Origin of the sequence: Pseudomonas oryzihabitans, from assembly GCF_007665395.1 — a bacterium.
GTDB classification, from domain to species: Bacteria; Pseudomonadota; Gammaproteobacteria; order Pseudomonadales; family Pseudomonadaceae; genus Chryseomonas; species Chryseomonas psychrotolerans_C.
In genome coordinates this window covers 112071-168820 of record NZ_VDND01000013.1, presented here as the reverse complement: position 1 = coordinate 168820, position 56750 = coordinate 112071, and the positions used below count along the sequence as shown (strand labels likewise).

At 67.4% G+C, this 56750-nt stretch carries 48 protein-coding genes and 1 other RNA gene (2 of these 49 cut by a window edge); 24 read left to right on the top strand and 25 right to left on the bottom strand.

What is annotated here, in order from left to right; translation table 11 throughout:
• Positions 1-303, top strand: partial view of a methylated-DNA--[protein]-cysteine S-methyltransferase gene (locus FSV73_RS22275; RefSeq protein WP_145011612.1) — the 3' portion only. Its footprint begins 195 nt before the window's first position; the window shows 303 of its 498 coding nt (coding positions 196-498); its start codon lies off the left edge, out of view; it ends in the stop codon at positions 301-303.
• Between the two features lie 213 nt (positions 304-516).
• On the opposite strand, the gene tkt is transcribed toward FSV73_RS22275, so the two are convergent.
• The 5 genes from tkt to FSV73_RS22250 form a co-directional block, all read right to left on the bottom strand.
• Complete coding sequence (gene tkt / locus FSV73_RS22270; protein WP_145011610.1) at positions 517-2514, bottom strand: transketolase; 1998 nt, start codon at positions 2512-2514, stop codon at positions 517-519.
• Between the two features lie 83 nt (positions 2515-2597).
• Positions 2598-3197, bottom strand: coding sequence for a PqiC family protein (locus FSV73_RS22265; protein ID WP_145011607.1), 600 nt, complete (start codon positions 3195-3197; stop codon positions 2598-2600).
• Positions 3194-4840: an intermembrane transport protein PqiB gene (locus FSV73_RS22260; protein ID WP_145011604.1), complete on the bottom strand. Its 1647-nt coding sequence runs from the start codon at positions 4838-4840 to the stop codon at positions 3194-3196. The genes FSV73_RS22265 and FSV73_RS22260 overlap by 4 nt, the downstream gene beginning before the upstream one ends.
• On the bottom strand, positions 4824-5465 hold the full coding sequence (locus FSV73_RS22255; RefSeq protein ID WP_145011601.1) for a paraquat-inducible protein A: 642 nt from the start codon (positions 5463-5465) through the stop codon (positions 4824-4826). Before FSV73_RS22255 ends, FSV73_RS22260 begins: the two co-directional genes overlap by 17 nt.
• Positions 5462-6103 (bottom strand): paraquat-inducible protein A, encoded by a 642-nt coding sequence (locus tag FSV73_RS22250; RefSeq protein WP_145011599.1) that lies wholly within the window; start codon positions 6101-6103, stop codon positions 5462-5464. Before FSV73_RS22250 ends, FSV73_RS22255 begins: the two co-directional genes overlap by 4 nt.
• Positions 6104-6316: 213 nt before the next feature.
• On the opposite strand from FSV73_RS22250, the gene FSV73_RS22245 reads away from it, so the two are divergent.
• The 5 genes from FSV73_RS22245 to FSV73_RS22225 all read left to right on the top strand — a co-directional run bounded on the left by FSV73_RS22245 (position 6317) and on the right by FSV73_RS22225 (position 12936).
• Positions 6317-7315, top strand: a complete 999-nt coding sequence (locus FSV73_RS22245; RefSeq protein ID WP_145011596.1) for an ArsR/SmtB family transcription factor — start codon at positions 6317-6319, stop codon at positions 7313-7315.
• Between the two features lie 116 nt (positions 7316-7431).
• A complete protein-coding gene (gene metK / locus FSV73_RS22240; RefSeq protein ID WP_007161304.1) occupies positions 7432-8622 on the top strand; it encodes a methionine adenosyltransferase in 1191 nt (396 codons plus the stop codon).
• A gap of 170 nt (positions 8623-8792) precedes the next feature.
• A complete protein-coding gene (locus tag FSV73_RS22235) occupies positions 8793-9422 on the top strand; it encodes a phosphatase PAP2 family protein (protein WP_145011593.1) in 630 nt (209 codons plus the stop codon).
• Positions 9423-9575: 153 nt separating this feature from the next.
• Positions 9576-10625 (top strand): polyamine ABC transporter substrate-binding protein, encoded by a 1050-nt coding sequence (locus FSV73_RS22230; protein ID WP_145011590.1) that lies wholly within the window; start codon positions 9576-9578, stop codon positions 10623-10625.
• Complete coding sequence (locus FSV73_RS22225) at positions 10612-12936, top strand: putative bifunctional diguanylate cyclase/phosphodiesterase (RefSeq protein WP_145011587.1); 2325 nt, start codon at positions 10612-10614, stop codon at positions 12934-12936. Before FSV73_RS22230 ends, FSV73_RS22225 begins: the two co-directional genes overlap by 14 nt.
• Before the next feature lie 38 nt (positions 12937-12974).
• Here the strand turns inward: FSV73_RS22225 and FSV73_RS22220 are convergent, their stop codons facing one another.
• The 3 genes from FSV73_RS22220 to thiI all read right to left on the bottom strand — a co-directional run bounded on the left by FSV73_RS22220 (position 12975) and on the right by thiI (position 18841).
• The gene (locus tag FSV73_RS22220) at positions 12975-14912 is read right to left on the bottom strand and encodes an autotransporter domain-containing SGNH/GDSL hydrolase family protein (RefSeq protein WP_145011584.1); all 1938 of its coding nucleotides are present in this window, start codon (positions 14910-14912) and stop codon (positions 12975-12977) included.
• A gap of 499 nt (positions 14913-15411) precedes the next feature.
• Positions 15412-17229, bottom strand: coding sequence for a translational GTPase TypA (gene typA / locus FSV73_RS22215; protein ID WP_017639451.1), 1818 nt, complete (start codon positions 17227-17229; stop codon positions 15412-15414).
• Between the two features lie 157 nt (positions 17230-17386).
• Positions 17387-18841 (bottom strand): tRNA uracil 4-sulfurtransferase ThiI, encoded by a 1455-nt coding sequence (gene thiI / locus FSV73_RS22210; protein WP_145011582.1) that lies wholly within the window; start codon positions 18839-18841, stop codon positions 17387-17389.
• A gap of 385 nt (positions 18842-19226) precedes the next feature.
• Between thiI and glnA the strand changes: the two genes are divergently transcribed.
• From glnA to ntrC, 5 genes are all read left to right on the top strand, one after another.
• Complete coding sequence (gene glnA / locus FSV73_RS22205; protein ID WP_007161312.1) at positions 19227-20633, top strand: glutamate--ammonia ligase; 1407 nt, start codon at positions 19227-19229, stop codon at positions 20631-20633.
• A gap of 158 nt (positions 20634-20791) precedes the next feature.
• On the top strand, positions 20792-21310 hold the full coding sequence (locus tag FSV73_RS22200) for a DUF4124 domain-containing protein (RefSeq protein ID WP_145011578.1): 519 nt from the start codon (positions 20792-20794) through the stop codon (positions 21308-21310).
• Positions 21310-21945 (top strand): DUF4124 domain-containing protein, encoded by a 636-nt coding sequence (locus FSV73_RS22195; RefSeq protein ID WP_145011575.1) that lies wholly within the window; start codon positions 21310-21312, stop codon positions 21943-21945. The genes FSV73_RS22200 and FSV73_RS22195 overlap by 1 nt, the downstream gene beginning before the upstream one ends.
• 171 nt (positions 21946-22116) lie before the next feature.
• Complete coding sequence (gene glnL / locus FSV73_RS22190; RefSeq protein WP_145011572.1) at positions 22117-23181, top strand: nitrogen regulation protein NR(II); 1065 nt, start codon at positions 22117-22119, stop codon at positions 23179-23181.
• 12 nt (positions 23182-23193) lie between these two features.
• A complete protein-coding gene (gene ntrC / locus FSV73_RS22185) occupies positions 23194-24624 on the top strand; it encodes a nitrogen regulation protein NR(I) (protein ID WP_059230568.1) in 1431 nt (476 codons plus the stop codon).
• 1170 nt (positions 24625-25794) lie between these two features.
• On the opposite strand, the gene FSV73_RS22180 is transcribed toward ntrC, so the two are convergent.
• A complete protein-coding gene (locus FSV73_RS22180) occupies positions 25795-26352 on the bottom strand; it encodes a hypothetical protein (RefSeq protein ID WP_145011569.1) in 558 nt (185 codons plus the stop codon).
• A 72-nt stretch (positions 26353-26424) separates the two neighbouring features.
• Between FSV73_RS22180 and FSV73_RS22175 the strand changes: the two genes are divergently transcribed.
• Together FSV73_RS22175 and FSV73_RS22170 are read left to right on the top strand one after the other, a co-directional pair.
• The gene (locus FSV73_RS22175; RefSeq protein ID WP_058761468.1) at positions 26425-26892 is read left to right on the top strand and encodes a tRNA (cytidine(34)-2'-O)-methyltransferase; all 468 of its coding nucleotides are present in this window, start codon (positions 26425-26427) and stop codon (positions 26890-26892) included.
• Positions 26893-26977: 85 nt separating this feature from the next.
• On the top strand, positions 26978-29317 hold the full coding sequence (locus tag FSV73_RS22170; RefSeq protein WP_145011690.1) for an FdhF/YdeP family oxidoreductase: 2340 nt from the start codon (positions 26978-26980) through the stop codon (positions 29315-29317).
• Between the two features lie 221 nt (positions 29318-29538).
• Here the strand turns inward: FSV73_RS22170 and putA are convergent, their stop codons facing one another.
• From putA to FSV73_RS22155, 3 genes are all read right to left on the bottom strand, one after another.
• Complete coding sequence (gene putA, locus FSV73_RS22165) at positions 29539-33507, bottom strand: trifunctional transcriptional regulator/proline dehydrogenase/L-glutamate gamma-semialdehyde dehydrogenase (RefSeq protein WP_145011566.1); 3969 nt, start codon at positions 33505-33507, stop codon at positions 29539-29541.
• Positions 33508-33777: 270 nt separating this feature from the next.
• On the bottom strand, positions 33778-34767 hold the full coding sequence (locus FSV73_RS22160; RefSeq protein ID WP_145011563.1) for an LLM class oxidoreductase: 990 nt from the start codon (positions 34765-34767) through the stop codon (positions 33778-33780).
• A gap of 103 nt (positions 34768-34870) precedes the next feature.
• A complete protein-coding gene (locus tag FSV73_RS22155) occupies positions 34871-35449 on the bottom strand; it encodes a nucleotidyltransferase family protein (RefSeq protein WP_145011560.1) in 579 nt (192 codons plus the stop codon).
• Between the two features lie 259 nt (positions 35450-35708).
• Between FSV73_RS22155 and FSV73_RS22150 the strand changes: the two genes are divergently transcribed.
• Genes FSV73_RS22150 through FSV73_RS22140 form a run of 3 tightly spaced genes read left to right on the top strand, consistent with a single transcriptional unit; the run spans position 35709 to position 38916 of the window.
• On the top strand, positions 35709-37331 hold the full coding sequence (locus FSV73_RS22150; RefSeq protein ID WP_145011556.1) for a methyl-accepting chemotaxis protein: 1623 nt from the start codon (positions 35709-35711) through the stop codon (positions 37329-37331).
• Positions 37332-37381: 50 nt separating this feature from the next.
• Complete coding sequence (locus FSV73_RS22145) at positions 37382-38503, top strand: hypothetical protein (RefSeq protein ID WP_145011553.1); 1122 nt, start codon at positions 37382-37384, stop codon at positions 38501-38503.
• Positions 38504-38514: 11 nt separating this feature from the next.
• The gene (locus tag FSV73_RS22140) at positions 38515-38916 is read left to right on the top strand and encodes a phosphate ABC transporter substrate-binding protein (RefSeq protein ID WP_145011550.1); all 402 of its coding nucleotides are present in this window, start codon (positions 38515-38517) and stop codon (positions 38914-38916) included.
• A gap of 60 nt (positions 38917-38976) precedes the next feature.
• Here the strand turns inward: FSV73_RS22140 and FSV73_RS22135 are convergent, their stop codons facing one another.
• From FSV73_RS22135 to yrfG, 4 genes are all read right to left on the bottom strand, one after another.
• The gene (locus FSV73_RS22135) at positions 38977-41301 is read right to left on the bottom strand and encodes an FdhF/YdeP family oxidoreductase (RefSeq protein ID WP_145011546.1); all 2325 of its coding nucleotides are present in this window, start codon (positions 41299-41301) and stop codon (positions 38977-38979) included.
• Positions 41302-41317: 16 nt separating this feature from the next.
• A complete protein-coding gene (gene fdhD, locus FSV73_RS22130) occupies positions 41318-42133 on the bottom strand; it encodes a formate dehydrogenase accessory sulfurtransferase FdhD (RefSeq protein ID WP_058772265.1) in 816 nt (271 codons plus the stop codon).
• Between the two features lie 94 nt (positions 42134-42227).
• Positions 42228-43121 (bottom strand): LysR family transcriptional regulator, encoded by an 894-nt coding sequence (locus tag FSV73_RS22125; RefSeq protein WP_145011543.1) that lies wholly within the window; start codon positions 43119-43121, stop codon positions 42228-42230.
• A 69-nt stretch (positions 43122-43190) separates the two neighbouring features.
• On the bottom strand, positions 43191-43850 hold the full coding sequence (gene yrfG / locus FSV73_RS22120; RefSeq protein ID WP_145011540.1) for a GMP/IMP nucleotidase: 660 nt from the start codon (positions 43848-43850) through the stop codon (positions 43191-43193).
• A gap of 63 nt (positions 43851-43913) precedes the next feature.
• On the opposite strand from yrfG, the gene nudE reads away from it, so the two are divergent.
• Both nudE and cysQ read left to right on the top strand, forming a co-directional pair.
• Entirely contained in the window at positions 43914-44480 is a 567-nt protein-coding gene (gene nudE, locus FSV73_RS22115; protein WP_145011537.1) for an ADP compounds hydrolase NudE, read from the top strand.
• Positions 44477-45319 carry a 3'(2'),5'-bisphosphate nucleotidase CysQ gene (gene cysQ, locus FSV73_RS22110; protein WP_145011533.1) on the top strand — a complete coding sequence of 281 codons (843 nt, stop codon included), beginning with the start codon at positions 44477-44479 and terminating at the stop codon, positions 45317-45319. The genes nudE and cysQ overlap by 4 nt, the downstream gene beginning before the upstream one ends.
• A 10-nt stretch (positions 45320-45329) precedes the next feature.
• Here the strand turns inward: cysQ and FSV73_RS22105 are convergent, their stop codons facing one another.
• Genes FSV73_RS22105 through FSV73_RS22090 form a run of 4 tightly spaced genes read right to left on the bottom strand, consistent with a single transcriptional unit; the run spans position 45330 to position 49657 of the window.
• Positions 45330-46559, bottom strand: coding sequence for a 2-octaprenyl-3-methyl-6-methoxy-1,4-benzoquinol hydroxylase (locus FSV73_RS22105; RefSeq protein ID WP_145011529.1), 1230 nt, complete (start codon positions 46557-46559; stop codon positions 45330-45332).
• A gap of 19 nt (positions 46560-46578) precedes the next feature.
• Positions 46579-47760 (bottom strand): 2-octaprenyl-6-methoxyphenyl hydroxylase, encoded by a 1182-nt coding sequence (ubiH, locus tag FSV73_RS22100; RefSeq protein ID WP_145011526.1) that lies wholly within the window; start codon positions 47758-47760, stop codon positions 46579-46581.
• Positions 47747-49096, bottom strand: coding sequence for a Xaa-Pro aminopeptidase (pepP, locus tag FSV73_RS22095; protein WP_145011523.1), 1350 nt, complete (start codon positions 49094-49096; stop codon positions 47747-47749). Before pepP ends, ubiH begins: the two co-directional genes overlap by 14 nt.
• Before the next feature lie 6 nt (positions 49097-49102).
• Positions 49103-49657, bottom strand: coding sequence for a UPF0149 family protein (locus FSV73_RS22090; protein WP_145011520.1), 555 nt, complete (start codon positions 49655-49657; stop codon positions 49103-49105).
• Between the two features lie 98 nt (positions 49658-49755).
• Here FSV73_RS22090 and FSV73_RS22085 point away from each other — a divergent pair, with 98 nt between their 5' ends.
• From FSV73_RS22085 to FSV73_RS22070, 4 genes are all read left to right on the top strand, one after another.
• Complete coding sequence (locus FSV73_RS22085; protein WP_145011517.1) at positions 49756-49986, top strand: TIGR02449 family protein; 231 nt, start codon at positions 49756-49758, stop codon at positions 49984-49986.
• Positions 49983-50291, top strand: coding sequence for a cell division protein ZapA (locus tag FSV73_RS22080; RefSeq protein WP_145011514.1), 309 nt, complete (start codon positions 49983-49985; stop codon positions 50289-50291). Before FSV73_RS22085 ends, FSV73_RS22080 begins: the two co-directional genes overlap by 4 nt.
• 78 nt (positions 50292-50369) lie before the next feature.
• A non-coding RNA gene (gene ssrS, locus FSV73_RS22075) (6S RNA) lies at positions 50370-50547 on the top strand.
• 9 nt (positions 50548-50556) lie between these two features.
• Complete coding sequence (locus tag FSV73_RS22070) at positions 50557-51180, top strand: 5-formyltetrahydrofolate cyclo-ligase (protein WP_145011511.1); 624 nt, start codon at positions 50557-50559, stop codon at positions 51178-51180.
• On the opposite strand, the gene FSV73_RS25650 is transcribed toward FSV73_RS22070, so the two are convergent.
• Positions 51177-51326: a hypothetical protein gene (locus FSV73_RS25650; protein ID WP_186309313.1), complete on the bottom strand. Its 150-nt coding sequence runs from the start codon at positions 51324-51326 to the stop codon at positions 51177-51179. The two genes, FSV73_RS22070 and FSV73_RS25650, sit on opposite strands and share 4 nt — an antisense overlap.
• Positions 51327-51508: 182 nt before the next feature.
• On the opposite strand from FSV73_RS25650, the gene FSV73_RS22065 reads away from it, so the two are divergent.
• Positions 51509-51964, top strand: coding sequence for an EVE domain-containing protein (locus FSV73_RS22065; protein WP_145011508.1), 456 nt, complete (start codon positions 51509-51511; stop codon positions 51962-51964).
• A gap of 9 nt (positions 51965-51973) precedes the next feature.
• Here the strand turns inward: FSV73_RS22065 and FSV73_RS22060 are convergent, their stop codons facing one another.
• Together FSV73_RS22060 and FSV73_RS22055 are read right to left on the bottom strand one after the other, a co-directional pair.
• On the bottom strand, positions 51974-52390 hold the full coding sequence (locus FSV73_RS22060; RefSeq protein WP_145011505.1) for a flagellar basal body-associated protein FliL: 417 nt from the start codon (positions 52388-52390) through the stop codon (positions 51974-51976).
• A 44-nt stretch (positions 52391-52434) separates the two neighbouring features.
• Entirely contained in the window at positions 52435-53460 is a 1026-nt protein-coding gene (locus tag FSV73_RS22055; protein ID WP_145011502.1) for a DUF5924 family protein, read from the bottom strand.
• A 189-nt stretch (positions 53461-53649) separates the two neighbouring features.
• Here FSV73_RS22055 and glpT point away from each other — a divergent pair, with 189 nt between their 5' ends.
• A complete protein-coding gene (glpT, locus tag FSV73_RS22050) occupies positions 53650-54990 on the top strand; it encodes a glycerol-3-phosphate transporter (RefSeq protein ID WP_145011499.1) in 1341 nt (446 codons plus the stop codon).
• Between the two features lie 514 nt (positions 54991-55504).
• Here glpT and FSV73_RS22045 read toward each other — a convergent pair.
• Both FSV73_RS22045 and xylG read right to left on the bottom strand, forming a co-directional pair.
• The gene (locus tag FSV73_RS22045; RefSeq protein WP_145011496.1) at positions 55505-56641 is read right to left on the bottom strand and encodes a sugar ABC transporter permease; all 1137 of its coding nucleotides are present in this window, start codon (positions 56639-56641) and stop codon (positions 55505-55507) included.
• Positions 56641-56750 carry the final stretch of a D-xylose ABC transporter ATP-binding protein gene (gene xylG / locus FSV73_RS22040; RefSeq protein ID WP_145011493.1) on the bottom strand. It continues 1447 nt past the right edge of the window, so 110 of the gene's 1557 nt are visible here — the last part of the coding sequence; the start codon falls outside the window, past its right edge; the stop codon is at positions 56641-56643. The genes FSV73_RS22045 and xylG overlap by 1 nt, the downstream gene beginning before the upstream one ends.

The window sequence follows — 56750 nt, the reverse complement described above, 5'->3', positions numbered from 1 at the left end:
ACCTTCGAGCTGCCCCTGGCGCCGCGCGGCACCCCCTTCCAGGTGGACGTCTGGCAGGCCCTGGCGCGGATTCCCCATGGCCAGACCTGGAGCTACGGCCAGTTGGCCCGCCACCTCGGCCGCCCGCAGGCGATGCGGGCGGTGGGCGCCGCCAATGGCCGCAATCCGCTGCCCATCGTCCTACCCTGCCACCGGGTGATAGGCGCCTCCGGCGCCCTCACCGGTTTCGGTGGCGGCCTGCCGACCAAGCAGTTCCTGCTGGAGCTGGAAGGGGCGCTGCCACGCAGCGCGGCGTTGTTCTGAAGGGAGCCTGAGGCCGGTGCTGGCAGCCGGCCGTGCCATCGCAGCCCTGCCGGTGCGTCGTAGCGACCGCGCCTACGGGCAGCTGGGTATTCACAGGAGAAGCCGCATCGGCGGACCACCATGGCCGCGCGCGCCTCTCCTGGACGACAAAAACCATCCCCCACAAAGACCAACGCCACGCGAAGGCGTGGCGTTGGTCTATCAGGGTCGCGCTCAGTCTTCGAGCAGCTCGCCAGCCACCGCCAGGACGTTGTCCAGGGTGAAGCCGAAGTGCTCGAACAGCGCCGCCGCCGGAGCGGATTCGCCGTAGGTGTGCATGCCGACGATACGACCGTCGAGGCCGACGTACTTGTACCAGAAGTCGGCGATACCGGCCTCGATGGCGATGCGCGCGCCGACTTCCACCGGCAGCACCTGCTGGCGGTACTCGGGGCTCTGGCGGTCGAAGACGCTGGTGCTGGGCATGGAGACCACGCGCACGTTGCGCCCTTCGGCGGTCAGGCGCTCGTAGGCCTGCACCGCCAGACCGACTTCGGAGCCAGTGGCGATGAAGATCAGCTCGGGCTCGCCGACGCAGTCCTTGAGTACGTAGCCGCCCCGGGCGGCATTGCCCAGGGTGGCTTCGTCGCGCACGCTGTGGGCCAGGTTCTGGCGCGAGAAAATCAGCGCGCTGGGACCGTCGCGACGCTCCAGGGCCGCGGTCCAGGCGATGGCGGATTCCACCGCGTCGGCCGGCCGCCAGGTGTCCAGGTTGGGCGTGTAGCGCAGCGAGGCCAGTTGCTCCACCGGCTGGTGGGTCGGACCGTCTTCGCCGAGGCCGATGGAGTCGTGGGTGAAGACATAGAGCACCCGCTGCTTCATCAGGGCGGACATGCGCACGGCGTTGCGGGCGTATTCCATGAACATCAGGAAGGTGGCGCCGTAGGGCACCAGGCCGCCGTGCAGGGCGACGCCGTTCATGATGGCGCTCATGCCGAATTCACGCACGCCGTAGTGGACATAGTTGCCGCTGGCGTCTTCGGCGGTGACGCCCTTGGCGCCCTTCCAAAGCGTCAGGTTGGAACCGGCCAGGTCGGCGGAACCGCCGAGCAGCTCGGGCAGCAGCGGACCGAAGAACTGCAGGGCGTTCTGGCTGGCCTTGCGGCTGGCGATGGTCTCGCCCTTGGTGGCGACGTCCTGGATGAAGGCGGCGGCGCGCTCGGCGAAGTCGGCGGGCAGGTCACCGGCCATGCGCCGCTTGAACTCGGCGGCCAGCTCCGGGTGGGCAGCGGCGTAGGCGGCGAAGCGCTGGTTCCACTCGGCCTCGGCTGCGGCGCCGCGCTCCTTGGCGCTCCACTCGGCATAGATGTCGGCGGGAATCTCGAAGGGCGCGTGGGACCAGCCGAGCAGTTCGCGGGCGGCCTGGATCTCGTCGTTGCCCAGCGGCGCGCCGTGGCACTCTTCCTTGCCCTGCTTGTGCGGCGCACCGTAGCCGATCACCGTCTTGCAGCAGATCAGGGTGGGCTGGTCGCTCTTGCGCGCGGTGTCCAGGGCGGTCTTGATCTCGTCGGCGTCATGGCCGTCGACGTTGCGGATCACCTGCCAGCCGTAGCTCTCGAAGCGCTTGGGGGTGTCGTCGGTGAACCAGCCTTCGACCTCGCCATCGATGGAGATGCCGTTGTCGTCGTAGAAGGCGATCAGCTTGGACAGGCCCAGGGTGCCGGCCAGGGAGCAGACTTCATGGGAGACGCCTTCCATCATGCAACCATCGCCCAGGAAGGCGTAGGTGTGGTGGTCGACGACCTTATGGCCCTCGCGGTTGAACTGGGCGGCCATGACCTTTTCCGCCAAGGCGAAGCCCACGGCGTTGGCGATGCCCTGGCCCAGCGGCCCGGTGGTGGTCTCGATGCCCGGGGCATAGCCGTATTCCGGGTGGCCCGGGGTCTTGCTGTGCAACTGGCGGAAGTTCTTCAGGTCGTCGATGGACAGGTCGTAACCCGACAGGTGCAGCAGCGAATAGATGAGCATGGAGCCATGGCCGTTGGATAGCACGAAGCGGTCACGGTCGGCCCATTGGGGATTGCCAGGGTTGTGCTTGAGCTGATCGTGCCAGAGCACCTCGGCGATGTCGGCCATGCCCATGGGGGCACCGGGGTGGCCGCTGTTGGCTTTTTGCACGGCATCCATGCTGAGGGCGCGGATGGCGTTGGCTCGATCACGACGGCTGGGCATTGCGGTGTCTCCTGGCAGAGGCAGAGCGAAGGGGCCATCATTCTGGCCCAGCCAGGGCACTTCCAGCAATCGACGTTGTCAGCTCAGCCGGCCGGGCAGGCCGTCCCGGGGTCGGCCACGAAGGCCCGGGCGACCGGCGCGATACGCGTGGCCAACTGCGCCAGCGCCTGGCGATGGGCCGCGACGACCTCGGCATAGGCGGCGCCGGCCGGCTGCTGGATCCGGCTGCCACAGGTGAGCACCCGCTCGCCGCCGGGCTCGGCCAGGCGCAGCGTCCACAGCGCCTCCTGTTGCACCCCGCGCCCCGGCTGGGAGTCGAAGCGCTGCACATCCACCTTGATGCGCAGCACCGGGGCACCGCTGCCGCGCGGCGCATCGCCCAGGTCGAGGGTCCCCAGGTCCTGGGACAGGTCGGCGGACAGCGCACTGCGGATCTCGTCGGCCAGGGGGGCGATCCAGCGCTCGTTTTCCAGCAGGGCGATGGCGTCGCCCTGGCGGATCACCAGTTGCGGCTGGTCCGCCTGGGGCGGCACCGACACGCCCTGCAGGGCGAAGCGAAAGGGGGCGGCACGCCCGGCCGCGTCCGGGGCGGCGGCGCTGGTCAGGGTGTGGTAGTTGAGCGGCGCCTTCGAGGAACAGGCGGCCAACAGCAGAGGCAGGGCCAGGCAGGTCAGGCGCTTCATTGCAGTTTTCCTTTGGCGGGATCGCGGGAACCCGGCTCGAACTTGGGCGCGGGATCGGTCACCAGGCCGCGGATCAGGGATTCCGGATGGCGGCCGAGGTAGTCGCCGAAGACGCGCAGGGAGCGCGCCATGCGCTGCATTTCCTCGAGCGTCTGGCTCAGGTTCTGCTGCACCGGCGAGTCGGCGCCGAGGCTCTGGCTGGCGCTGCCGGTGAGCTGCTGCACGCCCATCAGGGTGGTGGTCAGCTGCGGCAGGACGCCGGCGTTGAGTTGCTTGAGGGTCCCGCTGAGCTGGGCCAGGCTGGTGTCAAGATTCTTGCCGATGGAGTCGAAGGGGATCTTGTCGATCTTGTTGACGATGCCGGCCATCTGCTCCTGCAGGCGGTCGAAGCTGCCGGTGACGGTGGGGATGACCAGCGGCTGCGCCTTGGGATTGAAGGCCACCTTGGGCGCATTGGGGATGAAGTCGATGGAGATGTAGAGCTGCCCGGTGAGCAGGTTGCCGGTGCGCGCCTGGGCGCGCAGGCCGCGCGCCACCCAGCCGGCGAACAGCTTGCCGTCGCGGTCCTCGGCTTCCAGGCGCTTGCCGACCTCGCCGAGGCGTTGCGGATAGATCACCGCACCGACGATCAGCGAGAAATCGTCCTGCTGGTGGTCGTAATCCGGCGTCAGGGAAACCACCCGACCGACATTCATACCGAGGAATTCCACCGGCGCGCCGGTGGCCAGGCCGCGCAGCGACTGCTGGAATCTCATGCGGATGTAGTGCGGCTCGCCGTCCGGCGGGGCCAGGGCGCTGGTCTGGTCATCGAACAGGGTGAAGTCCTGGTCTTCCTTGGCTTCCTGCGGATCCTTGGGCCATTCGGGGGTGACGAAGGCGATACCGCCCGCCACCACCGTGGCCAGCGACTGGGTATTGAGCTTGAGGCCGGAGGCGCTGAGCGAGACGTCGACCCCGCTGGCGTTCCAGAAGCGGCTGTTGGCGGTGACGAAGCGGTCATAGGGCGAGTCGATGAAGATCTGCGCACTGACGCCCTTGCCGTCCTGGTTGAGATGGAAGGACACCACCCGGCCGACCTGGATACGCCGGTAATAGACCGGCGAACCCACGTCCAGCGAGCCGATGTCGTCGGCGGTGACGATGAATCTCTTGCCGGAGGCGCCATGGATCAGCGCCGGAGGCTGCTCCAGGCCCCGGAAGTCACGCTGCGTCTCGGTGGAACTGCCGATGTCGGCACCGATGAAGGCACCCGAGACCAGGGTATCCACCCCGGAGACGCCGTTCACGCCAAAGCGCGGCCGTACCACCCAGAAGCGCGCGTCCTTGGTGGCGAAGCCCTCGGCGGACTTTTCCAGCTCGATGGTGGTGATCACCCGGTTGCGATCCGGGGCCAGCTGGATGTCGCTGACGGTGCCGATCACCACGTTCTTGTACTTCACCTGGGTCTTGCCGGCTTCCAGGCCCTCGGCGGTGAGGAAGGTCACGGTGATGCTCGGCCCGCGCGACGCCCAGCTGTGCACCACCATGGACAGCCCGATCAGGGCCGCCACGATGGGCACCAGCCAGATCAGCGATACGCTCCAGCGACTGCGGCGTACCTCGGGGGTAGGCGCCAGGGCGTCGGGTTCATGCCTGTCCGTCATCGTTCACCTCTGCATCCCAGATCAAGCGGGGATCGAAACTCATCGCGGCGAGCATCGTCAGCACCACCACGAAACCAAAGAACACGATACCCAGGCGCGGCGCTGCCGAACTCAGGGCACCGAAATGCACCAGCGCCGAGACCAGGGCCACCACGATGACGTCGAGCATCGACCAGTAGCCGATCAGCTCGACGAAGCGATAGAGCCGGGCGCGCTGGGCCATCGCCCAGTCGCTGTGTCTCTGGCAACTCACCAGCAGGGTGCCGAGCACCAGGAACTTGATGGAGGGCACCGCCACGCTGGCGATGAAGATGACCAGGGCGACGCCCCAGGAGCCGTTCTCCCAGAATTCGATCACCCCTTCGAGAATGGTGCTCTCCGTACCGCGGCCCAGGGTACCGGTGAACATCACCGGCAGGGTATTGGCCGGGATATAGAGGATCAGCGCGGCGAGCAGGTAGGCCCAGGTCTTGGCATAGACGTTCGGCTTGCGCCGGTGCAGCGCCGAGCCGCAGCGCGGGCAGCCGGCCTTGTGGCGGCGCGGCGCGCTGCAGACGTTGCCGCAGACGTGGCACAGGCAGAGGCCGAGCTCGGCGGCGCGCGGCGGCAGCTGGGGCGCGCTCACGACTCGCGCTCCCCGACGGCGTCCCACAGCGGGTGCAGGTCGCGCTTGGCGATGATCAGCAGCACCACCATCAACCCGATCATGCCGAACAGGCCCAGGCCCACCACCACGTGCAGCAGGCCGGCCAGCTTGATCACCGCCACCAGGGCGCCGAGCACGAAGACCTCGATCATGCTCCAGGGGCGCAGGTAGTGCAGGGTGACCATGGCCGTGGCGAAGCCCGGCGCGCGACGGCCGGCCTGGGCGAAGCCGAGCACCCAGAGCAGCAGCAGGATCTGCAGCAGCGGCACCACGAACAGGGTCATGGCCACCACCAGCGCCATGGGGCCGGCGAAGCCACGGCTCATGGCGACCACCGATTCCAGCAGCGTCGCCTCGCTGTGCAGGCCGCGGAAACTCAGTTGCAGGATGGGGCCGACGTTGGCGATGACGAACAGCACCGCCGCGGCGATGGCCAGCGCCAGCAGGCCCTGGATGTCCAGCCGACTGGCGCGGTAGAGCAAGGCGCCACAGCGCAGGCAATGCGCCCGCTCGCCCGCGGCGAGCGGCTCCAGGCGATGCACGGAATCGCAGTGCTCGCAGATCACCAGGCGCGTACCGGCGGCAGGCGCGGAAGGGGATGATGGCTGGACGGACATGGGGCTACTCGGGTGGCGCTCCTGAAGGGGCTGCACGTTGGACGCGCGCGTCTCGCGGTCGTTACCGCAGGCCCGCGACGACCGCAGGCCAAACGGCTCCGGCATCTTACCTTCCTCGACGAAGGTATGCGCGGGTCACGGCGCCGGACAAGTATCAAAACTTTTTGATGCTTTTCTTGCGAGGCCCGGGACGGGTCTCTAGACTAGCGCCCCATGAATCCGCTACGCGTGCCGGCGCTCGGCCAGGAACCAGGAGATACCCTCGCCGCCCTGTGCAAGGCCGGTGGCGATCCCCTGCGCCTGAACGTCCTGCGCGCCCTGCACAGCGCCTCCTTCGGCGTGCTGGAGCTGGCGCAGATCTTCGCCACCGGCCAGTCCGGCATCAGCCACCATCTCAAGGTGCTGGCCCAGGCCCAGCTGGTGGCCACCCGCCGCGAGGGCAACGCCATCTTCTATCGTCGCGCCCTGCCCCGTCCCGGCGGCCTGGGTGGCGCCCTGCACGCCGCCCTGCTCGAAGAGGTGGACGCCCTGGCCCTGCCCAGCGCGGTGCAGACGCGGATCGGCGAGGTGCATGCCCAGCGCGCGGCGGTGAGTCGCGACTTCTTCGCCCGGGTGGCGGAAAAATTCCAGGCCCAGCAGGACCTCATCGCCAGCCTGCCGCAGTACCGCGACGGCCTGCTCAGCCTGCTCGATGCGCTGGCCCTGGATCCCCGTGGCTGCGCCCTGGAAGTGGGCCCGGGCGACGGCGCCTTCCTGCCGGACCTGGCGCAGCGCTTCGCCCGGGTGGTGGCGGTGGACAACAGTCCGGCCATGCTCGAACTGGCGCGCCAGCGCTGCCAGCGCAACGGCCTCGTGCAGGTCGAACTGCAGCTGGCCGACGCCCTCGCCGAGCCGCTGCCGCAGGCCGATTGTGTAGTCCTCAACATGGTCCTGCACCATCTCGCCGCGCCGGCGGAGGCCTTGCAGCGCCTGGCGCTGCGCGTGGCCCCGGGCGGCAGCCTGGTGATCACCGACCTCTGCCCCCACGACCAGACCTGGGCACGGGCCGCCTGTGGCGATCTCTGGCTCGGCTTCGAGCAGGACGAACTGGCGCGCTGGGCCCAGGCCGCCGGCCTGCAGGCGGGCGAAAGCCTCTACCTCGGCCTGCGCAACGGCTTTCAGATCCAGGTGCGCCAGTTCGCGCGCCCGGCTCAGGGAAACACCCCGTCATGAGGCCGAGCGGCCAATGGCGGGCGGACCGGACGCTCAAGGGCGTCATGTCCTGCAAGGAAACTGCTGTCTCGACCGGCCTGCGGGCCCCTACCCCTTGGTAATTTAGGAACCATTCGATGAGCGAATATTCCCTGTTCACCTCCGAGTCCGTCTCCGAAGGCCACCCGGACAAGATCGCCGACCAGATCTCCGATGCCGTGCTCGACGCCATCATCACCCAGGACAAGCATGCCCGCGTGGCCTGCGAGACCCTGGTCAAGACCGGCGTGGCCATCGTCGCCGGCGAAGTCACCACCTCCGCCTGGGTCGACTTGGAGCAACTGGTGCGCGACGTCATCGTCGACATCGGCTACGACAGCTCGGACGTGGGTTTCGACGGCGCCACCTGCGGCATCGTCAACATCATCGGCAAGCAGTCGGTGGACATCGCCCAGGGCGTCGATCGCAGCAAGCCGGAAGACCAAGGCGCCGGTGACCAGGGCCTGATGTTCGGCTACGCCTGCAACGAGACCGACGTGCTGATGCCCGCGCCCATCACCTTCTCCCACCGCCTGGTGGAGCGTCAGGCCGAGGCGCGCAAGTCGGGCCTGCTGCCCTGGCTGCGCCCGGACGCCAAGTCCCAGGTGACCTGCCGCTACGACGGCGGCAAGGTGGTCGGCATCGACGCCATCGTGCTGTCCACCCAGCACAATCCCGAGGTCAAGTACGCCGACCTGCGCGAAGCCGTGATGGAGCTGATCGTCAAGCACGTCATCCCTGCCGAGCTGCTGCACAAGGACACCCAGTTCCACATCAACCCGACCGGCCAGTTCATCATCGGCGGCCCGGTGGGCGACTGCGGCCTGACCGGCCGCAAGATCATCGTCGACAGCTACGGCGGCATGGCCCGTCACGGCGGTGGCGCCTTCTCCGGCAAGGACCCGTCCAAGGTCGACCGCAGCGCCGCCTACGCCGGTCGCTACGTGGCCAAGAACATCGTCGCCGCCGGCCTGGCCGAGCGCTGCGAGATCCAGGTGTCCTACGCCATCGGCGTGGCCCAGCCCACCTCCATCTCGATCAATACCTTCGGCACCGCCAAGATCAGCGACGAGAAGATCGTGCAGCTGGTGCGCGAGCATTTCGACCTGCGCCCCTACGCCATCACCACCATGCTCGACCTGCTGCACCCGATGTACCGCGCCACCGCGGCCTACGGCCACTTCGGTCGCCATCCGCAGGAAATCACCGTGGGCGATGACACCTTCACCACCTTCACCTGGGAACGCACCGACCGCGCCGCCGCCCTGCGCGCCGCTGCCGGTCTGTAAGACGCCTCCCGGCAAACAGCCCCGCCACCTCCGGTGCCGGGGCTTTTTTCTGGGTCTGCAAGCGGGGTCCCAGCGCTTTCTTGCGCCAGTCCACAGGCTGGCACGGGCGATGCAACCTCTCGGCGTGCGGTGGTCAGAATGCCTCGTCTTCTCCAGGAGTGTGCTTATCCATGTGGCTGTTCATCACCAATTTCGGCGATTCCTCGGTGATGCTTCCCTGCGCCCTGCTCATCGCGCTCTGGCTGCTCGCCGGCCTGTCCGCGCGGGCCGCGCTGCTCTGGTTGCTGCTGTTTGGTGCGGCGAGTCTCCTCGTGGCCCTGTCCAAGGTCGCCTTCTTCGGCTGGGGCCTGGGCATTCCCCGGCTGGATTTCACCGGCTTCAGCGGCCATTCCATGCTGGTGGGCAGCGTGCTGCCGGTCCTCGGCTGGCTGCTGGCCGGCCGAGGACGGCCGTCGCTACGGCTGACCGCGGCGGCCATCGGCGCACTGTGCGCCCTGCTCATCGCCGTCTCGCGGGTGGTGCTGGGCTATCACTCGGTCTCGGAAGTGGTGACCGGCCTGCCCATCGGCTACGCCGCCAGCGGCAGCCTGCTCTGGCTGCTGCGGGGCCAGCAGGTGCTGCTCAAGCCACGCCAGGCCGCCCTGGGCGCGAGCCTGCTGCTGTTGCCGCTGCTGTTGCTGCATGGCACCAATGCGCCAACCCAACGGGTGCTGGAACGCCTGGCGGTGAAATTCGCCGACGAGCAGAATCCCTGGACCCGCGCCCACCAGCGCGCCGGGGTGGCGCCGCTGCAGAACTGAGGCGTGGCGCCCAGCGCAGGCGAGGGGCGCGGCGCTTGGCTGGCGAATCGTGGAAGGCCTCCTAAACTGGCAGAAGCCCTCGTGAGCCCAGGGTGAACGTCTGGCCTTCCAGCATTTCCTATTGAAGTCAGTCCTTGCCGCCGAGTCGTCCGCATGCGCTACTGCGTCTCCCTGTTCTGGTGTCTGGTACTCCCAGTGCTACCAGCGTCGCCCCTGGCCGCGGCGGAGTCCCTACGGCTCTATACCTGGGAAGGCTACTTCAGCGAAACCCTGCTGCAGCGCTGGGCCAAGGCCAATGCGCCGGTGCAGGAAATCCATTTCGACAGCAGCGACGTGCGTGATGCCACCCTGGCGCGCGGCGATGCCGATCTCGACCTGGTGGTGATCAACGAGGTCAGCGCTACCCGCCTCGGCCGGGACGGCCTGCTGACCCGCATCGATCCAAAGCGCCTGACGCACCTCGCCGAGCTCGATCCGCGCTGGCGCCAGAGCTGCGGCGACTATGCCGTGCCCTATGTCTGGGGCACCCTGGGCCTGCTCTATCGCAGCGACCGCCTGGCCAGCGCGCCCGACTCCTGGCAGGCCCTGCTGCAGCCCGGACCGGCGCTGCAGGGCCGTATCGCCATGCTCGAAGACCATGACGACCTGCTGGTGGCGCCGCTGATCACCCAGGGCGCCGCCATCAATAGCGACGACCCTGAGCTGCTCAGGCGCAGCTTCGCCCTGCTCAAGGCCCAGGCGCCGGCGGTGCTCACCTACCAGTACGTGGTCAGCGCGCTGCACAATCCGGCCTACAGCGACCGCATCGACCTGGCGCTGGGCTACAGCGGCGACCAGCACCTGCTCAATGCGGCGACTCCCGGCCAGCCCTGGCGCTTCACCACGCCGCGCGAGGGCAGCCTGCTCTGGGTGGACTGCGTGGCGGTGCTCAGCAATTCCCCGCACCAGGCCGCCGCACAGCGCTTCGTCGATTTCCTCAACGAACCCCGCAACGCCCTGCTAGCCACCACGGAGCTGCACCTGGCGACGCCCAATGCCGGGGCCGTGCGCCTGTTGCCCGCGGAGCTGCGGCAGGATCCCAGCCTGTTCCCACCCGCCGAGGTACTCGCCCGTAGCCAGATCTTCAGCGAAGGGCCGCCCGATACCTTCCAGACCCGGCAACGCATCGGTAGCGCCCTGGTAGGCCGGCATGAACCTGAATAGGCGCACCCTGCTGCTGATCCTGCCGGTGGCGCTGCTCTGCTGCCTGACCCTGGTCGCGCTGGGCTATGCGGTACAGCGCGCGGCGGTCATCGGCCTCGAGCGCTCCCGGCTCAACCATGATCTGGCGGCCCTCGAGACCACCTACCGCGAATACGACCATTTCAGCCGCAACCTGCTCTATGCCCTGTCCAACAGCGCGGCCCTGGGCAACTTCCTGCGGCAGACGGACGTGCCCTATCGCAACGAGGCCCTGGGCACCCAGCTGCAGCAGGCCGTCCAGCAGTTGGCCGGCGAGGATGCACCCAGCCGCATTTCCCTGGCCATCGCCCGGCCGGACCTGAGCCTGGCCTACTACTACGAACGCAGCGACGACCCCTTCGCCCAGCTGGGCGCTCCCCAGCGCCAGCTGCTCGAACGCCTGGCCCGGGATCCCAGGGGCACCCTGGAGCGCCGCGACTACCTGAGCGACGAGCAGGGGCGCTCCCTGCTGGTGGCGACTACCTCGCTGCTGCCCAGCACCAGCGGCCCACCGCTGCTCGGCCAGCGTGGCCTGGCGATGACCTTGCAGCTGGCGGTGAGTCCGGATCGGGTGGAAGCCCTGCGCCGGACCCTCGAGGACACCTATGGCGCGCCCCTGGAATTCAGCCGCACGCCGCCCGCCCAGACCAGCGACTTCACCGCGGTCCAGCGCCTGGCGCCCGACCTCCATGTCCGCCTGACCCCGGACCCGCAGCGCCTGGACGCACAGCTGCACCGCCTGGCGCTCCTCTACTTCGGCGGCGGCCTGCTGGTGACCCTGGCCTGCATCCTGATCCTGCTGATGCTGATCCGGCGCTACATCACCCGCCCCATCGCGCGGCTGGACAGCCAGCTCACCGAGGTGCTGGAAGGCCAGCGCCAGGCGCTCGACGATCCCCGCGAGCCCGGCGAGATCGGCCACCTGGGCGCCAACATGAAACGCCTGCACGACAGCAACCTCGCCATCCTGGCGCAACTGCGCACGGCCTTGCGCACCGACGCCCTCACCCAGATCGGCAATCGCCGTCACTTCCAGTTCATGGGGGACCTCTGGCTCGACGAGCGTCCGGACGGTCGGACCGTCGCGCTGCTGTACTTCGGCCTCGACCACTTCAAGTCGGTGAACGACAGATTCGGCCATGAGGTGGGCGACGAGTTGCTGCAGGCCGTGGCCCGCCAGACGCAGCGGGTGATCGACAGCTACAGCGAACGCAACGAGGTGGTCTTCACCCGCCTGGCCGGTGATGAATTCGCCGTCCTGCTGCGCGGGCCCCAGGCGGCTGCCGATGGCCTGGCCCTGGGTGACCAGTTGCAGCGCCTCTACGACAACGGCACCCTGGTCGGCGAACGGCGCTATGCCGTGACCCTCAGCCTCGGCCTGGCCGCTCCCGAGGCCCCTCTGGACCTCGCCGACCTGCTCGCCCAGGCCGATCTGGCGCTGGCCCGGGCCAAGGGCGAAGGTGGCAACCGCCTGGTGCATTTCACCCCGGAGCTGGCGGCGCGCCAGCGGCGGCATGACCAGCTGGACGAGCATCTGCGCCAACTGAATCCGGACGAGGAATTCCACCTCGTCTACATGCCGGCCGTCGACAGCGACGGCCAGGTCCGCTCCGCTGAGACCCTGGTGCGCTGGAATTCCCCCCGCCTGGGCGCCGTGTCCCCGGCGGAATTCATTCCCATCGCCGAGCGCCAGGGGCATTTCCGCTGGATCGATCGCTGGGTGGTGGACCAGGCCTGCCGGGAGTATCCGGCGTTGCAGGAGGTGCTCGGCGCCGACCTGGTGCTGTCCATCAACCTGTCGTCCGCGCAACTGGACCAGGCCGATATCGTGCCCTACCTGTGCGAGCGGGTGAGTCACCACGGCGTCGATCCGGGACGCCTGGAACTGGAATTCACCGAGACCTTCGCCGCCGAACTCAACGAGCGGACCCTGGCGCTGCTGCATGAGCTGCGCGCCGCGGGCTTTCGCGTGGCCATCGACGACTTCGGCGTGGGCTACACCTCCATCCAGCAGGTCACCGACTACCCCGCCGACACCATCAAGTTCGATCGACTCATCGTCGAGCGCCTCAGCCAACCCGGCAACCAGGCCAGCCTGGAGGCCCTCGTCGCCTTCTGCCATGCGCGCGACGCCCAGGTCATCGCCGAAGGCGTGGACAGCGAACTCAAGCAGCTCTGCCTGCAACAGGCCGGCTGCGACCTGTTGCAGGGCTTCCTGATCTGCCCGCCGCGGCGCCTCGACGAGCTGCGCGACTGGCAGCGGCAGCGCCTGGGCGATCCCAGCCGGGTCTAGGGTTGCTGCCGGCGGGCAGCAACCCGGCCTGGCTCCGGCTAGAAGTCCAGCGACAGGCCCAGGCCTACCCCCTGCTGATGGCTATCGCCCGCGCCGGCATAGCTGTAGCCACCGCGCAGGGTCAACTCCGGGGTCAGCCGCTGCACCACGCCCAGACTCAGGCGGGTGCGGTCGCTTTCGGGCTGGTAGCCGTCCAGGGTGTAGTCCAGCCCCGGCACGCTATTCAGGCTCATGGTCAGGTCACGGGTACCGTCGGCGAATTCCCGCTCGCGGCCCACATCGGCGAACAGCGCCGTGGCCGGGGTGAATTGCCAGCGGCCCTGCAGCCCCAGGCCCAGCCGCCGCGAGGTGCTCGACTGGTCAGCGAAGGCCAGGGCGGCGGCATCGCTGCTGCGCTCGCGATAGCCGTCCACCTGGGCGCGGGCATAGTCGGCGCTCAGGTAGGGACTCAGGTGCCAGGGACTGCTGGCGGCCGCCAGGTCATACCCCAGGCGCGCCGAGAGGGCGCGCAGGTCGCCGTCGGTATCGCCGCGCTCGCTGCGGGTAGTCGGGCCCAGGACGAAACGACGGCTCAGGTCGTCGTAGTCCAGCCGGCCACCGGTGGCGGTGAGATCGCCCCAGAGCCGCTCGCCCTGGTATTGGGCGAAGGCGCTGAGCAGGTAGCTGTTCAGGCGATAGTCGGAATCGGCCGCACCCACCTCCAGGTGCTGGCGCGAAACCCCGGCGGCCACGCCGATGCGCCAGGTGTCGCTGAGCCGGTAGCTGCCGCCCAGGTCCAGGCCATAGCCGTTGCCATCGCCCCCGGCGGTACTGCGCTGGTCGTCGACGTCCAGCCGGCGCCCGCTGGTATCCACGTAGCCCTGCCAGCGCCCCACCGGCTGCCAGGCATGCCAGTCGCCCAGCCAGCGCTGGTGCAGGCCATCCTGGTGCGCCCTCAGGGTGGACTGCGCCATCTCCGGCAGCAGGGTGACCTCCCAGGGCGCGGCCAGCAGCGAATAGGCGTAATCGGCGATCAGCCGCTGGCCGCTGATGGTCGGGTGGACGCGGTCGTTGAACAGCAGCTGGCTCGGGTCCGCTGCCGCGGCGCCCAGGCCGTAGGTGGTGTTGCGGGTGCAGTTGTCACCGCTGAAGCAGGTCCCGGTGAGATCCTGCCCGGTCGCCAGGCCGTAGCGCGCCGGATCGGCCACCACCTCGGCGAGCAACTGCGGCACGTTCAGGCCGATGATCTCGGCATCGATGCCGGCCAGGCGGGCCACCAACGCCTGGTTGTAGACCTGGCTCAGGGCCGAGCTGGCCGCCTGTTGCGGCGAGCCGGCCAGCGCCGGCGTCCGGCCGATGTCGGGCAGCAGCCAGACCACCAGGTAGCGCGCCCCGGCCTGCTGCAGGGCGGCGACGCCATCGCCCAGGCGATTGGCCGCCGCCGCGGCGCTGGCCGGCGAGGTTACCAGGCCCTGGAGAAAGTCGTTACCGCCACCGCTGATATAGAACAGGGTGTTGGGATCCAGGCGCAGCCCCTGGCTGGCGAGTCCGGGCAGGTAGCCGTCGCGGCTGCGCAGGGTCAGGCCATTGGCCGCTACCACCGAGCCGTTGGCGGCGGAGATGGAATCGCGAATCTGCGCGGTGGTGTAGCCCCCGGTGGCCCAGTTGTCGCCGTCGGCGAGGCCCAGCAGCCGATTGATCACCGAGGTCGAGGCATCCAGGGTCCGGGCGTCGAAACCCAGTTGCTGGCCGAGCAGGATCGACGACACCGGTCCGGTCACCGCGCCGCCGGCGGCGCTGTAGCTGGGGCCGACCCGGTTGGTGAATCTGAGGCTGGCGCCGGTCACCCCGGTATCGGGAAATTGCCCGGCATCCAGCAGGCTGTCGCCGAACACGGTGAAGCCACTGTAGGGGTTGGGAGCCGCCTGCACGGTTGCCGCGAGCGCCGTCGCCAGGGCGATGGCCAGCGGCAGGCGTTGCCTGAGAGAAAACGTCATGCCTGCACCTTGATTGTTGTTATCGGGGCACGCGTTGGGCGCGTCGTCTGAAGCTAGACGGTTTTTATGACGTTGTATCTGGTTGTGAACAAAAAAGTACGAGACGTTCGTTGCAGCGCTGAGAGGCCTGGGCCAGAGGGGTTGCAAGGCGACCGGGACGGCAGGCGTCGCTCGCGCGAGCCTGAAGGGCCGGCCCTCTGCTCGAGCAGGCATGGGGCTGGGCTGTTGGGCTTCGCTGCGCTCAACCCAACCTACGTACGCGAGCAATTTCCCCCTCTTCCCCTGGGAGAGGGCCGGGGTGAGGGAGGCCGCGCCAGGATATTCCGTGACCCCATGGCGAGCGATCTATCGCGGCCATGGGCCGCTCCTACGGGCCCGCTGTGATCGTCGGAGCGACCGCAGCGGCGGATCGCCATGGCCGCGATAGAACGCTGTCGATGGCGCCACGCGGGCAACAAAAAAGCGCCCGGAGGCGCTTTCTTGCGTTACCGGAACGCGATCAGACCTTGGAACGCTCGAAGCGCTTGCGGTCGTTCTCGTTTAGGTATTTCTTGCGCAGGCGGATGGACTTCGGCGTCACTTCCACCAGCTCGTCGTCGGCGATGAATTCCAGCGCCTGCTCGAGGGTGAACTTGATCGGCGGCACCAGGGCGATGACTTCGTCCTTGCCCGAGGCACGCATGTTGTCCAGCTTCTTGCCCTTGGTGGGGTTGAGCACCAGGTCGTTGTCACGGCTGTTGATGCCGCACAGCTGGCCTTCGTAGATCTCGTCGCCCGGGGCCAGGAACAGCTTGCCGCGGCTCTGCAGGGTTTCCAGCGAGTAGGTCAGCGCGGTACCAGTGGCCATGGACACCAGCACGCCGTTCTGGCGATTGCTCACTTCGCCGGCCTTGATCGGGCCGTAGTGGCTGAAGGTCGAGGTCAGGATGCCGCTGCCCGAGGTCAGGGTCAGGAAGTTGTTGCGGAAGCCGATCAGGCCACGCGCCGGGATGGTGTATTCCAGGCGGATACGACCCTTGCCGTCGGGGATCATGTTGGTCAGATCGCCCTTGCGCAGACCCATCTGCTCCATCACCGAGCCCTGATGCTGCTCTTCGATGTCGATGGTGACGTTCTCGTAGGGCTCCTGCTTCTCGCCGTCCTTCTCGATGATCACCACTTCCGGACGGCCCACGGCCATCTCGAAGCCTTCGCGGCGCATGTTCTCGATCAGTACCGACAGGTGCAGCTCGCCACGACCGGAGACCTTGAACTTCTCGGCCGACTCGCCCGGCTCGACGCGCAGGGCCACGTTGTGCAGCAGTTCCTTCTCCAGGCGGTCCTTGATGTTGCGGCTGGTGACGAACTTGCCTTCACGACCGGCGAACGGCGAGTCGTTGACCTGGAAGGTCATGCTCACGGTGGGCTGGTCGACGGTCAGCGGCGGGCGGGCCTCGACGTTCTGCGGATCGCACAGGGTGTCGGAGATGAACAGCTCGTCCATGCCCGAGACGCAGACGATGTCGCCGGCTTCGGCTTCGGCCACTTCCACGCGCTGCAGGCCGGAGTGGCCCATGATCTTGAGGATACGACCGTTGCGCTTGCTGCCGTCGTCGCTGATGGCCACCACCGGGGTGTTGGCCTTGATGCGGCCACGGGCGATACGGCCGATGCCGATCACGCCCAGGAAGCTGTTGTAGTCCAGCTGGGAGATCTGCATCTGGAAGGGACCATCCAGGTCGACCTGGGGGGCCGGGACGTGGTCGACGATGGCCTGGAACAGGGCATCCATGTTGTCGTCCATCTTCTCGTGGTCCAGACCGGCGATGCCGTTCAGGGCGCTGGCGTAGACGATCGGGAAGTCCAGTTGCTCATCGGTGGCGCCGAGGTTGTCGAACAGGTCGAAGATCTGGTCGATGACCCAGTCCGGACGCGCGCCGGGACGGTCGATCTTGTTCACCACCACGATCGGACGCAGGCCGGCCTTGAAGGCCTTCTGGGTCACGAAGCGGGTCTGCGGCATGGGGCCGTCCTGGGCGTCGACCACCAGCAGCACGGAGTCGACCATGGACATCACGCGCTCCACCTCGCCACCGAAGTCGGCGTGGCCGGGGGTGTCGACGATGTTGATGTTGTAGTCGCCCCACTTCAGCGCGGTGTTCTTGGCCAGGATGGTGATGCCACGTTCCTTTTCCTGGTCGTTGCTGTCCATCACCCGCTCGTTTTCCGCTTCTTTGCGGTCCAGGGTGCCGGACAGGCGCAGCAGCTTGTCGACGAGGGTGGTCTTGCCATGGTCGACGTGCGCGATGATGGCGATGTTGCGTAGATTCTCGATCACAGTGGTGTTCTCGGTATAGAAATGAAGGAGCTTCAGCCAGCAGGCTGACAGCTGGAGATTGCAAGCGCGCGAAACGCGGCCGGCCGATACGGAACCGGACGGCTAGAAGAGGTCGGGAGGGCGGTGGCGGATACTGCCACCCAGCAGGCCCGGCTGCTTAGGCCGGACGATAAACGCGCACATTGGCGTACCCTTCGGTGAGCAGGTGATGGGCGTGCAGCCGGCTCATCACCCCGCGGTCGCAATAGAGGAGGTACTGGCGCTGCTCGTCCAGTTCCTTGAAACGGCTGTTCAGGGCGAAGAAGGGCATGACCTGCACCTCGTTGCCGGCAAGTTCCAGCGGCGCCTCTTCCTGGGCGTCGGGGTGGCGGATGTCCACCACGATCTGACCTGGCAAGGGCTGTGCCAGCTCTTCGACCTGGACGTCCTTGCCCAGCTCCTCGATCACCTTGTCGACGGTGATGAAGCGGGCGCGCTCCAGGGCGGCGTCGAGCAGCGCCATATCGAACTTGCCTTCCTCGTGCTCCACCCGCATGGCCTTGGCCTTGGTGGTGGGGTTCACCGAGATGACGCCGCAGTACTCGGGCATGTGCTTGGCGAAGTCGGCGGTGCCGATGCGCTGGGCGGTGTCGATGATGTCCTGCTTGTGGCTGGCCAGCAGCGGGCGCAGCACCAGGGTATCGGTGGCCTTGTCGATCACCGCCAGGTTGGTCAGGGTCTGGCTGGAGACCTGGGAGACGGCCTCGCCGGTCACCAGCGCCTCGATCTGCAACTGCTCGGCGATGCGGCTGGCGGCGCGCAGCATCATGCGCTTCAAGATCACGCCCATGTGGCTGTCGTCGCACTGGGTGAGGATCTGCCCCACCACTTCCTCGAAGGGCACGCTGATGAACAGCACGCGCTGGGAGCGACCGAACTTCTCCCACAGATAGTGGGCCACTTCCATCACGCCCAGCTCGTGGGCGCGCCCGCCGAGATTGAAGAAGCAGAAGTGGCTGACCATGCCGCGCCTCATCATCTGGTAGGCGGCCACGGTGGAATCGAAGCCACCGGACATCAGCACCAGCACCTGCTCCAGGGCGCCCAGCGGATAGCCGCCCAGGCCCTCGTGATGCTCGTCGATGATGAACAGCCGCTGGTCGCGGATCTCCAGGCGGACATTCACCTCGGGATTCTTCAGGGCGATGCCGGCACCGCCGCAGCGCTCGCGCAGGCCACCGCCGACATGGCGCTCCACGTCCATCGAGGAGAAATCATGCTTGCCGGCGCGCTTGCAGCGCACCGAGAACACCTTGCCGCGGACCCGCTCGCCGAAGTGGCGCTCGCAGAGCGCCAGGATGGTCTCGAAGTCGCCCAGCGGATACTCGTGCACCTCGAGTAACTGGCCGATGCCGGGGGTGCAGGCCAGGCGCTGCTTCATCTCCGCCAGCAGGCGCGGCTCGCCGACCGCGGTGTCCAGGGTGATGTTGTCCCAGACCCCCTCCACCTGGACGTCCGGATCCAGGTCGCGCAGCACGACACGAATGTTCTTCACCAGCTGGCGAATGAAATTCTTGCGCACCGGGCGACTCTTGATGGTGATTTCCGGAAAGACCTTGATGATGAGCTTCATGAACGGGCGACGGCGGGCGGGAAACGCAAAAGAAAAGGGCGAAGATCATACCTGAATTCCCAGCGGGACTCGAACCCAGCCGACAAAATCACCACCAGCGCCATTAAGGTGCAAATTTCGATTTATGAGCACCATGTTGGTGCATAAATACGGCATCGACTGGTCGGAAAACGCCGCGAGAGACGCAAGGAAGCCACTCCTGCCCATTAAGGGGCACTGGCATACAACTTGCTCTCTTGTGAGGCAGCCGCCCCTGAGCCAGCATAGGGCGCTTTTCGTGGAACGCCGGTCACCGACCAGGCAGCACGGGAGCGCCCCTCAAGGGCACAGCTGATACCGGGAGTACCGCCAACCGCTCCCGGCCGAAATTCCTCTGGAGGAAACCATGTCGAAGGCTGTTCAACTGATCAAAGAAAACGACGTGAAGTGGGTAGACCTGCGCTTCACCGACACCAAAGGCAAGCAGCAACACGTCACCATGCCGGCGCGTGACGCGCTGGACGAAGACTTCTTCGCCCACGGCAAGATGTTCGACGGCTCCTCCATCGCCGGCTGGAAAGGCATCGAAGCCTCCGACATGATCCTGCTGCCCGACGACAGCACCGCCGTCCTGGATCCCTTCACCGAAGAGCCGACCCTGATCCTGGTATGCGACATCATCGAACCCTCGACCATGCAGCCCTACGAGCGCGACCCCCGTGGTATCGCCAAGGCCGCCGAGGAATACCTGAAGTCCACCGGCATCGGCGACACCGTGTTCGTCGGCCCGGAGCCCGAGTTCTTCATCTTCGACGAAGTGAAGTTCAAGTCGGACATCTCCGGCTCCATGTTCAAGATCTTCTCCGAGCAGGCGTCCTGGAACACCGACGCTGACTTCGAAAGCGGCAACAAGGGCCACCGTCCGGGCGTCAAGGGCGGCTACTTCCCGGTTCCGCCGGTCGACCACGACCACGAAATCCGTACCGCCATGTGCAACGCCCTGGAAGAGATGGGCCTGGTCGTGGAAGTCCACCACCACGAAGTGGCGACCGCTGGCCAGAACGAGATCGGTGTGCAGTTCAACACCCTGGTCAAGAAGGCCGACGAGACCCAGACCCTGAAGTACGTCGTGCACAACGTGGCCGATGCCTACGGCAAGACCGCCACCTTCATGCCTAAGCCCCTGTACGGCGACAACGGCTCCGGCATGCACGTGCACATGTCCATCTCCAAGGATGGCAAGAACACCTTCGCCGGCGAAGGCTATGCCGGTCTGTCCGATACCGCCCTGTACTTCATCGGCGGCATCATCAAGCACGGCAAGGCCCTGAACGGCTTCACCAACCCGTCCACCAACAGCTACAAGCGTCTGGTGCCCGGCTTCGAAGCCCCGGTGATGCTGGCCTACTCGGCCCGTAACCGTTCCGCCTCCATCCGTATCCCCTATGTGTCGAGCCCGAAAGCCCGCCGCATCGAAGCCCGCTTCCCGGATCCGGCTGCCAACCCCTACCTGTGCTTCGCCGCTCTGCTGATGGCTGGCCTGGACGGCATCCAGAACAAGATCCACCCCGGCGATGCCGCCGACAAGAACCTGTACGATCTGCCGCCGGAAGAGGGCAAGAAGATCCCGCAGGTCTGCGGCAGCCTGAAGGAAGCCCTGGAAGCCCTGGACGCCGGTCGCGCGTTCCTGACCAAGGGCGGCGTCTTCACCGACGAGTTCATCGATGCCTACATCGAGCTGAAGTCCGAGGAAGAGATCAAGGTCCGTACCTTCGTGCACCCGCTGGAATACGACCTGTACTACAGCGTCTGATCCCGCTGCGGTAAGGAAAGAGGCCTCCTTCGGGAGGCCTTTTCTTTGCGTATGGAAAACCGCCGCGACCGACGCCACCGCGGATAGGCCGAGCTGCCTACCTGCGCACCCGGCGCGCCTGCTACCCTTGATCCCCATCGCCCGGCCGAGATCCCGCCATGCCTCGCCTGCTTGCCTGCTGTCTGCTCTGCCTCGCCTGCTCCGCCCAGGCCGCGATCTACAAGTCGGTCGATGCCGCGGGCAACACGGTGTTCAGCGACCAGCCCTCGGCCAACGCCAAGCCCGTGCAGGTGGCGCCGACCAACACCGTGGACAATCCGCGCCCGGCCCCCACGGCGCCCAGTGCCCCGGCTGCGGCGGCACCCGCCGGCCCGGCCTTCAGCCGCCTGGAGGTCAACGTCCCCGATGACGAGGCCATCCGCGCCAACAACGGCACCTTCTCGGTGGGCGTGTCCGTGGAGCCGGCGCTGGGTCCCGGGCAGAATCTGCAGCTGCTGGTGGACGGCGCGCCCTATGGCAATCCTGGCCAGAGCACCCGTTTCGGCGTGGCCAACCTCGAGCGCGGCGAGCACCGCTTCGCCGCCCAGGTGGTGTCCGGCAACGGCGAGGTGGTCCAGACCAGCGCCGATAAGACCGTCACCGTGCAACGCATCAGCGTCAACAGTCCGGCCCGCTGATGCGCCCCCTGCTCGCCCTGCTGCTGCTCTGCCTGCTGCTGCCCGCCCAGGCGGCGGTCTACAGCTATGTCGACAAGGAAGGCAACCGCGTCTACACCGACCAGCCGCCCAAGGGCGTGAAGGCCACCAAGGTGCCGGTGACCACCCCCAACAATCTCAACCAGCAAGGCCAGCCGACGCGCAAGCTGAGCCCGACGCCACCGCCGGTGGCGAAAGCGCCCAAGGCGGCGCCCTTCCGCTACCAGATGCTACGCATCCTGGTACCGGAGCCGGACGCCACGGTGATCGATCAGCAGGGGCAGCTCATCGTCAGCCTGGTCAGCGAGCCGGAGCTGCAGCTAGGCCACAGCTACCGGCTGTTGCTGGACGACAAGGAAGCCGGGGTCGGCCGCAGCCCGGTGTTCCCCCTCGGCAACCTGGACCGCGGCACCCATAGCCTGGTGGCGGAAATCCTCGCCGCCGATGGCAGCGTGCTGGAGCGTACCCCGGCCCAGCCCTTCCACCTGCGGCGCCCTTCCCTGGAGCAGAAGCGCCAGGCGCATCCCTGCGCCGGCCAGGACTGGGGCAAACGACCGGAATGTCCGCTGGACATGAAGCCGCCCGAAGCCAGGAAATCCTGGCTACCCTTCCTATAACGCACCCTATTGGTGCGCTTTTCGCGCGCGCACCATCTTGATACAAATCCGGCAGGGAGCTTGGCGCCGCGCGGCGGCTGTTAGTGCACGTTGCAGCTATCTGCCCTAACTCGGGGCGTCTTGGTTTGCTTCTTGCATTTTCCTATCGTCCCTATAGCGCTGTGGCCTCTCATGCCTACCGACGTCATCCACCGACTCCTGCTCGACAACCTCACGACCGCGGTCATCCTGCTGGATGCGGAGCTGCGCCTGGAGTACATGAACCCGGCGGCGGAGATGCTGCTGGCCATCAGCGGTCAGCGTAGCCACGGCCAGTTCATCAGCGAGCTCTTCACCGAATCGCCGGAAGCCCTGCAGGCGCTGCGCCAGGCGGTGGACCATGCCCACCCCTTCACCAAGCGCGAGGCCTTGCTGGTCTCCACCTCGGGCAACAGCCTGACCGTGGACTACGCCGTGACGCCCATCCTCGACCGCCACAACACCCTACTCTTGCTGGAGGTCCATCCGCGCGACCGCTTGCTGCGCATCACCAAGGAAGAGGCGCAGCTGTCCAAGCAGGAGACCACCAAGCTGCTGGTGCGCGGCCTGGCCCACGAGATCAAGAATCCCCTCGGTGGCATCCGCGGCGCGGCCCAGCTGCTGGCCCGCGAGCTGCCGGAAGAGGCACTCAAGGACTACACCAACGTCATCATCGAGGAGGCGGATCGCCTGCGGAACCTGGTCGACCGCATGCTCGGCTCCAACAAGCTGCCGAAGCTGGCCATCACCAACGTCCACGAGGTCCTCGAACGGGTCTGCAGCCTGGTGGAGGCGGAGAGCCAGGGCCTGATCAACCTGGTGCGCGACTACGATCCGAGCATTCCCGATCTGATGATCGACCGCGAGCAGATGATCCAGGCGGTGCTCAACATCGTCCGCAACGCCATGCAGGCCATCTCCCAGCAGAACGAATTGCGCCTTGGCCGGGTCACCCTGAGAACCCGCACCCTGCGCCAGTTCACCATCGGCCACCACCGCCATCGCCTGGTGTGCAAGGTGGAGATCACCGACAACGGCCCGGGCATTCCCCAGGACCTGCAGGAAACCATCTTCTACCCCATGGTCAGCGGCCGTCCCGACGGCACCGGCCTGGGGCTCGCCATTACCCAGAACATCATCACCCAGCACCAGGGCCTGATCGAGTGTGAAAGCCATCCCGGCCACACCGCCTTCAGCATCTTCCTGCCGCTGGAATAACGAGGAGCACGCATGAGCCGTTCGGAGACCGTCTGGATCGTCGACGACGACCGTTCCATCCGCTGGGTCCTGGAAAAAGCCCTGCAACAGGAGGGCATGACCACCGTCGCCTTCGACAGCGCCGACAGCGTCATGACCCGCCTCGGTCGCCAGCAGCCGGACGTGGTGATCTCGGATATCCGCATGCCCGGCACCAGTGGCCTGGACCTGCTGTCGCGGATCCGCGAGATGCACCCGCGCCTGCCGGTGATCATCATGACCGCCCATTCCGACCTGGACAGCGCCGTGGCGTCCTACCAGGGCGGCGCCTTCGAGTACCTGCCCAAGCCCTTCGACGTCGACGAGGCCGTGGCCCTGGTCAAGCGCGCCGGGCAGCATGCCCAGGAGCAGCAGGGCTTCGCCGAACCGGCGCACCTGACCCGCACCCCCGAGATCATCGGCGAGGCGCCGGCGATGCAGGAGGTGTTCCGCGCCATCGGCCGCCTCTCGCACTCCAACATCACGGTGCTGATCAACGGCGAATCCGGTACCGGCAAGGAGCTGGTCGCCCACGCCCTGCACCGCCACAGCCCGCGCGCCGCGGCGCCCTTCATCGCGCTGAACATGGCGGCCATTCCCAAGGACCTGATGGAGTCCGAGCTGTTCGGCCACGAGAAGGGTGCCTTCACCGGCGCCGCCGCCCAACGCCGCGGTCGCTTCGAGCAGGCCGACGGCGGCACCCTGTTCCTCGACGAGATCGGCGACATGCCGGCCGACACCCAGACCCGTCTGCTGCGGGTGCTGGCCGATGGCGAGTTCTATCGCGTCGGTGGCCATACCCCGGTCAAGGTGGACGTGCGCATCATCGCCGCCACCCACCAGAACCTCGAGGGCCTGGTGCGCGAGGGCAAGTTCCGCGAGGACCTCTTCCATCGCCTCAACGTCATCCGCATCCACATCCCGCGCCTGGCCGACCGTCGCGAGGACATCCCCGCCCTCGCCCGCCACTTCCTCGCCCGCGCCGCCCAGGAACTGGCCGTGGAGCCCAAGACCCTGCGCGGCGAGACCGAGGAATACATGAAGGGCTTGCCCTGGCAGGGCAACGTGCGCCAGCTGGAGAACACCTGCCGCTGGATCACGGTGATGGCCTCCAGCCGCGAGGTGCTGATCGACGACCTGCCGCCTGAGCTGCTCAACCAGCCGCAGGACGCCGCCCCCGCCGCCAATTGGGAACAGGCGCTGCGCCAATGGGCCGACCAGGCCCTCACCCGCGGCCAGTCCAGCCTGCTGGACAACGCCGTGCCGGCCTTCGAACGCATCATGATCGAGACCGCCCTCAAGCACACCGCCGGCCGCCGCCGCGACGCCGCCGTCCTGCTCGGCTGGGGTCGCAACACCCTGACCCGCAAGATCAAGGAACTGGGCATGAAGGTGGACGGGCCGGATGAGGAGGGGGAGGACTGAGTTGTTGTAGGTTGGGCTGAGCGATAGCGAAGCCCAACGTTTCGAGTTTGGACTTATAGCTGCCTAAGCTGATTATCGCGGTTTGCTGATAGTTTTGTTTCGCCCACCCGGGCGAGTCACTTTTGCCAGTCGCGGCTTCGCGCGCCGGACTACGCGTCCCGAAAAAAATAACTAAAAACGCTGTCCCCACGTTTCGGCCCTCCGCTTCGCTCCGGGTGATTCGCTTCGCTCACCCTTCGGGCCTGCCTACGGCTGTTACTCCGCTTCGCTACGTTTCCCTCGCTCCGGCGCCGTGGCAGGGGCACGGCACGAAGGGGCTTCCTGCCTCGCAATCCCCTCCACGACACCGGAACTCGGCCTCACGGACGGGGACGGCGCGCTAGCCTGAGGTTGCGGTGTTTACAGGCAGAGCCAGAGTGATTCGTAGCATGGAAAACCGCGTAGCGTTTTCCACAGTTGAGCTCCAACGTCATCAGTGGACAAGGCTTCGCCGTTGTCCACGCTACGGCTCTTCCACCAAAACTTTCAGGCTGGCAAAACCGCCCCGCTCAGGAGGGCGAACGCCAGTGTCGTGGAGTGGGTCGAGCCGCATGGATGCGGCGAGAGGTCCAGTGGGCCAGGGACGGCCCATCTGGACCGACCCCGGAACGGCACTGGCGTGAGCGGACCCGCAGCGCAGCGGAGGGCCGGATGTCCGGGGCAAGCGTTTTTGCTTAGTTTTGTCCGGGGCGCGCAGCCGCGACTGGCAAAAGTGACTCGCCCGAGGGGGCGAAACAAGAACTACCCACAAAACTCGGTAAACAGCTAAACATCCTTCACATTGTTGGGCTTCGGCGATGAAGCCGCCTCAACCCAACCTACAAAATCTCCCCAAAACCACCCAACCCAAAACTTGGCACAGCTCCTGCAATATCCTAGGTAACTACCCTTTTGGGGACCTCGGTACAGGCAGGCTGGGGAATCCCCTCTTTTCTTCTTGAGGCCATCACATCGCGTGATGGCCTCTTTTTTTGTCCATAGAAAAGCGCAAACCCTGGCCCAGAGCGGTTTTCCAGTGATGAAGGCGTCATCCTGAGTCTTCGAAGGGCTGACCTCAGCCGGTTGCGACCGCCGTGGAGTGACGTTCAGCTCTGGTGCATATCCGCGGTTTTTGCCTGATAACGGGGCATTTCAGGGCGCCAGCGGGACCTCGATGTGCAGTACCCAATCCTCGCCCTCCGCGACGATCCGGTCACTGGCCTGCAAGGCGCCGCCAACCCCCACCAGCAGCACCTTCAGGTCCTGCCCCTCCTGGCGTACCGTCCAGGAAAAGCTGCCACCCGGCCGCACCACCCACCCCTGGCGTTCACCGCCGTCCCAGCGCGCGCGGGGCAGGCGCAGGCTCAGGGCGCCGTCGGGGCGATAGCGTTCGTAGAACAGCGAGCGATCGGCGGTGATCTGCAAATCGAAGCGCCCCGGATCCTGATGGGCTGCCACGCCCAGGATGACCGGGCGACGCGCCTCGGCCGACCAGGGATCGGGATGGGTGCGCTGGTACACCAGTTGGCCGATGATCATGCCGAACAGGCCGGCGCCCAGCGCCGCCGAGGCCAGCCAGAGGGTCAGGCGCTGGCGTTGGGCGCGCCATTCGGCCTTGAGCAGTGCCGGGTCTTCCACCCGCGCCAGCTCGTCCTGGCGCGCCCGGTGTTCGCGCAGCAGCCAATCGACCAACCGACGGCCGAGGCTCATCGCTTCGCCCCGCTCGCGACGGCGCGGCGGCCGCGCAGTACCATAGACGCTTTGCCAGGCGCCCTGCCCTTCATGTTCGACATCATCCTCTACCAACCGGAAATTCCGCCCAATACCGGCAACGTCATTCGCCTGTGCGCCATCACCGGCTGCCGCCTGCACCTGATCGAGCCGCTGGGTTTCGCGCTGGACGACAAGAAACTGCGCCGTGCCGGCCTGGACTACCACGAGTGGTCCACGGTGCGCACCCACGCCAGCCTGGCGGCCTGTATAGCAGATTTGCAGCCGCCCCGACTGCTGGCCTTCACCACCAAGGCCAGCCATCCCTTCACCGAGATCGCCTATGCGCCGGGCGATGCCCTGCTGTTCGGTCCGGAAAGTCGCGGCCTGCCGGCCGAGGTGCTGGAATCCCTGCCACCGGAGCAGCGGCTGCGCCTGCCAATGCTGCCCAACCGCCGCAGCCTCAACCTGTCCAACACCGTGGCGGTCGCGGTCTACGAAGGCTGGCGCCAACTGGGCTTCGCCGCACCGCCGGGCTGACCGCCAGAACCTTCCTGCCAGACGCGTCGTCCGATGATTGATAGGCACATCGCCCTACAGCCACGCGAGGCGCACCATGAGCAAGATCGGCAAACCCAGGGTTGAACGCTACGACGCCCCTTCCGGCGGCTGGGGCTCGGCCCGCTCGGTGACCGAGATCGTGCTGCGCGAGCGGGTACCGCTCAAATCCGGCGCCCTGCTCGCCAGGCAGAACAAGCATGGCGGCTTCGCCTGCGTGAGCTGCGCCTGGGCAAAGCCGGGCAAGCCCCATCCGCTGGAATTCTGCGAGAACGGCGCCAAGGCCACCGCCTGGGAAGTGACCAGCAAGAGATGCGGACCCGAGTTCTTCGCGACTCATTCCCTGACCGAACTGCGCGGCTGGCGTGACTACGATTTGGAAGAGGTCGGCCGCCTGACCCATCCCCTGCGCTACGACGCCGCCAGCGACCGCTATCGCCCGGTGAGCTGGGCCGAGGCCTTCGCCGACATCGGTGCCGAACTCAAGGCGCTGGATCCGGACTCGGTAATCTTCTATGCCTCCGGCCGCGCCGCGCTGGAAACCTCCTACCTCTATCAGCTCTATGCCCGCCTGTACGGCACCAACAATCTGCCGGACAGCTCCAACATGTGCCACGAGAGCACCTCGGTGGCACTGCCCAAGAGCATCGGCGTGACCGTGGGTACCGTCACCCTGAACGATTTCGACCAGGCCGATTGCCTGCTCTTCTTCGGCCAGAATCCCGGCAGCAACAGTCCGCGGATGCTGCATGACCTGCAGGAAGCCCGTAAGCGCGGCGCGCCCATCATCACCTTCAATCCCCTGCGCGAGCGTGGCCTGGAGACTTTCGTCAATCCGCAATCGCCGGTGGAGATGCTGACCGATCACCCCACCCAGATCAGCACCCAGTATCACCAGCTCAAGCCCGGTGGCGACATTGCTGCCCTGGCCGGCATGTGCAAGGCGCTGCTCGCCGCCGATGACGAGGCCCGCGAGCAGGGCCGCCCGGCGGTGCTCGACCATGCCTTCATCGCCGAGCATTGCCATGGTTTCGCCGACTTCTGCGAATGGCTGCAGCGGCAGGAGTGGCCGCAGCTGGAACGGCAGTCGGGCCTGACCCGCAGCGCCCTGGAGGCGGCCGCCGCGGTCTATGGTCGCTGCCAGAAGGTCATCGGCATCTATGGCATGGGCCTGACCCAACACCGTCATGGGGTGGAGACCATCCAGATGCTGGCCAACCTGCTGCTCTTGCGCGGCAACATCGGCAAGCCCGGTGCGGGCATCTGCCCGGTGCGTGGGCATTCCAACGTTCAGGGCCAGCGCACCGTGGGCATCACCGAGAAGCCTGAGTTGGCGCCGCTGGACCAGCTCGGCGAGCGCTTCGGCTTCACCCCGCCGCAGGACAAGGGCCGTAATACCGTGGAAGCCTGCGAAGGCATCCTCGACGGCTCGGTGAAGGCCTTCATCAGCCTCGGCGGCAATTTCCTGCGCGCCATCCCCGAGACCAGCCTGATGGAACCGGCCTGGCGCACCCTGCGCCTGTCGGTGCAGATCGCCACCAAGCTCAATCGCAATCACCTGGTACCGGCGGACAAGACCTACCTACTGCCCTGCCTCGGCCGGACCGAGATCGATCGCCAGCACGGCGTGGAACAGGCCCACAGCACCGAGGACAGCACCGGCTGCGTCCACGGCTGGCGCGGCGTGGCCGAACCACCGGAAGGCGAGCTGCTGTCCGAGCCGGCCATCGTCGCCGGCCTGGCCAAGGCCACCCTGCCGGACAATCCCCAGGTGACCTGGGATGCCTGGGTCGCCGACTATGGCCTGATCCGCGACGAGATCGCCCGCTCCTTCCCGGAGATCTTCCACGACTTCAATGCGCGGCTTTGGGAAGTAGGCGGCTTCCATCGCCCGCTCCCGGCGGCCAAACGCGAATGGAAGACCGAGACCGGCAAGGCCAACCTTATCGTGCCGCGCAGCCTGGAAGAGGACCCGGACATGCCCGCCAGCGGGCGCGACGTCCTGACTCTGATGACGCTGCGCAGCAACGACCAGTTCAACACCACCATCTACGGCTACCATGACCGCTTCCGTGGCGTGAAAGGCACCCGCGCGGTGCTGCTGATGAATCGCAACGACATCGAACGCCTGGGCCTGGCCGAAGGCGACAAGGTGCAGGTCTCGACGGTGGCCGACGACGGCGTGCGCCGTGAGGTGGGTCCGCTACGGGTCACGCCCTACAACATCCCGGAAGGCGCCTGCGGGGGCTACTACCCGGAATGCAACGCCCTGATCCCGCTCTGGCACCATGCCGAAGGCAGCAAGGTTCCGGCGGCCAAGGCCATCCCGGTACGGCTGAACAAGCTGATCGCCGCCAACGACGGCAGCTTTCCGGTGGAACCGGAGGGGTATGGGGCGCTGTATTAGGTCCGGCTACAGCCTCGCCTGAACGAGGCCATGACCCAGTAGGGCTGGCTGAAACGGCCCCACCGCCGAAGCCCGACGGCAAACCTGCCTGTTGGGCTTCGCTGCGCTCAACCCAACCTACGATGTGCTTTCGTAGGTTGGGTTGAGACGGCTCCATCGTCGAAGCCCAACAGGTATATGAATGTCGGGCTTCGCTGCATTCAGCTCAGCCCGACGGTCCCTCACCCAATCGTCATCAGACTCGCATTACCCCCCGCCGCCGCGGTATTCACACTCAGGGCGCGCTCGATGAGCAGGCGCTCCAGCGGGATGGCGGATTCGCCGCGGGCCAGGCCCTGGACGCCGACGATGGGGCCGTTGCGCTTGGCCACCTGCTGGCAGACCTGGCGCAGTTGGTCGGAATCGCCGTGGTGCAGGACGGCTTCGAAAGCGACCTCGTCCTTGCGCCAGTCGGCGGCGCTCTGTACCCGTGCCCGGACCGCCTGCGGCAGGCGATTCAGCGTGCCCTTGTGGCCCTCCTCGACCAGGGCGGTGCTGCCCACGGCCATGACCGCTGCCAGTTGCAGCAGCAGGTCGCTTTCGTCGGCCGCCAGGCACAGCACCCGGCTGCGCGGCAGCAGGCTGTAGCTGTTGCGCTCGCCGGTCGGGCCCGGCAGCAGGCGGGTCAGGCCGCTCAGGGATTCCTCGGCGAAGCCCAGGCAGGCCTGCTCCAGCTCGCCCAGGCCTTGCTGCCTGGCCCAATCCTGCAGGGCGCCTAGCGGATTGCCGGCCTGCTGGCGCAGGGCGTCGCGCACCTGCCATTCGGTCTCGCCGGCGCTGTCCTTGGCCAGGGCCACGGCGGGATCGCCCTCGGGACGGGTGCTGAGCAGGCGATAGAGGTACAGCGGGCCGCCGGCCTTGGGGCCGGTGCCCGAGAGGCCTTCGCCACCGAAGGGCTGCACCCCGACCACCGCGCCGACCATGTTGCGGTTGACGTAGAGGTTGCCGGCATGGGCGCGCTCGATCACCTTGGCGATGGTCTCGTCGATGCGGGTGTGCACGCCGAAGGTCAGGCCGTAGCCGATGGCGTTGATCTGGTCGATGACCTTGTCCAGGTCCTTGCGGGCGTAGCGCACCACGTGCAGTACCGGCCCGAAGACCTCGCGCCCCAGCTCGGCCAGGCTCTCCAGCTCGATCAGGGTGGGCAGGACGAAGGTGCCGCGGTGGATGGCGTCGCCTTCCACGCGACCGCCCTGGTGCACCCGCCGGCCTTTGCCTTTCAGGGTCTGGATGTGCTTGTCGATGGTGGCCTTGGCCTCGCCGTCGATCACCGGGCCGATGTCGATGGCCAGGTTCTCCGGATTGCCCAGCCGGCATTCGGCCATGGCGCCCTTGAGCATCTCCAGCACCCGGTCGGCCACGTCGTCCTGCACGCAAAGCACGCGCAGGGCCGAGCAGCGCTGGCCGGCGCTGTCGAAGGCGGAGGCGACCACGTCGGTGACCACCTGCTCGGCCAGCGCCGAGGAGTCGACGATCATGGCGTTCTGGCCACCGGTTTCGGCGATCAGCGGGATCGGCCGGCCCTGGGCGTCCAGGCGGCCGGCGATGTTGCGTGCCAGGATCTGCGCCACCTCGGTGGAGCCGGTGAACATCACGCCCTTGACCCGCACGTCGTTGACCAGGGCGGCACCGATGCTGGAGCCCTCGCCCGGCAGCAGTTGCAGCACGCCTTCGGGAATTCCGGCCTCCAGCAGCAGGCGCACGGCCTGGGCGGCGATCAGCGGGGTCTGCTCGGCCGGCTTGGCCAGCACGGTGTTGCCGGCGGCCAGGGCGGCGGCGATCTGGCCGCTGAAGATGGCCAGGGGGAAGTTCCAGGGGCTGATGCAGACCACCGGGCCCAACGGGCGGTGGCTGTCGTTGGCGAAGTCACGGCGCACCAGGGCGGCGTAGTAGCGCAGGAAGTCCACCGCCTCGCGCACCTCGGCGATGGCGTTGGCGTAGGTCTTGCCCGCCTCGCGGACCAGCAGGCCCATCAGCGGCTGGATCTGCGCCTCCATCAGTTCGGCGGCGCGCTCCAGCGCCGCGGCGCGCTGCTCGGGCGGAGTGGACTGCCAGATCGGTGCGGCGGCCAGGGCTTCTTCCAGGGCGATGTCGACGTCGGCGCGAGTGGCATTGCTCACTTGGCCGACGCGGTCGCGGCGATCGGCCGGATTGAGCACCGGCTGGGGAATCGCCGGCTCACTGGTGCGACCGAGCAACGGGCGGGCCTCCCAAGCGGTGCTGCCGCTGGCCAGCAGGGCCGCCGACAGCGAGCCCAGGCGGTGTTCGCTGGACAGGTCCAGGCCGCTGGAATTGCGCCGCTCGGCACCGTACAGGGCGCTCGGATGGGGAATGCGCGGATGTGGCAGGCCGATGGCGCCTTCGTTGGTGGACTGCTGCTCGATCTGCACCACCGGGTCGGCCACCAGCTCGTCCAGCGAGATGGAATGGTCGGCGATGCGGTTGACGAAGGAGGTGTTGGCGCCGTTTTCCAGCAGACGGCGGACCAGGTAGGCCAGCAGCGTCTCGTGGGTGCCCACCGGGGCATAGATGCGGCACGGCCGTGCCAGCTTGCCGTACTTGACGCTGCCCACCACCTGCTCGTACAGCGGCTCGCCCATGCCGTGCAGGCACTGGAATTCGTACTGGCCGGGGTAGTAGTTCTGCCCGCCGAGCTGGTAGATGGCCGCCAGGGTATGGGCGTTGTGGGTGGCGAATTGCGGATAGATGGATTCCGGCGCCGCCAGCAGCTTGCGCGCGCAGGCGAGGTAGGCCACGTCGGTGTAGACCTTGCGGGTATAGACCGGATAGCCCTCGAGGCCCTCCACCTGGGCGCGCTTGATCTCGCTGTCCCAGTAGGCGCCCTTGACCAGGCGGATCATCAGGCGGCGCCGGCTGCGCCGGGCCAGGTCAATCAGGTAGTCGATCACCAGCGGGCAGCGCTTCTGGTAGGCCTGGATGACGAAGCCGATGCCGTTCCAGCCGGCCAGTTGCGGCTCGAAGGACAGGCGCTCCAGCAGGTCCAGGGAGATCTCCAGGCGATCGGCTTCCTCGGCGTCGATGTTCAGGCCGATGTCGTAGCGCTTGGCCAGCAGGGTCAGCTCCAGCAGGCGCGGATAGAGCTCGCTCATCACCCGGTCGTACTGGGCGCGGCTGTAGCGCGGATGCAGCGCCGAGAGCTTGATGGAGATGCCCGGGCCTTCGTAGATGCCGCGGCCGTGGGAGGCCTTGCCGGTGGAGTGGATGGCCTGCTCGTAGGACGCCAGGTAGCGGCGGGCGTCGGCTTCGGTCAGGGCGGCTTCGCCGAGCATGTCGTAGCTGTAGCGGAAACCCTTCGCCTCGAACTTGCTGGCGTTGGCCAGGGCCTCGGCGATGGTCTCGCCGGTAACGAACTGCTCGCCCATCAGGCGCATGGCCATGTCCACGCCCTTGCGGATCACCGGCTCGCCGCTCTTGCCAATGAGGCGGTTGAGCGAACTGGTGAGACCGGCTTCGTTGTGGGTCGACACCAGGCGGCCGGTCAGCAGCAGACCCCAGGTAGCGGCGTTGACGAACAGCGAGGGGCTGTTGCCCAGGTGCGGCTGCCAGTTGCCGGTGCTGATCTTGTCGCGGATCAGGGCGTCGCGGGTGCCCTTGTCGGGGATACGCAGCAGGGCCTCGGCCAGGCACATCAGGGCGACGCCCTCCTGGGACGACAGAGAGAACTCGCGGAGCAGGCTCTGCACCATCCCGGAGCGTCCGGTTGCACCCTTGGCGTTGCGCAGCTTCTCGGCGATGCGATGGGCCAGCTCATGGGTGGCCTTGGCCTGGGCGGCGGGCAGGCGCGCCTGCTCCAGCAGCAGCGGCAGCAGTTCCTCCTCCGGCCGGCGATAGGCGGCGGTGATGGCCGAGCGCAGCACCGACTGCGGCAGGATGCTCTCGGCGAACTCCAGGAACGGCTGGTAGACCGGATCGGCCAGGGCCTCGACGGCTTCGTTGTCACCCTCGGCCAGGCGCTGGGCGATGCCTTGCAGGTCGGCCAGGGTCGCACCGCTCTCCAGGGTCTCCAGGTAGGTGAAGATGGCCTGCTTGATCAGCCAGTGTGGCGTCCGGTCGATCCGGCGCGCGGCTTCCTTGAGGCGGTCGCGGGTGGCTTCGTCGAGCTTTACGCCCAGGGTGGTAGTGGTGGCCATGCGCAGGTCCTCAAGCAAGAAGGCGTCGAAAGTCGGCGCAGCTTAGCGCCGCGCGAAAGAAAAGTGCAACTAAGTGCAACCCATAGCGCTCTGCCGTCGATCCGGTTGCACCAGGGCAGGAGTAACAGATCGCAAAACTATGCAGAGATCAGGCCAAGGGTTGCTACCCGGTTGAACCACGCCAGGCGGCCTGCCCGGCGCCCGGCGCGCCAGGGGCGCGGATCGTTAGCCAGGCAAGTGTTACCCGGCGCTACACCCGCAGGGTGCCCTCTATTGCAGCGAAGGAAAGTGCGGCAGCACGAATTCGCCCAGCTCCTGGACCACTTCACTGGCCGGCCGCCGCGAGGGCCTGAGGTTGAGGGCCAGGTGGTTGACGCCGGCGTCCTGCAACTGGGCGAGATAGTCCACCAGCGCGCGGCGGCCGCAGGAGAGCCCGGCATGGATGGGCCTGGGTGGTTGGGCGGGATCGCTGGCCAGCTCGAAGAACAGGCCCTGGGCGAAGGGCTTGAACAATTCGCGCCCGCCGATCTCGTCGAGCGCTTCGCGCCAGACCCGAGTCAGCGCCGGCACGTGCTCGACGGGCACGAAGTAGTAGAACCAGCCGTCGGCCTTGGCGGCGATCCAGTCCACGGTCTGCCGGCTGCGCCCGGTGACCAGCGCCGGGATACGCCCGTGCACCGGTTTGGGGACCAGGTCCGCCACGCCCTGCAGGTCGCCGAAGCGCCGGAATTCGCCAAGGGGGAAAGGGGTCTCGCCGGCCAGGCGGAACATCTCGAAGGCATCGCGAAAGCGCTCGCCACGGCGTTCGAATTCGTTCTCCAGGCCGAAAGCCGGGTATTCCACCGGCCGGTCACCCGAGGCCACGCCCAGCACCAGCCGGCCGTCGCTGAGCTGATCGACCGAGGCCGCCATCTTGGCCAGGTGCAGAGGATGCCGCAGGGTGATGACGGCACTGCCGGTGGCCAGGGTCAGGTGCTGGGTGATGCCCGCCAGATAGCCGAGATAGGTGAAGGGCTCGAACACCTGGCCGGCATCGTTGAAGCCGGGATCATAGAAGGGCACGTCGCGCGCCCAGAGCGCGGCGAAACCCAGCTGGTCGGCCAGGCGCGCCAGCCGGGCGTGGTCGCGCAGGGTCGGCAGGGGATCATCGGGATAGCCTTCCAGCGGCAACAGGAAACCCAGGGTCAGGCGCCCCGGCGCGAACAGCCGGGAGAAGCCGGGATGCTGGAGAAAGGCACGGCGACGATCCGTGGTGGACATGGGGATTCCTTGCCGGAAGGGAACAACGAGTGACCTTCTATGGAGTCTAGCGCCCTTCCAGGGTTCGTCCGGGCTGCATGAGGTGCGCCCGTCCACGGATTGGCTACCCAGGCGAGCGGACCGCGGGTGCCAGGCCCTGGACCTGCAACCGCGGCCAACGCGCGAGCCAGCCTTTGGTGGTCAGGCGCTGGCGAAAGGCCGCAGGGCGCGGTCGCCGGGGGTTGAGCGTGAGGTGCAGGGCGAAAAGCCCGTCCTGGGCGAAGGGGCTGACCACCTCGACCTGGCCAGTCTCCGTCAGGCGCGCGGCCAATGCCGTTTCCACCTCTACCCAGAAGCGCATGGCATCCAGGCTACTGGCGTAAGGGGCATCGTCGTTGCGCCTATGCATTCGCGCCTGGTTCTTCACCGACCAGGGCCACCCCGGCGCCTTGAGCATCAACTCGGCCTCGAGCGCTCGATCGCGCTCGGGCCGGCAATCGGCCGCGTCGAAATAGATGACGTCCAGGTCGGCAAGCGGTGTTGGCGTGGCATGGCCGTGCAGGCGATCCCAGACCAGATTGCGCACGAAGCCGGCCGCCAGCCAGGCGTCGGGAAGACGCAGCTCGGCGAGGATCCGCAGCAGGCCCAGGCGCTCGGTATCCGTCTCCAGCCAGGATTCTATCGGGGAAAGCAGCGTGGTCATGGCACGACTAGTCAGTCCAAATCATTAAAAATGACCGCCCAGGCCCGCTTTCGCAACGTCCATCGGCGTTAATCGCAATAACGGTTATTCCATTCAAGTTTTCATCAAGGCCGTCGAAACGGTAACGGCTTCGCTTCAGCTACCGGCGAGGCCAACAGGACGTGGTGACTGGTCAGGCTCTGACCACCGGCGAGCCTTCACTCCAGAAGACGGCCCCGCACCTCGACGCTTGCCACTGCCCGTGCCACCCGAGGTGTAGATGTTCCGCAACCTGTCGCTCACGCTCAAGCTGTCGCTGCTGCCAGCGGCCGCCCTGCTGGGCCTGCTGCTCTATGTCGCCTACACCTCCGCCCAACTGGCCGGTAACGACCAGCGCCTCGACCAACTGGAAAACCACAGCTATCCGCTGCTGGAAAAGGCCGATGCCGTGCTCTTCCAGTTTTCCCGGCTGCCCGGCCTGTTCAACAGCGCGGTGACCGCCAGCGAACTGGAAACCCTGGGCGAGGCGCGCAAGGTCGTCGGCGAGATCGACAGCCGCCTCCAGGAAATGGCCGACCTCACCCGGCAGAGCCCGGCGCGCGGTGAAGAGATCACGCGCTGGCGCGAAGGCATCCATCGCTACGGGGATAATGCCCTGAGCGCCTCGGAGCAACTGATCAAGGGCAGCGGCTCCTTCGACTCCCTGCGCCCCAGCCTCGACCGCATGGCCTCGGACCTCGCGGCCGCCCAGGCCCTGGGCACCACCCTGCGCAGCCATGCCTATACCGATTTCCAGCACACCCTGGCCCAGGCCCGCGACGAGAACGCCAACACCACGCGGGTCGGCATCTGGCTGAGCCTGCTGCTGGTGGTGCTCCTCGCCGCGGCCGCCGTCCTGACCATCCGCAGCGTGCTGGGCAGCGTGCGCGAGGTGATCGCCTCGCTGCGCGCCATCGCCCAGGGCGACGGCGACCTGACCCGCCGCCTGCAGGTCGGCTCGCGGGACGAGATCGGCCAGATGACCGCCCTGTTCAACGCCTTCCTCGACCGCCTGCAGGACACCATCAAATCCATCATCGACGCCGCCCACCCGCTGGGCCAGGTGTCCGCCGAACTCTATCGGCTGACCCAGACGGTGGAAAACAACGCGCGCTCCCAGCACGGCCATACCGATTCCATCGGCCGTGACATCCAGACCATGAACGGCAATCTGCACGAGGTGGCCACGCGCTCGCGCGAAGCCGCCGACCAGGCCGCGGCGGCGGCCGAGCAGTCCGCCGCCGCCCGCACCAGCATCGGCCAGTTGTCGCGCAACATGGGCGAACTGGACGACAGCGTGCGGCAATCGGCGGAGTCGATGCAGCAGCTGGAGCAGGAAACCCGCCAGGTCGGCCTGGTGCTGGACGTGATCAAGTCCATCGCCGAGCAGACCAACCTGCTGGCGCTCAATGCCGCCATCGAGGCCGCGCGTGCCGGCGAGCAGGGTCGCGGCTTCGCCGTGGTCGCCGACGAGGTACGCAACCTGGCGCAGAAGACCGCGCGCTCCACCGCCGAGATCCAGGAGATCATCGAACGCCTGCAGGGCAATGCCCAGCGCGTACTGCTGGCGATGCAGGGCAACAACACCAAGGCCCAGGCCAGCGCCAGCAGTTCCAACGCCGCCACCGAGATGCTCGAAGGCATCGCCCAGGCCGTGGCGCGCATCAACGACTACAACGCCCAGATCGCCCTGCTCACCCGCGAGCAACTGAGCCTCTCCGATTCGATCAGCAGCGATACCCATCGCCTGCAGAGCGATACCCAGTCCAGTGCGGACAGCACCACCGCCACCGCCCGCATGGGCGAGCAGCTGGTGGTGGTCGACACCGATCTCCGGCAGGCGACCTCGCGCTTCCGCATCTAGCCATCCCCTTACCGACTCTCCCCATACCTAGAAACCCCAGGAGCACTTCCATGGCTTTTGCACGTCTGCTCGCCTTCGGCGCAGCCCTCAGCTGCGCGGGATCCGCGCTCGCCCTCGACCAGGGTGACTACCGCTTCAACGGCTTCGGCACCGCCGGCATCACCCACCTGGGTGGCGAGGACGATGGCCGCAGCTTCGGCATCCAGGGCCAGACCAACGACCGCTGGCGCGGCGACCAGCTGAGCAAGCTGGGCGGACAATTCCAGTACGGCCTCACCGACAAGCTGGACGCCACCCTCCAGGTCACCGCCAAGCCCGAGCAGGACAGCTGGAAGGCCAACCTGGAATGGGCGTACCTCGCCTTCCACGCCACCGACAACCTGACCTTCCGCGCCGGCCGCCTGCGTACCCCGGTGTTCATGTATTCCGAGACCCTGGACGTGGGCCTCACCTACCCCTGGCTGCGGCTGCCCGACGAGGTCTACAGCCAGGTCCAGGTCTCCAACTACGAAGGCGCCGACGCCCTCTGGAGCCTGCCGACCAGCCTCGGTACCCTGAACTTCCAGGTGAGCGGCGGCCAGGCGGTCAATCGCAACTACTTCGTCAACGACAACCTCTACGACATCGACTACAAGCGCATCGCCGCCGCCAACGTCAGCCTGGCGACCAACGACTACGGCACCGTGCGCCTGGCCTACACCGAGTCCAGCATCGACCTGCACTATCCGCTGCTGACCCTGGATGACCAGAAGGGCAAGTTCACCTCCCTTGGCTACCAGTACGACAACGGCACCTGGCTGACCAGCAACGAATGGACCCGCCGCGTCATCGAGGGCGACAACCAGGGCAGCAGCAACGCCTTCTACCTGATGGCTGGCCGCCGCTTCGGCGACTTCCTGGCCCACGTGACCTACGCCCAGCTGGACGAGGAGCGCGCCGGCCGCCAGAGCTCCTGGACCTACGGCCTGAACTACAACATCACCCCCAGCCTGGTGCTCAAGAGCGAATACAAGCGCGTCGACACCACCGGCGGCTACAGCGGCACCTTCGTCAAGACCGACAACGAGAGCATCGCCAACGCCATCTACGACCGCACCGGCGGCCGCTTCGGCGCGCCGGCACGCAACTTCGACGGCGACATCGTCAGCATCGGCCTCGACTTCATCTTCTAAGGAATCCGCCCATGAGTTCTTTCCGCCTGCTCACCGGCGCCGCCCTGCTGCTCGCCACCAGCCTGGTTCACGCCGAAGTCGCCGTGATCGTCAATCCGGGCGCGGCCAAGACGCCCAGCCAGGACGAGGTCGCCAACATCTTCCTGGGCAAGGACAAGTCCCTCAAGGGCGTCGACCAGAAGGACTGGTCGGCGACCAAGGAAACCTTCTATGCCAAGGTCGCCAACAAGAACGAGGCCCAGCTGAAGTCCTACTGGTCCGGCCTGGTGTTCACCGGCAAGGGCCAGCCGCTGCCCAGCCTGGCCGGCGACGCCGCCGTGGTCGCCCAGGTGGCCGGCGAAGCCGATGCCATCGGCTACGTGGACAAGGCCGCGGTGACCGACAAGGTGAAGGTGCTCTTCACCCTGCAGTGATCGGCGCAGCGCCATGAAAAAAGCCGTCTTGCGACGGCTTTTTTCGTTTTCGCGGGGACCTCAGGCGACCGAGGCGATGCGGTTGCCGGCGCTGGCCTTCTCGACCTTGATGGCGACGAACTTGGAGGTGGGCGTGAAGCTGCCCTCGCCGTAGCTCTCCAGGGGCACCAGCGGGTTGGTCTCCGGGTAGTAGCCGGCGGCCTGGCCGACCGGGATGTCGAACGGCAGCGCGGTGAAGCCACGGACCCGCCGCTCGAGGCCGTCGTCCCAGAGGGCGACCAGGTCGACCTTCTCGCCGGCGGCCACGCCCAGGCGATCGAGATCGGCCTGGTTGACGAAGACCACGTCGCGCTGGCCCTTCACGCCGCGATAGCGGTCGTCCAGGCTGTAGATGGTGGTGTTGTACTGGTCGTGGGACCTCATGGTCTGCAGGATCAGGTCCGGCTTGATGCCCTGGCGCCGGACCGCGTCCGGCAGCAGGTCGTGCAGCAGCGCATTGGCGGCGAAGTTGGCCTTGCCGGTGGCGGTGTTCCACTCCCGGCGCCCGGCCTTGTTGCCCAGGTAGAAGCCGCCGGGGGCCTGCAGCCGGGCATTGAAGTCCTGGAAGCCGGGGATGACGTCGGCGATCAGGTCGCGGATGCGGTCGTAGTCCTCGATCAGCCAGTCCCAGTCCACCGGGTGGTTGCCCAGGGTGGCCTTGGCCAGGCCGGCGACGATGGCCGGCTCGGACTTCATCTGCGTCGACAGCGGCTTCAGGATGCCGGCCGAGGCGTGCACCATGCTGAAGCTGTCTTCCACGGTGATGGCCTGCTTGCCAGCCTTCTGCACGTCCATCTCGGTGCGCCCCAGGCAGGGCAGGATCAACGCCTGCTGGCCGGTCACCAGGTGGCTGCGGTTGAGCTTGGTGGCGATGTGCACGGTCAGGCGGCACTTGCGCAGCGCCTTGTGGGTGCGCGGGGTGTCCGGGGTGGCCTGGGCGAAGTTGCCGCCCAGCCCGATGAACACCTTGGCCTGGCCCTGCTCCATGGCGGCGATGGCCTCCACGGTGTTGTGGCCGCGGTTGCGCGGCGGTTCGAAGGCGAAGCGCTTGGCCAGGGCGTCGCTGAGCCAGGCCGGGGCCTTCTCGTCGATGCCCATGGTGCGGTCACCCTGCACGTTGCTGTGGCCGCGCACCGGGCAGAGACCGGCGCCAGGCCGGCCGATGTGGCCGCAGAGCAGCTGCAGGTTGGCGATTTCCTGCACCGTAGCCACCGAGTGGCGGTGCTGGGTGACGCCCATGGCCCAGCAGATGATGACCTTCTCGGCGCGGGCGTACATGCGCGCGGCCTGCTCGATCTCGTGCAGCGACAATCCCGACTGGCGCTCGATCAGCTCCCAGGAGGTGGCGTCGACCTGGGCCAGGTAGTCATCCATGCCCAGGGTGTGGGCGGCGATGAAGTCGTGGTCGAAGACCCGCTTGGCGCCCTTGGCAGCCGCCTCGCGCTCCCATTGCAGCAGGTACTTGGCGATGCCGCGCAGGGCCGCCATGTCGCCGCCCAGGGCCGGACGGAAGTAGGCGGTGTTGGTCGGCCGCGAGTCGTTGGTGAGCATCTCCAGCGGACTCTGCGGATGCTGGAAGCGCTCCAGGCCCCGCTCCTTGAGCGGGTTGAAGCAGACCACCTGGGCTCCGCGCTTCACCGCGTTGCGCAGGGTCTCGATCATGCGCGGGTGGTTGGTGCCAGGGTTCTGGCCGATGACGAAGATGGCATCCGCCTCGTCCAGGTCGTGATAGGTCACGGTGCCCTTGCCGACGCCGATGCTGCGGCCCAGGCCCACGCCACTGGCCTCGTGGCACATGTTCGAGCAGTCGGGGAAGTTGTTGGTGCCATAGGCGCGCACGAACAGCTGATAGAGGAAGGCCGCCTCGTTGCTGGCGCGGCCGGAGGTGTAGAACTCCGCCTCGTCCGGGCTGGCCAGGGCCTTGAGCTCCTTGGCGATCAGCGCGAAGGCGGCATCCCAGGCGATGGGCACATAGCGATCGGTGGCCGCGTCGTAGCGCAGCGGCTCGGTCAGCCGGCCCTGGTATTCGAGCCAGTAGTCGCTCTGCTCTAGCAGCGAGGTCACGCTGTGGCGGGCGAAGAAGCTGGCGTCGACACGGCGCTTGGTGGCTTCCCAGTTGACCGCCTTGGCGCCGTTCTCGCAGAACTTCACGAGGCCGTTTTCCGGAGCCTCGCCCCAGGCGCAGCCCGGGCAGTCGAAGCCATGGTCCTGGTTGGTCTTGAGCAGCGTACGCAGATTCTTGAAGGCGTTGCCGCTGTCGAGCCAGAAGTGCACCACGCTCTTCAGGGCGCCCCAGCCGGCGGCGGGGCCTTGATAGGGTTTGAAGGACTGCTGAGGTTTGTTCATGGCGCTTCCCGTGGGATCAAGGGGCCACCGGCGCCGGGGCATAGACCCGCGGTGGCGACCGGTGTGGCAGATGGATCAGGTTGAGACGATGACGGCGCGCCCATTCCACGGCCAGCCCGGTGGGGGCCGACAGGGTGATGAGGGTGGCGAGTCCGGCCCGCACCGCCTTGTGGATGAGTTCGAGACTGCAGCGGCTGGTGACCACCACGCAGCCCTCGCGCACCGGCTGGCGCTGACGCAGCAGGGCGCCGATCAGCTTGTCCAGGGCGTTGTGGCGACCGATGTCCTCGCGGCACAGGGTCAGTTCGCCCTGGCCGTCGATGAACAGCGCGGCATGCACCGCGCCGCTGCGCTGGCCCAGGTCCTGGGCGGCGTCGATACGCTGGCGCAGGTCGTGCAGGTGGGCGGCCGGTGGCAGCGGCACCTTGCGCAGCCGATCCAGCTGCGGCAGCGCCTGCTCCAGGGCCTCGACCCCGCACAGGCCGCAACCACTGGTACCGGCCAGCTGGCGGCGCTGCTGCTTGAGCGCCCAGAAGGTGCGACTGCTGATCTCGACATCGACATTGAGGGCTTCGCCGACGCGCCGCACCTGGATGCCATAGATGTCGTCGATGGCATCGACGATGCCGGCGCTGAGGCTGAAACCGACCACGTAGTCTTCCACGTCGGCCGGCGTCGCCATCATCACCGCATGGCTGATGCCGTTGTAGGCGATGGCCAGCGCCACCTCTTCGGCCAGTGGCTGCTCGCCGCGCACGGCGGGCTGCTCCAGCTCGGCGAAGGCATAGCCGGCGGGCAGCGGGGCGACGGGATCTGGCGAGTCCTGGGACATGACGGAAAACGACCTGCGGCGGTTTGACACAGATCAAAGATTAACCAGCAGACCCCGGGGCGTCTAATCGCTATGCCCAATGCCTTGATAAGCCCTATCTATCACTCTCGGCATAGAGCGCCTTGATCGCCTGGAAGCAGGCGTCGGCGACCGCCAGTCGGGGTTCGGTCCGACGAATGAGCAGGCCCAGGGGGGTCAGGGTGCGGGCGGTGTCGATGGGAATCAGCCGGGCATGGGGCGTCAGGCGGTCGAAGCCGCCAGCCAGGGGCACCACGGCGCAGCACAGCCCGGCATTCACCGCCTGCAGCAGCAGGTAGACGGCATCGGTCTCCAGGACCGGCTGCGGCGTCAGCCCGAGACTGCGAAAGCCATGATCCACCGACTGGCGGAAATGCATGGCGCCGGTGAGCAGGCCCAGCGGCAGCCCGGCTACCGCCTGCCAATCCAGCGCCGCCTGGTCGAAGGCGAAATGGCGCTCGTCATAGAGCAGCCCCATGCGGGTTTCGGTGAGGGTGAGACTGTCGAAACGTGCCGGGTCCAGGTGCTCCAGGTAGGAGATGCCCAGCTCCAGGCGATTGCTCGCCACCGCCTCGAGGATGCGCTCGGTGCTCAGCACCTGCAGCTGGAAATGCAGCTTGGGGTGCAGCTGGCGCAGGTGCTGGAGCAGCGGCATGGGATCGAAGCTGGCCAGGGGTACCAGGCCGACCCGCAGGGTGCCCACCAGCTGTCCCTGGAAGGCCTGGGCTTCGGCATAGAGGCCGTCGTGGGCGGCCATCAGGGTGCGGGCCCAGGCGAGGATGCGCTGACCGGCCTCGGTGAAGCCCTCGAAACGCTGGCCGCGCCGCACCAGCTCCACGCCCAGTTCGTCCTCCAGGCCACGCAGGCGCATGGACAGGGTCGGCTGGGTGACGTGGCAGCGCGCCGCCGCCTGGCCGAAGTGGCGCGTCTCGTCCAGCGCGATGAGAAAGCGCAGCTGCTTGATGTCCACCGGTTTACTCCGTTCTCGCCTGCTTTACCCCCTCTCCCCCTGGGAGAGGGCTGGGGTGAGGGTCTTTCTTCAAACGGGCAGTATTTCCCGATAGTTTCTTACCGCCTCGAACTCCTCGCTGTCCTTGGGCCCGCGGCGGCTGTCCGGCTCATGGATCGCCAGCAGGTGGGCGACGCCGTAGTCGCGGGCGCTGCGCAGGATCGGCAGGTTGTCGTCGATGAACAGGGTGCGCGGCGGATCGAAGGCGAAGTCGGCCTGCAGGGCGTGCCAGAATTGCTGTTCTTCCTTGGGGAAGCCGTAATCGTGGGAACTGATCAGCCGATCGAAATAGGGCGCCAGTTCGATGCGCTCCAGCTTCAGCGACAGCGAATCGCGGTGGGCGTTGGTGATCAGCGCCACCCGCTTGCCGGCGCGCTGTAGGGCAGCCAGGAAGGTGTCGGCATCGGGTCTCAGGGCGATCAGGTGGGCGATCTCCTCCTTGAGCTCGCGCATGGAGAAGCCCAGCTCGGCGCTCCAGAAGTCCAGGCAGTACCAGGTCAGCTTGCCCTGGTGACTGAGGAACAGCGGCTCCAGCTCGGCCTTGGCCAGCGCCAGGGACTGGCCGTGGCGCTCGGCGTAGCGCTGCGGCAGGTACTCCAGCCAGAAATGGTTGTCGAAGTGCAGGTCGAGCAAGGTGCCGTCCATGTCCAGCAACACGGTGTCGATACGGCTCCAGTCGAGAGGGGTCATGGTGACTCCGGATCATATAACAGGCGGGTTATCATACCCGTCCGCCCAGCCCAGGAGCCGTCCATGCGCCAGAAACCCACTGTCCTCGCCCGACAGATCGTGGCCAAGAGCCGTCTGTTCACCGTCGAGGAGATGCAGTTGCGCTTCGCCAACGGCGAGGAGCGCACCTACGAGCGCCTGGCCAACAAGGGCACCGGCCACGGCGCGGTGATGGTGGTGGCCCTGCAGGATGCCACCCGCGCCCTGCTCATCGAGGAATACTGCGGCGGCGTGGAAGACTATGAGCTGTCGCTGCCCAAAGGCCTGGTGGAGCCGGGCGAGGAGATCCTCGACGCCGCCAATCGCGAGCTCAAGGAAGAAGCCGGCTTCGGCGCCCAGCGGCTGGAATACCTCACCGCCCTGTCGCTCAGCCCCGGCTACATGAGCCAGCGCATCCACGTGGTGCTGGCCCGCGACCTCTATCCCGAGCGCCTGCCGGGCGACGAACCCGAACCCATCGAGGTCAGCAGCGTCGACCTGCGCGAGCTGTCGCAACTGGTGCAGGATCCGCGCTTCTCCGAAGGCCGCGCCCTGGCCGCCCTCTACCTGGTGCGCGACCTGCTCACCCAACGCGGAGAGTTCCCGGCATGATGGCGCCCGTTTCCATCACCGCGCCCCTGGTGCTCAACGTCATCGACCTGGTGCGCCAGGCCGGCGCGGCCACCCTGCCCTTCTGGCGGCAGAACGTGGCGGTGCGGCAGAAGAGCGACGACTCGCCGGTGACCGCCGCCGATCTCGCCGCCCACCGGGTACTGGCCGAAGGCCTGGCGCGCCTGACTCCGGACGTGCCGGTGCTGTCGGAAGAAGCCTGCGACATCCCCTTCGCGGCGCGCAGCGCCTGGGACGTCTGGTGGGTGGTCGACCCCCTCGACGGCACCAAGGAATTCATCGATGGCAGCGAGGAATTCACCGTCAACGTGGCCCTGGTCGAACGCGGCCAGGTGATCTTCGGCGTGGTCGGCATCCCCACCCGGGACGTCTGCTTCAGCGGCGGTCGCGAACTGGGCGCCTTCCGCATCCAGGGCGAGGACGGCATCGAGATCGGCGTGCGCCAGCAGCCGGAAGAGGCCTTCACCGTGGTCGCCAGTCGCCGTCACAGCAGCCCGACCCAGCAACGGCTGCTGGAGGAACTGGGCAATACGGTAGGCGAACCCAAGCTGGTCAGCGTCGGCAGCTCGCTCAAGTTCTGCCTGCTCGCCGAGGGCAAGGCCGACTTCTATCCGCGCCTGGCCCCCACTTCCCAGTGGGACACCGCCGCCGCCCAGGGCGTGCTGGAAGGCGCCGGCGGCGAGGTGCTGACCCTGGACGGCCAGCCGCTCACCTACGAGATGCGCGAATCCTTCCTCAATCCGCACTTCCTCGCCCTGCCCCGCGACGCCGCCTGGCGCGCCCAGGTGCTGGCGCTGGCCGGGTCGGTCGACGAGGCCTGAGGCCGGGACGCTAGGCCACCACCCGGGCCAGCTCCGGCACATCGCCGGACAGGCCCAGGGCGCGGCGGACGAACAGCGCCTTGGCCTCGAAATGGCGATCCACCTGCTTGAGCGCGGCATTGCGCAGCCAGCGCAGCGGCAGGCGGTCGTCCTGGAACAGCCGCTGGAAGCCTTCCATGGCCGCCATCATCGCCAGGTTGTGCGGCATGCGGCGGCGCTCGTAGCGTTCCAGTACCCGCTGTTCGGCGATGGATTCACCGCGCGCCTGGGCATGGCGCAACTCCTCGGCCAGCACCGCAGCGTCGAGAAAGCCCAGGTTGACGCCCTGGCCGGCCAACGGATGGATGACGTGGGCGGCATCGCCGATCAGCACCAGGCCGGGTTCCACGTAGCGCTTGGCATGGCGCTGGCGCAACGGGATGCACAGCCGCGTGTCGCTGCACTCCACCGGGCCCAGGCGCTGCTCGAAGGCGTCGCCGAGGGCCTGGCAGAAGGTGGCGTCGTCCATGGCCATTAGCCGCTCGCCCTGCTTGGGCGTGCAGGACCAGACGATGGAGCACCAATGGGTATCGCCGCCGCGATCCAGCGGCAGGAAGGCTAGCGGGCCGTCGTCGGTGAATCGCTGCCAGGCGGTGCGCTGGTGCGACTCGGCGCAGCGCACGCTGGTGACGATGGCATGGTGCAGATAGTCCCACTCGCGGGTTTCCAGCCCGGCCAGGCGGCGCACCGCCGAGGTGGCGCCATCGGCAGCCACCACCAGCGGGGCACGGATCTGGCGGTCGCCGGCCAGCTGCACCAGCCACTGGTCGCCGGAGCGGCGCAGCAATTCCAGCCGCGCCTCGGGCAGCAGCAGGACGTTGGCCGCGGCCAGGCGCTCGAGCAGGGCATCCTGCACCACGCGATTCTCGACGATGTGACCGAGCACCTCGGCATGCACGCTGGCCGCATCGAAATGCACGGCACCGGTGCCGGAGCCGTCCCAGACGTGCATCGCCTGGTAGGGGCTGACGCGGCGTGCCAGGATGCCGTCCCAGGCGCCGAGGCGCTGCAGGATGCGCTGGCTGGCCAGCGACAGGGCGCTGACCCGGGGTTCGAAGGGCAGGTCGCTCTCGACCGCCCCGGGGGTGAGCGGGCCGCGGTCGAGCAGCACCACCGACAGGCCGCTGTCGGCCAGGGCCAGGGCCAGGACGCTGCCGACCATGCCGGCACCGACGATCACCAGATCCGCATGGGTCAGCATGCTCGTTTCTCCTCGCAGGTCAGGGACGGGTACCCAGGCCCATGGCCTGGCGGGCGAAGGCACTCTTGGCCGGCGGGCACAGCTCCAGGCCGACCAGGCCCAGGTTGCGTCCGGCACTCAGCCAGGGCCGGCTGTTGGAGAACAGCCGGGTGATGCGATCGGAAAAGCCGATGGTCAGCTGCTGGTCCAGGCGCTGGCGCTGCAGATAGTCCTGCAGGACGGCGAAGTCGCCGGGCGCCGTGGGGCTCTCCAGCAGGCAGTCGGCCAGGCTGTCGACGTCGCGCAACGACAGGTTGAAGCCCTGGCCGGCGATGGGGTGCAGGCTGTGGGCGGCATTGCCCAGTACCACCAGTTGCGGGCGGACCTGCTCGGCGGCCTCCAGCAGGGTCAGCGGATAGGCATGGCGGGTGCCGACCTGGGTGAAGCTGCCCAGGCGATAGCCCACGGCGCGTTGCAGTTCGGCGAGGAAGACCGTCTCCGGCGCCTGCTGCAACCGCAGCGCCTCGCCGTCCGGCTGGGTCCAGACCAGGGCGCTGCGCTGGCCCGGCAGGGGCAGCAGCGCCAGGGGACCATGGGCCGTGAAGCGCTCGAAGGCGCGCCCGCCATGGCCGAGGTTGGTGGAGACGTTGGCGATCAGCGCGGTCTGCTCGTAGAGGGTACGGCGCACCTCGATGCCCAGGGACTCGCGTAGCGCCGAGCGGCCGCCATCGGCAACCACCGCCAGGCCACAGTCGAGGGTCGCACCGTCGTCCAGCTCCAGGCGATAGCCGTCGGCCAGGGCGGTCAGCCGGCGCACCTCGGCCGGGCAGCGCCAATCCACCACCTCGCGATCCAGCGCCTGCCAGAGCACCTGGCCGATCCAGGCGTTCTCCACCACGTAGCCCAGCGCCGGCAGGTTCTCGTCGCGAGCGAGCAACCGGGTCACGCCGAAGCGGCCCTGGTCGGACACCTGGATCTCACCGATCGCCTCGGCGTGCTCGGCCAGGGCGTCCCAGACCCCCAGTCGCTGGTAGATCAGCCGCGAGCCGTAGGACAGCGCCGAGGAGCGGGCGTCGTAGCTGGGCTGGTAGGTATCGCCGGGAGCGAAGGGCTCCACCAGCAGGATGCGCCAACCGCGCGCCTTGGCGCCGGCCTGCAGGGCTAGCGCCAGGCTGGCACCCACCAGGCCACCACCGATGATGGCGATATCAGGACGTTGCATGAGCGTTCTCCCGGCGGTCGCGCGCGGCCGCCATCAAGCCTTCGATCTCCGCGGCCGCCTTGGGCAGGCCGGCGGTCAGCACCTCGCAACCGCTGCGCGTCACCAGCACCTCGTCCTCGATACGGATACCCAGGCCGCGCCATTTGCGCGGCACCTCGGCATCCGCCGGGATGTACAGGCCGGGCTCCACGGTCAGCACCATGCCCGGCTCCAGCATCCGCCACTGGTCGCCGATGCGGTATTCGCCGACGTCGTGCACATCCAGCCCGAGCCAATGGCCGGCGCGGTGCATGTAGAAGTCGCGACAGGCGCCGGAGTCGATCAGGTCATCCAGCTCGCCCTGGAGCAGGCCCAGGGCCAACAGCCCCGCGGTGATCACCCTGACCGTGGCCTCGTGGGGTTCGTTCCAGTGCCGTCCGGGCGCCACGCAGGCGATGGCGGCCTGGTTGGCCTCCAGCACGATGTCGTACAGCTGCCGCTGCTCGGGCGAGAAGCGGCCATTGACTGGAAAGGTGCGGGTCACGTCGCTGGCATAGCAGTCCAGCTCGCAGCCGGCGTCGATCAGCACCAGCTCGCCGTCACGTAGGGGCGCATCGTTGGCCTGGTAGTGCATGACGCAGGCATTGGCACCGGCCGCGACGATGGAGCCATAGGCCGCCAGCCGTGCCCCACCCTGGCGGAAGCAGTAGTCCAGCTCCGCCTCCAGGTGGTATTCGCGCAGGCCCGGCCGGCAGGCCTGCATGGCACGCAGGTGGGCGGCGCAGGTCAGCTCGGCGGCCGCCTTGAGCAGCCGCACCTCGGCGGCCGACTTGTACAGCCGGCTGTCGTGCAGCAGGGTATCCAGCGCCAGCAATTCCCGCGGTGGCGAGGCGCCCTGGTCGGCCTTGGCGCGGATCAGTTCGATCCAGTTGAGCAATTGCCGCTCGAATTCCGGGTGGGCGCCCATGGCGTAGTAGACCCGCTCGCGGCCTTCCAGCAGGCCCGGCAGGATGTCGTCCAGGTCGCCGATGGGAAAGGCGTCGTCGGCGCCATAGTCGGCCAGTGCTCCTTCCTGGCCGGCGCGCCGCCCCTCCCAGCGCTCCAGCTCGGCGTCCCGCTCGCGGCAGAACAGCAGGTATTCGCCATGGGCCCGGCCGGGAATTAGCACGGCCAGGGCTTCGGGTTCGGGAAAGCCGGTGAGGTACTGGAAGTCGCTGTCCTGGCGATAGGGCTGCTCGATGTCGCGATTGCGCAGACAGACAGGCGCGGCGGGCAGCAGGGCGATGCCGCCGTGGCCGATCTCGGCCATCAGGGCGCGGCGGCGACGGGCGAATTCGGCCTTGTGGATCCGCGGCATGGCCGCTCAGTGCACCACGGGGGCGGGTTCGGGGATGGGACCGCGGCCGTATTCGCCATAGAGCAGCAGCGGGGCGACACGCAGGTATTCGGTGACTTCCATGAAGTCGTTCTCGCCTTCCTCGCCTTCCTCGGCGGGCTCCTGGATCTGGGCGATGGCCGCCAGGTCCTCGAGCACCTCGCGCGCCTCGCCGGAGACCTCGCCGGTGCGCCCGGACAGGCCGAAACCGGCCAGGAAGCCCTGGCACCACTGGCCCAGGGCAGCGGTACGCTCGGCGAGGGGGAATTCGTCCGGCGGCAGCATCAGCACCAGGGCCACCTGCTGGCCGGCGAATTCCTGCTGCACCATGCCGAGCAGACCCGACAGCGCCGCCTGCAGCCGCTCGCCGGGCGCGCCACCGAGCAGCTCGCTGGCCGCGGCCAGCCAGTCGTTCTCGTCGAAGCCCGCGCCACCACAGACCCGGCCGAGCAGGTGACCGTGGAGTTCGGCGGGCGAGACCGGCAGGGCTGCCTCGGCGAGCAGGGTGGCGAAGGCGGCGTAGGCGGATGCTGAGCTGGACATGGCGTCGAGGGGAGGCGCTGGCTAGAATGAAGCCTTATCCTACGCGCTGACCCCGCCGGCGGCCAATCTCGTTGCACCCTTCTGGAGCTGTAGCCCTCATGCGCGAGTCTCGCGACACGCCCCTCGACGCCGACCTGGACGCCCTCGGTGACCGTGTGGAGCGCCTGCTCCTGCGCCTCGAAGAGCTCCAGCGGCAGAACCAGCAGTTGCGCCACAGCGAGCGCAACTGGCGCCAGGAGCGCGCCGAGCTGATCGAGAAGAACGAATTGGCCAGATCGAAGGTCGAAGCGATGATTTTACGCCTGAAAGCCTTGGAGCAGGACTCATGAGCATCGAGACCGTGACCGTCCAGATACTGGAAAAGGAATATCGCATCAGTTGTCCCGCCGACGAGCGTGCCAACCTGGAGAGCACCGCGCGCTACCTGGACGGCAAGATGCGCGAGATCCGCGCCAGCGGCAAGGTCATCGGCGCCGACCGCGTGGCCGTGATGGCCGCCCTCAACATCACCCACGAGTTGCTGCACCGCCAGGATGACGTCAGCCTGGAGGTGAGCAGCACCCGCGAGCGGGTCAGGGACCTGCTGGATCGCGTCGATCGCGCCCTCATCACCGAACACGACACCACCGCCTGACCGGCCAGCCGGCCGCCCGGCACGGTGGCCGGGGATAGCCGGGGGTTTGCATCCCGGCTCAGGGGCGTATACTGGAGTCACTCTCTGGTGTGTGCGCCAGTCGGTCATGTCCCCGAGCCGATAAGCAACACCCCGGGGGTTGCTCGTCAGACTGGTGTGCATGTCCGCTACGGCGGAAAGCCTAAAGGTCTACGACTTCTCCCACCTTGAACCAAGGGTTCAAGGGCTACACCGGCAGCGGCATTCCGGAGAGCTCATTTCTTCCATGACCACCCCGCCTTCTCCCGATCTCAGTCGGCCCGCGCTGCGCAAGCTCCTGCGCCAGCGACGTCGCGCCCTCACCCCCGTTCAGCAACGCCTGGCCGCTCGCCGCCTCTATCGGCAACTCGCCCAGCACCCGCTGTTTCGTCGGGCCCGGCATATCGCCTTCTACCTGCCCAGCGATGGCGAGATCGATCCGCGTCCGCTGCTCGAAGAAGCCCAGCGGCGAGGCAAGGCCACCTACCTGCCGGTACTTTCCCGCTGGCCGCGCACGGCGATGATCTTTCAACGGGTCGGTCGCGGCGAGCCCTGGGTCAGCAACAGATTCGGCATCGCCGAGCCGCGCCCGGATCGCCGCCTGGGACGGTCGACCTGGGCCCTGGCGCTCATCCTGATGCCACTGGTGGGCTTCGACCCCCAGGGCGGGCGCCTGGGCATGGGCAAGGGTTTCTATGATCGCAACCTGGCCTACCTGGCCCGCCGGCGGCAGTGGCACAGCCCGCGGCTGATCGGCTGCGCCCACGAGTGTCAGAAGGTGGAGCGCCTGGCGCTGGCGGCCTGGGACGTGCCCATGGCGGCCGTGGTGAGCGATGGCGGCTGGTATGGCCAGCGCGAGGGAAGAAGCTAGCGCACCGGCGGTATTTCGCTGGTGTAGCGTGCGTATTGCTGCTGGCTCTGGCGCTGCTCCCAGAAGCTCTGGGTGTACCCGGTGGTGACGACACCCAGGGTGAAGATCAGGACCAGTACCCACAACAGATCAGGTTTGCGTTTCATCGAACTGGGCCACCCCCTTGCTGGCACCTTTGGGCAGGACAGGACGTCGCCCTGTTATGCTCAGCGCGTACGGTCAGACTTCATCCGGAATGCGCGGCATTCTGCGACAAGCGGTCGCCCCTTGCAATCGACCAGACCCTTTCCTGGAAGCTCCCGGGCTTCCATTCGTCAGGAGACGAAACGTGGCCTGTTGGCTGTTGAAATCCGAGCCGGATGAGTTCTCGCTGCACGACCTGCAACGCCTGGGACAGGCACGCTGGGACGGCGTGCGCAACTACCAGGCGCGCAACTTCCTGCGCGCCATGGCGCCCGACGAGCTGTTCTTCTTCCATCATTCGAGTTGCGCCGAACCGGGCATCGCCGGCATCGGCCGGATCGTCGGCGCGGCCTTCGCCGACCCCACCGCGCTGGACCCCGAGAGTCCCTACCACGCGCCCAAGGCCGGCGCCGACAGCAATCCCTGGACCGCGCGCCAGGTCGCCTTCGTCGAGGCCTTTCCCCGGGTGCTGACCCTGCCGCGCCTGCGCGAGCTGCCGGCACTCGCCGACTTCGCCCTGCTGCGCAAGGGCAACCGGCTCTCGGTGATGCCGGTCAGCGCGGCGGAATGGGCGGCCATCGTCGCCGCCGCCCGCGGCTGAACGCCCGCGTCAGGGCTGGATGATCAGGTTGTTGAACAGCAGGTCTTCCACCAGGGGCTTGCCCTCCTCCTGGTTGACCACCCTCTGCACCTGCTTGAGCGCTTCCTGGCGCAGCTTCTCGCGGGCATCGACGCCCGCCAGGGTGTCGTCGGTCTGCTGGGCGAACAGCATCACCAGCTGGTTGCGAATCAGCGGCTCGTGGAACTCGACCCGCTCCTTGGCCTCCTTGCCGGTCATCATCAGGGCGATGTCGGCCTTGTAGTACTTGAGCTTGGGACCACTGCCGTAGTTGCCGACCAACGCCGGGGTCAGGTTATAGAACTCGGTCTTGGGGGCCTCCCCTTCCTTTTTCTCGTCCTTCTTCTCTTCCGCCCAGGCATTCAGGGCCAGGCAGAAGGACAGCACTAGGGCAACGGCAGCTTTCACGACGGATCCTCGCAGGTGGATGACTGCAGCATAGCCAGCGGGGCTCAAGGGGTCACCTCGAACCTGAGGGTTCCGATCACCTGGCCGACGTCCGTCACCACCTGCACCTGCCAACGGCCGGTCACGTCGCCGGGGAAGTTCTGCTTGTGGGTCCAGGCGCGATAGCCCGCCTCGCGACCGCCGCTGATGTCCAGGGGGATGCGGTCGACTTCCTGGCCGGCATGGCGCCAGACGTGATAGATGCGTTCGTTGAGGCCGCGCGGCGCGTTGATGGCGGTGAAGGCATAGAGTCCCTGGGCGCGCAGCTGGGCGACGCTCAGGCTCTTGACCGCATCGCCCGGCTGGCGCTTGAGGCTGTCGAAGTTGGTGCTCATGCCCATGTCGGTCAGCCACAGGGTGGCCGGCGGCACCCAGGCGCGGCCCAGCCAGCCGAAGGCGCCAATGGCCAGGCACAGGCCCAGCAGGCCCAGCCAGCGCCAGCCCAGGCGCACCCTGAAGGCCACCGCCAGGCTGGGAAAGGACAGCAGCACGGCGACGCCCAGGGCCAGTTCGTAGCTCTGGGTGGTGGTCAGGTGCAGGATGATCGGCAGCGCGGTGAGCAGTACCGCGAACAGGGTCACCGTGTGGTAGCTGAGGAACACCCAGCGCCGCGGCGCCAGGGCCTTGTAGTACAGCGGATCGATGATGGACACCAGGGCGGCGGCGCCGAGCAGTCCGGTGAACAGCGCCTGGCCGCTGTTCCAGGCCGTGGTGATGGCGAAGAACGGCAGGCAGAAGAACAGGCTTTCCTGGTGGATCAGCTGGGTGGCGTAGCGCAGCAGCGGCGGCGGCAATTCCCAGCCGAAGCGCCGACTGACCCAGCCACGAAGCACGTTTTCCAGCATCAGCCAGACCCAGCTCGCCAGCATCACCACCGCCATCACCGGAGCGAAGCCCTTCTGCCGGTCCACCAGCAGGAAGCTGCAGATCCCCGAGATGAAGCCGGCCAGGGCGATGAGCCGGGGATAACGCTCGAACAGCGCGGTGACCAGGGTCAGGACGCGGGAATACAGGACTTTCCAGGCAGGCATGGCGACTCGCGAAAGACGACGGCGAAGACGCGCCACCCTAGGCCCGCAACCCGCGCAGATCAAGGGGAAACCGGGGCTCGCCGCCACAGGGCGGAAAAGCCTGTGCAGGCTGTCATATCCTTGTAATATTCGAAAACGAACCCGAAATGTTCGTTTTCGATTAATACCTATAACAATATCGAGGCTCCCATGCTTGGAATCTTCGCCCCCGCGGCCCATCGCCCGCCGCTCCCCGCCGATCGCATCGACCCTGTCTACCGCCGCCTCCGCTGGCAGATCTTCGCCGGGATCTTCATCGGCTACGCCGGCTACTACCTGCTGCGCAAGAACTTCTCGCTGGCCATGCCCTACCTGGTGGAGCAAGGCTACAGCCGCGGCGAGCTGGGGGTGGCGCTGTCGGCGGTGGCCATCGCCTACGGCCTGTCCAAGTTCCTCATGGGCCTGGTCTCGGACCGCTCCAATCCGCGTTACTTCCTGCCCGCCGGCCTGGTGCTCTCGGCGCTGGTGATGCTGCTGTTCGGATTCGCACCCTGGGCCACCTCCAGCGTCAGCGTCATGTTCGTGCTGCTGTTCCTCAACGGCTGGTTCCAGGGCATGGGCTGGCCGCCCAGCGGGCGCACCATGGTGCACTGGTGGTCGCAGAAGGAGCGCGGTGGCGTGGTCTCGGTTTGGAACGTCGCCCATAACGTCGGCGGCGGCCTGATCGGTCCGCTGTTCCTGCTCGGCCTGTTCTGGTTCAACGACTGGCACTCGGCCTTCTACGTCCCGGCGGTGGTCGCCCTGGCGGTGGCGGTGTTCGCCTTCGTCACCATGAGAGACACGCCGCAGTCCTGCGGCCTGCCCTCGGTGGAACACTGGAAGCAGGACTTCCCCGAGGGCTACAGCGAAGGCCACGAGCGCGAATTCTCCACCAAGGAGATCTTCGTCGAGTACGTGCTGAAGAATCGCCTGCTCTGGTACATCGCCCTGGCCAACGTCTTCGTCTACCTGCTGCGCTACGGCGTGCTCGACTGGGCGCCCACCTACCTCAAGGAAGCCAAGCACTTCTCGGTGGACAAGACTTCCTGGGCCTACTTCTTCTACGAATGGGCGGGCATCCCCGGCACCCTGCTCTGCGGCTGGCTCTCGGACAAGCTGTTCCGCGGCAATCGTGGCGCCACCGGCGTGGTCTTCATGCTCGGCGTGCTGGTCGCCACCCTGGTCTACTGGCTCAACCCCGAAGGCAACCCCGGCGTTGACCTGGCCGCCCTGGTCAGTATCGGCTTCCTGATCTACGGTCCGGTAATGCTGATCGGCCTGCAGGCGCTGGAGCTGGTGCCGAAGAAGGCCGCCGGTACCGCCGCGGGCTTCACCGGGCTGTTCGGCTACCTGGGCGGCTCGGTGGCGGCCAACGCCCTGGTCGGCTACACCGTGGACCACTTCGGCTGGGACGGCGGCTTCATGCTGCTGATCGGCTCCTGCATGCTGGCCATCGTCTTCCTGGCGCTGACCCTAAGGCATACCGGGATGGTGGCCAAGGCGCGACGCTGAGCCTGGCGGCAACCCCGCAGGGTGGATGGCGGCGCGGCCTCATCCACCGGGGCTCGAGGTGGAAAACGCTGCGCGGTTTTCCACCCTACAGTCCGGCTGATCGCGGTCCTGGACCGCCCCTGGGTTTAGGCCAGCTGTCGGAGCGGCCGCAGCGGCGGACCGCCATGGCCGCGATTGCCGCTGCTGGCCAGGCTCCCTCACCCCAGCCCTCTCCCGGAGGGAGAGGGGGTGGTCAGGCGTGGTGGCTGGATGCGTCGCACGGCTGACGGTGCGGCCTCCGCCACTGGCAGCAACCCTGGCAGCAATCGTAGCCTGGATGACGGCGCAGCCTCATCCGGGACCAAGCAGGGCGCCAACGGGTGGAAAACGCTGCGCGGTTTTCCACGCTCCTTCACTCGCCATCGTCTTCCTGGCGCTGAGCCTGGTGGCAACCCCGTAGGATGGATGACGGCGCAGCCTCATCCACCGGGGCTCAAGGTGGAAAACGCTGCGCGGTTTTCCACCCTACCTCACGTCAACGTCGGGCCGTCCGGGTGCTGACGTCCACCCACACCGCCAGGACCAGGATGCCGCCCTTGACGATCATCTGCCAGTAGCTGTCCACGTCGAGCATGGACATGCCGTTGTCCAGGCTGGCGATCACCAGGGCGCCGAGCAGGGCACCGTAGACGGTGCCCGAGCCGCCGCGCATGGAGGTGCCGCCAATGAAGCAGGCGGCGATGGCATCCAGTTCGCCCATGGTACCGGCCGAGGGCGAGCCGGCGGCCAGACGCGCGGTGTTGACCAGACCGGCCAGGGCGCACATCACCCCCATGAGGCCGAAGATGCCCAGCTTGATTGCCTGGACGTTGATGCCCGACAGCCGCGTGGCTTCCAGGTTGCTGCCCACCGCGTAGATGCGGCGGCCGAACACCGTCTGGCTGGTGATGTAGCTGAACACCCCGAGCAGGACCAGCAGGATCAGCACCGGCACCGGGATGCCGTCGTAGCGGTTGAGGGTCTGGATGAAGGCCACCAGCACCACGCCGATCACCGCCACCCGCAGCACGTCGCGCCACAGCGGCGCCAGGCTCAGGCCCAGCGCCTTGCGCTTGCTGCGCTGGCGCCAGGTAAGGACGACGGCCACGGCGAACAACACGCCGCCCAGCACCACGCCCACCAGCGGCGGCAGGTAGCCTTGGCCTAGGTAGACCAGCTCCGGCGACACCGGGGCGATGGTGACGCCACCGGTGAGGCCGAGCAGCACGCCGCGAAAGGCCAGCATGCCGCCGAGGCCGACGATGAAGGAGGGAATGCCGCGATAGGCGCTCAGGTAGCCGTTGACCAGGCCGATCAGCAGGCCACCGGCGGCTACCGCCAGCAGGGTGATCGGCAGGGGCACGTGGTAGGTGACGTCGAGCAGGGCCGCCACCCCGCCGAGCAGGCCCAGTTGCGAGCCCACCGACAGGTCGATCTCGCCGGCGATGATCACCAGCACCATGCCGCAGGCGAGGATGCCGGTGATGGACATCTGCCGTAGCAGGTTGGAGAGGTTGCGTGGGGTGACGAAGCCGCCCTCGGTCTGCCAGCTGAAGAACAGCCAGATCAGGGCCACGGCGATCAGCAGAGCGAGCATCTTGTAACGGGTGAACAGCTGTTTCACGGCGTGCATCAGAATTGCTCCCGGGCTTCGGCGACCGCGCGTTCGGTGGTGCCCAGGGCGGCGGCCAGCACCCGCTCCTGGGTCAGGTTCTCGTTGGGGAAATCGCCGCGCAGCCGGC

Excerpts from the sequence above, each read along its gene's own strand:
- tkt (WP_145011610.1), bottom strand. The coding sequence starts at position 2,514 with ATGCCCAGCCGTCGTGATCGAGCCAACGCCATCCGCGCCCTCAGCATG.
- FSV73_RS22265 (WP_145011607.1), bottom strand. The coding sequence starts at position 3,197 with ATGAAGCGCCTGACCTGCCTGGCCCTGCCTCTGCTGTTGGCCGCCTGT.
- FSV73_RS22260 (WP_145011604.1), bottom strand. The coding sequence starts at position 4,840 with ATGACGGACAGGCATGAACCCGACGCCCTGGCGCCTACCCCCGAGGTA.
- FSV73_RS22250 (WP_145011599.1), bottom strand. The coding sequence starts at position 6,103 with ATGTCCGTCCAGCCATCATCCCCTTCCGCGCCTGCCGCCGGTACGCGC.
- FSV73_RS22245 (WP_145011596.1), top strand. The coding sequence starts at position 6,317 with ATGAATCCGCTACGCGTGCCGGCGCTCGGCCAGGAACCAGGAGATACC.
- metK (WP_007161304.1), top strand. The coding sequence starts at position 7,432 with ATGAGCGAATATTCCCTGTTCACCTCCGAGTCCGTCTCCGAAGGCCAC.
- FSV73_RS22235 (WP_145011593.1), top strand. The coding sequence starts at position 8,793 with ATGTGGCTGTTCATCACCAATTTCGGCGATTCCTCGGTGATGCTTCCC.
- FSV73_RS22230 (WP_145011590.1), top strand. The coding sequence starts at position 9,576 with ATGCGCTACTGCGTCTCCCTGTTCTGGTGTCTGGTACTCCCAGTGCTA.
- FSV73_RS22225 (WP_145011587.1), top strand. The coding sequence starts at position 10,612 with ATGAACCTGAATAGGCGCACCCTGCTGCTGATCCTGCCGGTGGCGCTG.
- FSV73_RS22220 (WP_145011584.1), bottom strand. The coding sequence starts at position 14,912 with ATGACGTTTTCTCTCAGGCAACGCCTGCCGCTGGCCATCGCCCTGGCG.
- thiI (WP_145011582.1), bottom strand. The coding sequence starts at position 18,841 with ATGAAGCTCATCATCAAGGTCTTTCCGGAAATCACCATCAAGAGTCGC.
- glnA (WP_007161312.1), top strand. The coding sequence starts at position 19,227 with ATGTCGAAGGCTGTTCAACTGATCAAAGAAAACGACGTGAAGTGGGTA.
- FSV73_RS22200 (WP_145011578.1), top strand. The coding sequence starts at position 20,792 with ATGCCTCGCCTGCTTGCCTGCTGTCTGCTCTGCCTCGCCTGCTCCGCC.
- FSV73_RS22195 (WP_145011575.1), top strand. The coding sequence starts at position 21,310 with ATGCGCCCCCTGCTCGCCCTGCTGCTGCTCTGCCTGCTGCTGCCCGCC.
- glnL (WP_145011572.1), top strand. The coding sequence starts at position 22,117 with ATGCCTACCGACGTCATCCACCGACTCCTGCTCGACAACCTCACGACC.
- ntrC (WP_059230568.1), top strand. The coding sequence starts at position 23,194 with ATGAGCCGTTCGGAGACCGTCTGGATCGTCGACGACGACCGTTCCATC.
- FSV73_RS22180 (WP_145011569.1), bottom strand. The coding sequence starts at position 26,352 with ATGAGCCTCGGCCGTCGGTTGGTCGATTGGCTGCTGCGCGAACACCGG.
- FSV73_RS22175 (WP_058761468.1), top strand. The coding sequence starts at position 26,425 with ATGTTCGACATCATCCTCTACCAACCGGAAATTCCGCCCAATACCGGC.
- putA (WP_145011566.1), bottom strand. The coding sequence starts at position 33,507 with ATGGCCACCACTACCACCCTGGGCGTAAAGCTCGACGAAGCCACCCGC.
- FSV73_RS22160 (WP_145011563.1), bottom strand. The coding sequence starts at position 34,767 with ATGTCCACCACGGATCGTCGCCGTGCCTTTCTCCAGCATCCCGGCTTC.
- FSV73_RS22155 (WP_145011560.1), bottom strand. The coding sequence starts at position 35,449 with ATGACCACGCTGCTTTCCCCGATAGAATCCTGGCTGGAGACGGATACC.
- FSV73_RS22150 (WP_145011556.1), top strand. The coding sequence starts at position 35,709 with ATGTTCCGCAACCTGTCGCTCACGCTCAAGCTGTCGCTGCTGCCAGCG.
- FSV73_RS22145 (WP_145011553.1), top strand. The coding sequence starts at position 37,382 with ATGGCTTTTGCACGTCTGCTCGCCTTCGGCGCAGCCCTCAGCTGCGCG.
- FSV73_RS22140 (WP_145011550.1), top strand. The coding sequence starts at position 38,515 with ATGAGTTCTTTCCGCCTGCTCACCGGCGCCGCCCTGCTGCTCGCCACC.
- FSV73_RS22135 (WP_145011546.1), bottom strand. The coding sequence starts at position 41,301 with ATGAACAAACCTCAGCAGTCCTTCAAACCCTATCAAGGCCCCGCCGCC.
- fdhD (WP_058772265.1), bottom strand. The coding sequence starts at position 42,133 with ATGTCCCAGGACTCGCCAGATCCCGTCGCCCCGCTGCCCGCCGGCTAT.
- yrfG (WP_145011540.1), bottom strand. The coding sequence starts at position 43,850 with ATGACCCCTCTCGACTGGAGCCGTATCGACACCGTGTTGCTGGACATG.
- nudE (WP_145011537.1), top strand. The coding sequence starts at position 43,914 with ATGCGCCAGAAACCCACTGTCCTCGCCCGACAGATCGTGGCCAAGAGC.
- cysQ (WP_145011533.1), top strand. The coding sequence starts at position 44,477 with ATGATGGCGCCCGTTTCCATCACCGCGCCCCTGGTGCTCAACGTCATC.
- FSV73_RS22105 (WP_145011529.1), bottom strand. The coding sequence starts at position 46,559 with ATGCTGACCCATGCGGATCTGGTGATCGTCGGTGCCGGCATGGTCGGC.
- ubiH (WP_145011526.1), bottom strand. The coding sequence starts at position 47,760 with ATGCAACGTCCTGATATCGCCATCATCGGTGGTGGCCTGGTGGGTGCC.
- pepP (WP_145011523.1), bottom strand. The coding sequence starts at position 49,096 with ATGCCGCGGATCCACAAGGCCGAATTCGCCCGTCGCCGCCGCGCCCTG.
- FSV73_RS22090 (WP_145011520.1), bottom strand. The coding sequence starts at position 49,657 with ATGTCCAGCTCAGCATCCGCCTACGCCGCCTTCGCCACCCTGCTCGCC.
- FSV73_RS22085 (WP_145011517.1), top strand. The coding sequence starts at position 49,756 with ATGCGCGAGTCTCGCGACACGCCCCTCGACGCCGACCTGGACGCCCTC.
- FSV73_RS22080 (WP_145011514.1), top strand. The coding sequence starts at position 49,983 with ATGAGCATCGAGACCGTGACCGTCCAGATACTGGAAAAGGAATATCGC.
- FSV73_RS22070 (WP_145011511.1), top strand. The coding sequence starts at position 50,557 with ATGACCACCCCGCCTTCTCCCGATCTCAGTCGGCCCGCGCTGCGCAAG.
- FSV73_RS25650 (WP_186309313.1), bottom strand. The coding sequence starts at position 51,326 with ATGAAACGCAAACCTGATCTGTTGTGGGTACTGGTCCTGATCTTCACC.
- FSV73_RS22055 (WP_145011502.1), bottom strand. The coding sequence starts at position 53,460 with ATGCCTGCCTGGAAAGTCCTGTATTCCCGCGTCCTGACCCTGGTCACC.
- glpT (WP_145011499.1), top strand. The coding sequence starts at position 53,650 with ATGCTTGGAATCTTCGCCCCCGCGGCCCATCGCCCGCCGCTCCCCGCC.
- FSV73_RS22045 (WP_145011496.1), bottom strand. The coding sequence starts at position 56,641 with ATGCACGCCGTGAAACAGCTGTTCACCCGTTACAAGATGCTCGCTCTG.